Genomic DNA, 47,349 nt, shown 5'->3' with positions numbered 1-47,349 from the left:
GACGTCCGGCCGCCGCCAGACCTCGGACGGCCGGTCGCGCAGGGCGGCCAGGGTCGGGACGGCGGTGTCGCGGCGGGGCGCCGGACGCCGTGGATCGTGCGAAGCCGGTTCCGGCTCCGCCGCCGTCGCGGGGGGCCGAGCGGGCATGTCGTCCAGCCGGGCCGGAGGCCAGGCCGCAGGATCACTGTTCAAGGACAGCGGCGCCTCGCCCGTCTCCGCCAATTGAGACGTCCGTTCGGCCACGTGCGCCAGCCAGTGGGCCGGCGCGCCCGGATACCGGTCGGCCAAGGCGGCCATGACCGGGTCCGGAGTCGGCGCGGATCGATCCTCGGAGGCGCGCTCCAGGGCCTGGGCCAACGAGCGGGCCAGGGCGGCCATGGCAATCAGCCAACCCGACAACAGGCGGCGGAGGGCCATGGTCTAGGCTCGGGTCAGGGTGTCGAACGACAGCTTGAGTTCCTCGATCGCCACTTCGCGGCCGAGGGCGTCGAACGACACGCCGCTCCATTCACAAGGCCAGGCGTTGTCGAGGTTCCAGCGCAGGACCTCGGCGGTGCCCTTCACGTCCATCATCGCGATCGAGATGTTGCGGCGGGGCGTCCCGCCGGCCAGGACCTCCTTGAGCCAGTCCCACAGCGCGGGCGTCTTGGTCAGGCCGTAGCGCAGCGTGACCTCGGCGTATTCGACGGGTCCGGGCAGGGTGCGGACGATCTGGCCGCTGCCGGACTCGCGGTAGCGGATCGGATGGATCCGCACGCCCAGGCCGAAACACTCGGTGAACCGGACATCGCCCATCTCGCGGGACGAGAGCATGAAGTTGTAGTTGCGATAGACATCGGGCAGAGCGCCAACCTTGGGCGCCGCCGCTGCTTCTTCTGGCTTGGCCATGACGGATCCTCTCTAAGGTTTGGGGTCAGGCGGTTTCGACGGTGGATCCGACCGCCGTCTGGCCGATGCGGAAGATGACGAACTCGGCGGGCTTCACCGGCGCGATGCCGATGACCACCACCACTTGGCCGGCGTCGACCACCTCGGGCGGGTTGGTCTCGGCGTCGCACTTGACGAAGAAGGCGTCCTCGGGCCGGGCCCCGGCCAGGGCGCCCTGACGCCACAACAGGGTCAGGAAGGCGCCGACGTCGCGCTGGATGTCCTTCCACAGCGGACCGGCGTTGGGCTCGAACACCACCCAGCGCGTGCTGATGGCGATCGACTCCTCGATCATGTTGAACAGCCGGCGGACGTTCAGGTAGCGCCAGTTGCTGGCGCTGGGCGCCAGGGTCCGGGCGCCCCAGACCCGCACGCCTTCGCGGGTGAAGAAGCGGATGCAGTTGACGCCGACCGGATTGAGCACGTCCTGCTCGGCCCGCGACAGCATCTGGGTCAGGCCTTCGGCGCCGCGGATCGTGACGTTGGCCGGGGCCTTATGCACGCCGCGCTCGCTGTCGGTGCGAGCGTAGATGCCGGCCATGTGGCCCGAGGGCGGGATCTGGGCCAGGGCGTCCGGATCGATCGCGTCGCGGCCCTTCAGCCAGGGGAAATAGTAGGCGCCGTAGCCGCCGTCGGAGTCCCGAGCGCGCAGGCCGGGCTTGGGCCCCTTGCCGCGGGCCGGCGTCGCGGTCGTGTCGCCGTCGGCGGCCGGGGTCGTGGGCGGGGCGGCGCTGCCGTCGGCGGCGCGGGTCAGCACCTCGACGTCATCCACGCGGGGTGGCCCGTCCAGGATCGCCACGCGGTCCTTCAGCGACTCCGCGGCGTCCAGCAAGGCGCCATGCGCGGCCGCATCGGTTCGTCCCGGCGCGGCGATGATGGCGATCTCGTCGATGGCCGCCAGGGCGTCGAGCCCCCTGCCCTTGCCGGCGATCGCGCCGTCGGCCTTGGTGTTGACCACGTAGCAGCGCGAGCCGCCGTTCAGGAAGAAGCCATAGACGGCGTTGGCCAGGTCGGTGCCCTTGTCGCCGTCGCGCACATAGCGTCGCCGGAACTCGCTCCAGTTGTTGATCGCGATGGCCTCGTCGACGAGGGCGTCGGGGTTGGGCGCGGTTCCCACGAACCCGGCCACCGAAGTGCCCACCGCCTCGATCGGGCGTGTTCCAGAGTCGATCTCCTCGACGTAAACGCCGGGGCTCAAATAGGACGGCATGTCAAATCTCCAGCGGTAAACGAAGGATCACGGGGCTTCCGGTTTCGACCTCGCTGTCCATCTCGACCCCACGGGCCCGGACATTGAGGCGGACAGGCCGGCCCTTGCCGCCCACGGGACCGTGGAGGCGAAAGCGGCCGAAGGCGTCGGTCTGGGCGGAGCGATCGAGGCCCTCTAGGCGCACCACGGCGCCGGCCACCGGGGTGTCGCCGGGGCCCAGGACCGAGCCCTGCAGAACGCCGAGCTCGCCCGACACGATGTTGAGCGGGAAACGAACCAGCCCCGCCCGCTCGGCAGGGCGGCTCCGGGCGATCGAGACCATGGTCCGCAGCACGAAGCCCGGTCCCGGCGGCAGGCTGAGATCGGCGCAGAGCTTCAGCGCGTCACGATCCAGGACCACCTCGGTCTCGTCGTGCTCCATCGCCGCGAACAGCAGGCGCACGGCGCCCGTCTGTTCGACGATCGGGTCGGCGGCGCGGACGGTGAGCAGGTAGTCGACCGTCAGGATCAGCGGCGGCGAGGCCGCGCGGGGGGCCGCGTGGGGGGCCAGGCCGATCAGGCGAAGGTCGACCCCTTCACCGCAGTCGCGATCGCTCAGGGACCGGGCGACCACGGCGCGGCCCGGCAGGACCTCTTGGGTCCAACCGATCAATTCGCGCGTCGTTTCCTCCAGCCCTTCAGCCATTTTCTGATCGCTCCCCCGGGTACAACCCAAAGACGTCCAACCATACTAAGTCCGAATTTTAACAAATGAAAAGCTCAGATTTCATCGTTTTCCGAATATGATTTTCCACGTCATCGAGATTCATGTACGCGAATTCCCATGGTACCTACGCGCCAATCTCGGGCTTATCGAAAATACACAATGTGAACTGATCACCGAATACTTGGCACTTTTTGCCATAGACAGCTATAAAATTACTACGCACAGAGCGATTAGGTTCGACAATATGCGATCATATATCGACAGGTAACTATATTACCGCCAAACTCTATTTATAATAGCGAACGAAATACCTCATAATCGCTAAACTAGAAATAAACGTAATAGTTGCAGGTCAACGCCGTCAAAGCCAAGGCTTCGACGCCGTGAGAGCCTCGGCGGCCGCTCAACCGCCACCCAGCTCCGGACCAGCGTCGACGGACCGAGCGCCACGCCCTCCACGAGCTTCCGAAGGCCAAGGGCGGGCAGTCCCGCGCGACGGAGACCGCCGCCACGCCATGCCGGATTCAGCCCCGACGAGAGGCCGCGACCGCCGGCCGCGAACCGCTCGTCAGCCCCGGTTCTCCTCTCGCCAGTAGAAGAAGAGCAACACCGCCATGGCCCCGGCCAACGGATGCCAGAGCATGCCGTGCGGCTGGAAGAAGGCGTTCGGATCGCACATCGGCCCGCCGGTCTGCGACAGCGCCCAGAAGATGGTCGCGGCGATGATGCAGCCCACGGCCAGCCACCAGAGCAGGATGGTGTTCCACCGCCCCTGCCAGGGCTTGCCCTCTCGCACGCAGGCCCAGATCTCGAGCGCCAGGTAGGCGGCCACCAGGGCGATGATCAGGATCAGCGACTTGAACTCCCACTGCCAAAGGGCGTGGAGGATCACGAAGACCACGACCGTGATCGGATAGAAGACCCAGAACACCCAGTCGGCGGGGACGATCCGCCGCAGGGTGTAGAACACCAGGAACGCCGCGTAGATGTACATCGACAGCCCGTCGAAGTTGCCCGCCCAGCCGATGATCGAGGCGTGGAACCACATGCTGCCCAGGCCCAAGAACAGCACCGCGAAGACATATAGGTCGGCGATGAAGTTGTCGGACCGCATGACGTTCTCGCCGCGCGCGCCGTCCTTGCGATCCAGATAGAGCATCAGGGCCACCAGGGCGGCGGTCAGGATCGAATAGAGGTTGAACCAGGTGTTGACCGGCTGTCGGACGCCGTTTGCGTGCGACGTCACGTCGCCGACGTTGAACGCCTCGCAGAAGCATGTGTTGGGCGTCGTGGCCATGCAGCTGTCGGGACTGCCCGGCCAGCCGGCGGCGACGAAGATCAGGAACGGCAGCAGGACCAGGACGACCCCTGCCCCCAGCACGATGAAACCGCGATAAGCGCTCATGGTCCCTCCTCGAGAATCCAGATGGACGCGGAACTCCCCCGGAAAACCTCGGGGCGCACTGACACCGGCGACGACGCCGGGCGGATAGGAGGCGAACGCCGTTCCGCACTCTCGCCGGGCGCGAAACGCTGTCGCCCAGCGCGCGATCTCCAGATGGAGCCTAGCCCACGGCCAAGCTTGCGCGCATTTGGAGAATGACGAGAAAGCTGAACCTATAGGTAGAGCTTAACAGACCTTGGCGATCCGTCCATACGGGATTTCTCCGGACCCCGGCGAGCCGCCTCGGCCGCTGTCGATGGGCGCGCGGAGCGGTGGAAAGCGCATCGTAAGCCCGCGTTAACGCGGGCGCGGTCTACTCTGCGTTAACTATGATTCGAGAGGACCGCCGGATGCTAGCCGAGCCTGTCGCCCCCGCCGGCGCCGTCGGAGCAGACCTCATCGCCGCCGGACGCGCGGCGCTGGAAGCCGGCGACGCGACCGCGGCGGCGGAGGCTTTTCTAGCCGTCGCCAAGGCGCAGCCGGCCGATCACGAAAGCCGGTACTGGCTCTACAGCGCCCTGGTGGCGGCCGGCCAAGGCGCCTCGGCGCGGCCTTTTCTCGACGAAGCGCGCGACCTGCACGCGACGTCGCTGCTGCGCGGCTTGGGCGTCGACACCCAACGCTTCCGGACCGACAAGGCCTATTGCGGCGCCGTGGGGCTGGCTCTCTACGAGCAGCAGCAGATGGGCGCGGCGAGCCTGGCCCTGGGCCGCAGCCTCGACTTCGATCGGCTCTCCAGCCAGCACATCGCCTCCTACGGACTTGCCCTGCTTCACCAGGGCCGCACGGACGAAGCGATCAACGTCTTCCAGGTCGCCACCGACTCGTTCGTCAGTTCGGTGATCCACGAGTTCCTCCTGTACGCGCTGTTCCACGCCCCCGACCGGATGCAGCGGGTGGCGGACGAGGCGCGACGCTGGGCCGACCAGTACGCGGCCCACCTGACGCCGGCCGAGCCGCGCTTCGAGAACGACCGCAACCCCGGCCGCAGATTGCGGATCGGCTATGTCGGCCCCAGCTTCACCCGCAACCAGGTGGCCCAGTTCCTGCTGCCCGTGCTGGACGCGCATGACCAGGCCGCCGTGGAGGTGTTTCTCTACTGCGCCGACCCCGCCGGCGAAGGCGCGCTGCCGCTGGGCTGCAAGGTGCGCGGCCTGGGGCAGATGGCCGACGCCGACGTCGCCGCCCTGATCCGCAAGGACAGGATCGACATCCTGATCGACGTCTGGGGCCACACCGCCGGCAGCCGCCTGGGCGTCTTCGCCTACCGCCCGGCGCCCGTCCAGGTCGCCTGGATCAACTTCGTCCAGACGACCGGCATGGCCTGCATGGACTACATCCTCCATGCCGACAGCATGGCGGTGCCGGGATCGGAGCGGTACTACACCGAGGAGATCTGGCCGATCGGCCCGATCGTGGCCCCCAGTCGCCCGTCGGCGGATCGGCTGGACCCGGTCCCGACTCCGGCCCTGAAGAACGGCTATGTCACCTTCGGTTCGTTCAACAATCCCGCCAAGCTGAGCGAGATCACCATCGCCGCCTGGGCGGTGATCCTCAGCCAGCGGCCCAACGATCGCCTGGTTCTGAAGTATGGCACCTTCGTCGATCCGGTCTTGCAGCGCGTGACCCAGGCCCGCTTCGTCGCCTACGGCGCGCGGCCCGAGCAGCTGGAGTTCCGCGGCCGCACGACCGGCGTCGACTATTGCCGCGAATTCCAGGACATCGACCTGGCTCTGGATCCTTCGCCCTGCCCCGGCGGCACCACCTCGTGCGACGCCCTGGCCAACGGCGTGCCGCTGCTCACCCAGGTGGGCGAGGACCTGTACGGCCGCATCGGCGTGCCGGTGGTCCAGCCCTGCGGCCTGTCCGAATTGATCGCCGACGGTTGGGACGACTATGTGGGCCGGGCCCTGTCTCTCACCGCGGACCATGAGGCCCTGAACGCCCTGCGCGCCAAGGTGCGGCCGGGTTTCGACAATTCGCCCTACTGCGACGAGGTCGGCTTCACCCGCAATCTCGAGGCGACGTTCCGGCAGATGTTCGATCGCTGGCTGGCGGCGAAATGAGCGCGGGGTCGGAACGGGTCATCGAGGTCGAATGCGACCTGCGCGACGGGGTCATCGTCCCGCGCATGGAGCACACCGAGATCGTCGACCGGGTCATGGACCGGGGCCAGCTGCTCATGCTCAAGCGGGTCTTCCCCTACGACCAGGTCGCCGAGCTGCGCGCGGCGGTGGCCGCCTGGGGGCGCGAGACGCCGCTGGCCGAGGTCGACGACTTCGCCGGCAACTATCATCGTCGCCGCTGCATGATCTCGCGCCTGCAACAGGCGCCGCACGTCTTCCACGACTACAATTTCAACGACCTTTCCCTCGCGCCGTCGGCGCTGGAAGCCAAGCTGCGCGCGCTGTTCGAGCCCCTGCGCGGCCTCTACAACGCCCTGACCGGGGCCGGCGTCGACTTCGAGATCCCGGCCTCGGGGCCGTATGTCCATCCGCAGTTGATCCAGTACCCGGCCGGCGGCGGCTTCTTCGCGCGCCACTGGCACAACCTGATGCCCCAGCAGCTGGGCTTCATCACGTCGCTGTCGCAGCGCGGGAAGGACTTCCGCAACGGCGGCACCTGTTTCGAGATCGAGGGCGAGGTGATCGATCTCGAGACGCATCAGGACGCCGGCGACATCTGCATCTGGCGCTATGACCATCACCACTGGGTCAGCCAGTCCGATCTCAGGGACAAGTTCGACTGGGACAGCGAGGCGGGTCGCTGGGTGGCGACCTTCGCCTATTTCGATCCACGCGGGTAAGGCGGCTTCGATGACGACCGAGATTAAAGCCAGCAAGTACCGCTGCCCGTCCTGCGCCGGGGCCGATTTCGTGACCAGCGTCACCCGATGGCAGTGCACGACCTGCGGCCAGGACTACGCCTGCGTCTACGGCATGCCCAAGCTCTATGCCGAGGATCGGCTGGGAGCCCAGGACCGCAAGCTGCGCGACACCTTCTACGACGGGCTGTTCGGGCGCCTCTATCAGATCACCATGCCGGCCATCGTCATGCCGGTGCGGCCGCTGGCCCTGTCCTGGCCCTACTGGATCGCCTACGGGGTGACGATCCTCGGCCTGGTGTTCCTCGTGGTCGGGCTGATCGCGGCCCTGGCGTCCGGCGCGTTGCTGACGGCTTTGGTCCTGGCCGTTCCGCTGGTGCTGGCGGGACTGCTCCTCAGCCGGCAAAGCTATCTGCTGCACCTGCTGTGGACCGCCGCCCCGGTCTGGCTGTCGCTGTCGCGCCGCCCCTATACGCCGCCGGAGTCATTCGCCGCCGTCCACGAGCGGGTGCTGGCGCCGCTGCGCACGGCCGGTCGCCGGCTGCAGGTGCTGGACGTGTCCACCGGCTCCTGCAACTCGCTCTACAAGCACGGCTGGATGTCGCTGGACGCCGACTACACGGCCATCGACCTGTCCGAGACCATGCTCAAGCAGGGCAGCGAGATGATGAGCAAGGCGGGCGTGGCGGTCGACCTGGTGCTGGGCGACGCCATGGAGCTGCCGTTCCAGGACGACCGCTTCGACGTGGTGACGAGCTACGGCGCGGTGAACGGCCTGACCGATCCGGTCAAGGCCATCGCCGAGATGGCCCGCGTGGCCAAGCCCGGCGGCGTGCTGCTGTTCCTCGACGAGCAGATCAGCGACGGGGCCACGCCCCTGGACCGCGCCTACTTCCACAAGGTGCTGTCGAGCCACAACGTCATCCACCGCTGCCCGGTGGAGAGCCTGCCCGCCAGCCTGACCGACGTGCGCGTCTCGCAGGTCTACCAGTTCTACTACATCTGCACGGCCACCAAGGCCGGCTGACCCTCGAAGGGGCGGACGGGGCTTTACGCCGCGAGGTGTACGAACATCGCGCCGCCGGCCACGAAGTGGCGCTGGACCCGTGACCCGTAGGCGGCGATGGCCCGGTCGGCGACCTTGCGCGGACCGTCGCCGTGCGGCCAGTGATAGTCGTCGAAGATCACCCAGCCGCCCGGCGCCACCAGCGGACCCCAGAGGGCGAAGTCCTCGGCCACGGCGGCCTCGTCGTGGTTGCCGTCCAGGTGCAGGACGGCGATCGACCCGGTCAAGGCCGTCGACCCGAACTCCGGCGAGGTGGCCGTGCGCGTCTCGACATAGCGCTTGTGGGCGTCGACCGAGGTCATGCGCAGATAGTTGAAGTCGCCCGCCGTGCAGGCCAGCATGGCCAGCAGGAAGCCGGTGCGGACCTGCTCCCAGTCCCAGCCGCCGGACGCTTCCTGGATCAGCACCGGGGCGTCGGTCTGCACCGAAAGGCCCAGGTCCCAGGGGTCGACGCACAGGGTCGCGCCCACGCCGCAATAGGCGCCCACGCGGTTGAACACATAGCTGCTCTTGCCGAACAGGGCCCCGATCTCGACGATGTCGCCCTTGGGGGCCAGGGGCACGACGCCGCAGATCGCCAGGATCTTCTCGCGCGAGCATTCGCCATGGATGGTCTCGGCCTGGGCCAGGATCCCGCCGACCAATTCGGCCGGCAGGGACGAGGGCCGCCCGGCGATGGATGCGATGGTCTCCAGCCCCGCGCGGCCGTCGGCCAAGGCCGCGCTCACCCGGTCCATCTGGCGCTTGAACGGCCCCGGCCCCATCAACCGCAGGCCCGGCAGGCGCTCGGGCAAGGCCTGCTCGAACAGGTGGAAGGTGGCGGCGTGCGGCGTGAAGAGGTCGGTGATCCCCTCGCGGGCGACCAGCGCCCGCAGGGCCTCGAAGAAGTCGGGCGCGCCGATGAACGGCAGCCGCCCCCAGGCGTCGAACGCCCCTGCGTTGGGGTCCACGTCCAGCGACGAGGCGCCGACGACGCGACGGCCCCACTGGCGGGCTTCGCGGGCGAACCGGGCCGCGGCCTCGAGGGCCGAGGGGAAGACGAGGATGGTCATGCGTCCTCCAGGACGGAACAGCCGACGCCGGTCTGGCCGAAGCCGTCGCCATTGTGGAACATGATTTTGCGGCCGTCGGCGATCACGACGGCGGGATAGGACATGGTGGCGCTGTTCCAGCCCTCGGCGGCCGGCTTGAGGCCTTCCGGATCGGGCTGGCGGACCCAGGTCTCGCCGTCGGTCGAGGTGGCGTAGCCGATCCGGTACGAACCCGCCCCGTCGCGGTAGCCGATGCTGTTGCGATACGAGAACCACATCTCGTAGCCGTCGGCCGTCCGCACCACCGACGGCCGCGTGTTGGCCTCCAGCGGGTCCAGCTTGGGAATGCAGGCGTGGTTGAGCTGCCGCCAGACCAGGCCGTCGTCCGAGCGGGCCAGCTTGATCTGGTAGGTCGGCTCGAACTTGCCGTCGATCTCGACCCAGCCGGTGCCCGAACCGTACCACATGGTCCAGATCCCGTTCTCGATCAGGATGTTGGGGGCCATGGTCATGTAGGGCTCGTGCGGGGTGCGGTCGACGACCGGCCCCTCGAAGGCGCGCTCGAAGGTCAGCCCCCCATCGCGGCTGCGCGCCAGCCCCACCGACATCCGGTAGGGCACGTTGCCGCCGCGGCTGACGCCGCCGTAGTAGAGCCACATCTCGTCGCCGACCATCATCGCCTGGCTGCCGATCGCCCCGTCCTCGTCATGGGTCCCGGGCCTACCGAGACCCAGGACGGGCTGGTCGTGGACGTACAGCACCCGGGTGGGGTCGGCGCGGTCGCAGTCGAAGAAGCTGGTGCGGCTGCGGTTGTCGGCGTCGCGCGTGCCGTAGTAGACGCGGATACGGTCGCCCATCACCAGGGCGGCCGGCGCCTGGGCGTGGGTCTTGGACCAGTCGAACACGCCGCTGGGGACGAAGATCGCGCCGAGTTGCTTCCAGCCCATCGGACCGCTCACCCTTGCCAATAGTCTTTGGCGGCCAGCAGGGCCCGATAGTCGTCGCTGGTCACGCCCACCATGATGCGGTCCCAGAACCGGCCGCCGCGGAAGTACCAGTCGCGCTGACGGCCCTCTTCCTTCCAGCCGCACTTGCCGCAATAGACCCCGGTCGAGGCCTCGTTATAGGCGATCATCGAGCCGTCCAGGCGACGCAGGCCCAGTTCGTCGAAGGCATAGCGCATGGTGGCCATGATCACGTCCACGCCGACGCCGCGGCCCCGCATGTTCGGGTCGCCGATCATCATGCCGTGGAAGGCGTTCTTGTTCTTCCAGTCGATGTCCACGACGTTGGCCGTGCCGACCAGCCCGTCGCCCGGAACCTCGATCGCGAAACGCTGGTTCAGGGGATCGCCGGCCAGACGCTCGAACCACTGCTCCGTCTGACGCAGCGAGGTGGGAAAGTGCCAGCCGCCGAGCATGGACCAAAGGTCGGGATCGTTGCCCCACCGGTGCAGGGTCGGCAGGTCCGCCGCCTCGATGGCGCGCAGCGTGACGATCTTACCCTTGATGTTCATTGGCCCTGCTCCACCTTGCGCGGTCCCCGGTAGGCGGGGAAGAAGCCGCTGTCCACAGTGTCGATGCTGAGCGCCTGATACGCTTCGGCGTCGAGCACCGCGCCGCACAGCCGCGCGGGCGCGACCGTGTTGGCGAACCCCCTCTTGAACCGCACCAGCCCGTCCTCGGGATTGTCGTTCATGCCGGCACCGCCGCCGAAATTGATCACCCGGCAGTCGACCAGGGTTTGCACCGCCAGGTCGTTGACGGCGTAGGCCGCTCCGGCGGCGTAGCCTTCGGCCGCCGACGCCGCCAGGTGGCTCATCGCATGGTCCTGGTGGGTGACGAACACGTGGGCCGACACCATCCGGTCGTCGATGAAGGCCGCGAAGGTCCGCACCCCCGGCAGGACGGCCAGCAGGGCGTGGTGCTCCGGCGGAAAGACGTGGGCGCCGCCCAGGCCGTGGCGGGCGGCCAGCTCGCCATAGAGCGCCTTCCAGGCCGGCAGGTGGTCGGCCAGGGCGATCTGCGAGGCAACGACCCGACCCAGCGCGCGCTTGATCTCGTAGCGATGGTGCTTGCCGTAGGCGAGCGGACCAAGGTCCCGGTCGAGGATCTGATGGGACTTGAACGGCCGCGCCATGTCGAAGGCCGCTTCCAGCGCCGCCGACGGCGGGCCCAGCCGATCTTCCGCCACCAGCACCACCGAAACCAGACCCGCCGCCTTCAGTCGCGCCAGTCCGGCGGCCAGGTCGGCTTCGTCCGAGATCACGGTGACCGGATAGACGCCGACCGCGTCCTCCCGCGTTCCGCAAGGCGTGGCGCGCGCCAGGACCCACGCGTCCCATTCGGGCACGGCGACGGGCCGCCCGATATGGCCGAGAGCGGCGGCATAGTCGGCGCGGGCATAGGGATGGGTCATCGCAGGAGATCGTTCGCCAGATCGGCGATTCGCTCCATAGCCGCCGCGTCGTAGCGGTGGTCGCAGGGCAGGGTGATAAGTTCGCGGGTCCAGGCGGCTTCGCGCGGAAAGTCAGCGGGCGGGGCGGCGATCCGGGGCCAGTGCACGGCGGCGAACACCCGGTGGGCGTGCAGGCCGGTCAGCAGCCGGTCGCGTGGCTCGGGCTCCAGGCGCAGGACATAGCCGAGCGGCGGCGCGCCCGGATCGGCGGGCAACGCCGACCAGGCCCGAAGGCGACGGTCGAGGACGGCCCAGTTGGCGCGGCGCGGCTCGGCCAGGTCGGCCAGGGCGACGTCGGCCAGGATCGCCAGGCTCCGGCGGGTCATGGCCTGGTCGCACACCGCCATGGCCCCTTCCTTGGACTGGTTGGCCGCATGCCAGGCGGCGTTAGCGCGGCCTTCCGGATCGTCCGCCCGCAAGAGCGGCGCGCGCCAGAGGGCGGCCGCGTCTGCCGCCGTCGTCGGCTGGGGTCCACGGGTCTGCGCGTCCGGCGCGACCAGCAGTCCGCCGTCGGCCACGCCCAGCAGCTTGCGGGGGCTGAACAGCAGCCAGGTGCCGGGGATCGGCGGTCCGGCGTTCAGGGCCTGGGCGCGGTCCTCCACGATCCGCAGGTCGGGCCGCAGGGCGGCGAAGGCTCGCGTCTCGGGCCCGAACGGCAGGCCGAAATGGGCGACGAACACGACCACGTCGCCGGGCTGGGCCTCGGCTTCGATCGCCGTCAGATCAGGCTTGAAGCCGTCCAGCACCGGATAGAACCGCGTGCGCGCCGCCAGGGTCGGGTCCAGCAGGTCGCCGCAGACGAAGGCGGGCAGCCAGATCGTGACCGTCGGCCAGGTCCGCGTCAGGGCCGAGAAGGCCGAGCGGGCGTTGACGAAGGCGCTGTAGGGACGCCCCCCGGTCCAGGCGACGAGCAGGCTAGGCTCGCCAACCGCCGCGTCAGGAGGGTGACGCTCGAAGAACCCGCCGACCGGCCGGGGAAGCGGTCCGGTTGGCGCGCCGGCGGCGGTCACCGGGCGGTGTACCCGCCGTCGACGAGATAGGTTCCCCCGTGACAGGATCCGGACTCGTCGCCGCACAGGAAGGCGGCCATCTGGGCCACTTCCTCGACCGAAACGTACTTCTGCAGCGGCAGCGACTTAGCCGCGTCCGGACGTCCGGCCGCCCGGGCCGGGTCGCGGGCCGAAAGCGCCGCATCGAGCCGGCGCATCATGTTCGAGGCGATCGGTCCCGGGCACACGGCGTTGACCCGCACCCCGTGGGGTCCGGCCTCCAGGGCCGCCGAGCGCACCAGGCCGATCACCGCGTGCTTGCTGGCCGTGTAAGCGCCGAGGAACGGACCGCCGACCACGCCGGAAATCGACGACAGGGCCACGATGCTGCCCGCGCCCTGCGGCTTCATCACCCGCAGGCAGGCCTGCATCCAGTTGAGACAGCCCTTCACATTGACCGCCATGACCTGGTCGAAGGCGTCGTCGTCGATGTCCTCGATCGGAGCGACGGGACCTTCGACGCCCGCGGCCAGCACCGCCGCGTCGATGCGGCCAAAGCGGTCCAGGGCGCCGCGCAACGCCGCTTCCACGGCCGCGCGGTCGGTGACGTCGGCGGCCTGGAACTCGACGTCCGGCCGAGCCAGGAAGTCGGCCGGCGGCGGGACGCGGTCGCTCATGACCACCCGGGCGCCGCGTCGAAGGAACAGATCGGCGCAGGCCTGGCCCACGTCGCCGGCGGCGCCGGTGATCAGAATGGTGCGGCCCGCCAGACTCGACATCTAGGCGGCGGCCAGGGCGCGGCCCAAGGCGGCGGCGATGCGGCGGATCTCGGGCACGCCGAGATCGATGGCGAAGGGCAGGCCCAGGACCGAGCCGCCCAGACGGTCGGTCTGGCTGAGGTCGCCGCGGCCGCAGTCGGCGAAGGCCGGACTGATGTGGCAGCCTCGTCCCCACCACTGGCGGGTCCCCACGCCTTCGGCCTCCAGCGCCGCGGCGACAGCGGCGGCCGAGCCGTCCGGCAGGCGGACGTTGCAGACGCTGGTCACCCATTCCGAACCCCAGCCGGGCTGGAAGCGGACCTGCGGCTGGTCGATCAGGCTGATGCGCAGGTGCTGGGCGGCGCGGGCGAACTGCAGGCGATCGGTCTCCCAGCAATCGAGCGCGGCGAGGCCCACGGCCCCGGCGTACTCGGAAAGCTTGGCGTTGGTGGCCGGAACCTGGCTCTCGCGGCTGCCGTGGAAGCCGAAAGTGGACAGCCGGCGCACGCGTAGGGCCAGGTCCGCGTCGTCGGTGACCAGGAAGCCGCCCTCGCCCAGGCCCAGCGCCTTGGTGGCGTGCAGGCTGACGACGGCGGGCAGGTCGGCGTCGCGCAGGGCGTCGAAGGCGGCGGCAGCGTCCAGGAGCACCGGGACGCCGGTCTCGTCGCGGAAGGCGCGCCAGGCCGCCAAGTCGCCGAGGCTGCCGAAGGCGCAGACCGGGATCGCCGCGACGAGTTGCTCGCGCACGGCGGTCGGCAGGTCGGCGATCGCTTCGGGCCGCATCATCCAGCTGTCGGGGTCGACATCGACGAACCATGGCCGAAGACCCGCCTGCATCACCGCATGGGCGGTGGCCACGAAGGTCCAGGCCGGAATGGCGACATAGCCGCCCGGCGTCAGGTCCATGGCGCTCAGCGTCAGGGTCAGGGCCTGGGTGGCGTTGGCGATCGTCACCACCTCGGCTCCGGCCGGGAAGCGCGCGGCGAGGCGGGCTTCGAACTCGGTCAGCAGGGGTCCGAAGTTGGAGTACCAACGCGCGGCGTCGATTCGTTTCAAATACGGGAAAATCGTCTCGGCCGACGGCAGACGGGGACGGGCCACCGGCACGGTCGCCAGAACCGTCGGCTCCGCATTCGTCCTTGCTCTCTGAACTAACAAAACAGTTCCTCCCGACGTCCCGGCCAGAGCACCATCACATGGTTAACGGCGCGTTAGGGGCCGGCGCCGCGTTGCCGGACCGGCCAAGGCTTCGGACCACGGGCGCGGGCGCGTCGGCGGCGGCCCTGGATCGTCGCCCCCGAAAGTCACCCGATAATAGATTGAATTATCTATGATATTCTCCGTCTTAAGCCGCCATCAGCGCTGAAGCCCCTCGCCGTTGGGACAAATGGCCGCGCCGCGGCCCGATAGAAAAGTCGTCGCGGCCCGCTGTGGGTTCGCCGTTGTCGTGCGTCATGCACGGTGAGACAAAACGCTAGAACCCGGGCTCACGCCCATTGGGCGGAATCGTGCGACCAGCCATCGAACCAGACCTCAATAGACTGGACCGACGCTATCGACCCGCGTTGATGGCGTTCTTCATGCGTCGCGCCGCCAGCCACAGCGACGCCGAGGACATGACCCAGGAGCTGTTCGCCAAGCTGGCCACGGCCCAATCCGGTCCACGAGGGGCCGGCGAAATGGACAACGCCGACGCCTACATCTTCCAGATGGCCGCCAACCTGCTGCGCGACCGGGGCCGGCGCGAGCGTGTGCGGGCCAACTACCGCGCCAGCGTCCATGCCGGCGCGGTGGACCTCGAGCCGCTGGATCCGGCCCGCGTGCTGCTGGGCCGCGAAAGCCTGGGCGAGGTGTCGGACGCCCTGCGCGAACTGCCCGACCGCACCCGCGCCATCTTTCTTCTGTTCCGTCTGGAAGGCATGAAGCAATCCGAACTCGCCGCCCTGTACGGCGTCTCCGTCAGCGCGGTGCAGAAGCACATCTTCAAGGCCATGACCCATCTGACCCGACGCGTGAGGGCCGGCGAATGACCGTCCTGTCTTCCGAAGAGCGGCTGGACGCCGCCCGCGAGCAGGCCGCCCTGTGGTGCGTGCGCCTGGCCGACGACGAACTGACCCAAGTCGAGCAGGCTCGGCTGCAAGCCTGGTTCGACGCCGACGAGGCCCATCGCGGCCTGCTGGACGACGCCGTCACCGCCTGGCGCGCCGTCGAGGAACAGGCCGCCAGCCCCGGCATGATCGCGCTTCGTCGCGAGGCGCTGGAAGACCTGCGCCGCGCCCAGCACGGTCGCTGGGCCCGCCCGGGCCGGCGCCCGGCGATCTGGACCGCCCTGGCCGCCTGCCTGGTCGTCGCCGTCGGAGCCGGGTTCGCCTGGCGCGCCGGCCTGCCCGACGTCTACCGCACCACCGAGGGCGAGCGGCGGATCGTCGAGCTGGCCGACGGCTCGCGCGCCTCGCTCGACAGCGCCACGGTGCTGAAGGTCAAGTACGAGCGCGGCCGCCGCCGGCTGTGGCTGGACAGCGGCCGGGCCAAGTTCTCGGTCGCCAAGGACCCGCTGCGCCCGTTCTCGGTGGCGGCCGGCGACAAGCTGGTGGTGGCCACCGGCACGGTGTTCAGCGTCGAGCGCCTGACCGGCCAGATGCGCGTGGTGCTGTACGAGGGCCATGTGGCGGTGCTGGACGACAAGACCGGCCGCGCCGACACGGCCGTGCCGGTCAGGATCGGCGGCGCGCCCGCCGACCGACTGCTGACCCCCGACCACGAGCTGGTGACCTCCACCAAGACCAACGCCACCGTCGTCAGCCAGCTGGATCCGGTCCGCGCCAAGGCCTGGGAAAACGGCCAACTGGTCTTCCAGGACGAGCCCATGGACCTGGCCGTCGAGCGGGTGAACCGCTACGCCCGCGACAAGCTGAAGATCGGCGATCCCGGCGTCGCCCAGCTGCGGATCAGCGGGGTGTTCACCTCGGGCGACACCGGCGCCTTCGTCGACGGGGTGACGGCCGTGCTGCCGGTCCACGCGGTTGCGGCCAATGGCGTGACCGTGCTGAAAATCGACCGCGGACAAAAAAATTCCGCGCCGGCCGGTGTGTCTTCGACGAGCTGAGGCGTCTCACTTTCCAAAGCGCCGCAATCAACGTCGGCGCATAGGGAGGGAAGACAATGCGCAGATCGTTCGACCGTCGCCTGGGCCATCGCCTGATTGGGGGCTCCACCGCCGCCGCGGCCCTGATGCTGCTAGCCGCCCCCGCGGCCGTCCATGCCCAGCAGACGAGAGGGGCCGCCTACAGCTTCGACATTCCCGCCCAGGACCTGAGCAGCGCCCTGCGCGCCTTCGGCCAGGCTTCCGGCCAGCAGTTGGCGTTTGACGAGGCCAGCGTGCGTGGCAAGCGCGCTCCGGCCCTGACCGGCGCCTACACCGCCGAGGCCGGCCTCAAGCGCCTGCTGAACGGCACGGGCCTCAGCGCCCAGCCCACCGCCAGCGGCGTCTACGCCATCCGCGCCAAGACCCTGCTGGTCGCCACCAGCGCCCAGAGCCAGGCCGCGCCCGCCACGGCCGTCGAGCCCGAACCCGAAACCCCGGCCCAGGTCGAGGAGGTGATCGTGGTCGGCACCCCCGGCGGCAAGGGCATCGACAAGCTGGCCGCCAGCTTCGCGGTCACCACCGTCAACGCCGACGACATCACCAAGGCTTCGCCCAAGAGCACCGCCGAACTGCTGACCCTGGTGCCCGGCGTCTGGGTCGAGACCTCGGGCGGCGTGGCCGGCGCCAACGTCTTCGTGCGCGGCTTCCCCGCCACCGGCGACGCCGAGTTCCTGACCATCCAGCTGCAGGGCTCGCCGATCTATCCGCCCTCGACCCTGTCGTTCCTGGAGAACAGCTCGATCTTCCGGGTCGACGAGACGATCTCGCGGATGGAGGCCCTGCGCGGCGGCCCCAACCCGATCTTCTCCAACGGTCAGCCGGGTCTGACCACCAACTTCCAGCTCAAGGAAGGCGGCGAGGAGACCCATGGCCTGATCAAGCTCTCGACCTCCGACTACGACCTGCGCCGCATCGACGGTCTGCTCAGCGGCAAGCTGGCCGACGACCTCTATTTCATGGTCGGCGGCTACGCGACCACCTCGCCGGGCGTGCGCGACACCCAGTTCGACAGCGAGGTCGGCCAGCAGTTCACCGTCAACATCACCAAGCGGATGGAGCACGGGAAGATCAACCTGTACGCCCGCTACACAGACGATCACGGCGCCTGGTACCTACCGTTCGCGATCAACGTGCCCGGCGTCGACAAGGGGACTTACACCCAGATCGGCCAGGCCAGCCGCTTCCACACCCTGCAGATCAACGCCGCCGGGACGACCCGGAACTTCGACCTGGCCGACGGCCGCGGCTTCAAGGGCTACATCGTCGGCGGCGGGTTCGAGCACGAGTTCGGCGACGGCTGGACGGTGCGCGACCGCTTCAGCCTGACCGACGGCGACGCCAACACCTACGGCCTGGTGCCGGACGGCGCGGCGATCACGGTGGCCTCGCTCAATACGGTCGTGCCGGGCGCGATCACCACGCGCGGCGGCGCGACCCTGGGCGCCAACGACTACGTCCAGAACTGGGGCGCCTGGATCGTCGAGAAGAAGATCAAGGCCGTGACCAACGACCTGTCGATCGGCAAGACGGTCGGGACCCACCAGCTGTCGGCCGGCTACTACGCCTCCAGCTTCAAGTCCGACGACTTCTGGACGATCGGCAATGTCGAACCGATGCAGGTCAAGGCCAACGGCGACTACCTGGCCGCCCCGGTCGCCTGCGCCGACCTGGCCACGGCCGGCAGCACCTCCAGCTGCTTCAAGTTCGGCCTGACCTCGGCCGGCGACGGACGGGTGGACGCGCTGTACCTGGCCGACTCCTGGCAGGTGTCCGATCCCCTGCGCGTCGACCTGGGCGTGCGCCGCGAGCGGTTCCAGACCGACTACGTGGTCGACGACGGTCCCGGTTTCCCCGACGGCCTGGCCCTGCGCACCACCGACTACAGCAACAGCAAGACCAGCTACACGGTCGGGGTGAACTACGACATCAACAGCGTGTCGGGCGTGTTCGGCCGCTATTCGCGCGGCTACAAATTCCCCAGCTTCGACAACTTCCGCGAAGGCCTGACCGACACCCTGTCGGTCGACCAGTACGAGCTGGGCTACAAGCTGCGCAGCGGGCCGTTCGAGCTCTACGCCACCGGCTTCGCCAACGAGTTCAAGGGCGCCAAGTTCGCCGACGTCGGCGGCATCCAGGAGAGCAACAGCAACAAGGCCCACGGCGTCGAACTGGACGGCCGCTGGCGCTCGGACTTCGGGCTGTCCCTGGCCCTGAACGGCACTTGGCAGAAGACCGAGATCACCAAGTCGTCGATCCCGGCCAACAAGGGCAACAGCGCCCAGCGCCAGCCCGACTGGATGATCCGCTTCACCCCCAGCTACGACGTGACCCTGGGCTCGGTGGAGTCGACCTTCTACGGCACGGTCAGCGCGGTGGACGACCGCTTCGCCGACAACGCCAACACCCAGGTGCTGAAGGGCTACACCAAGATCGATCTGGGCGCGATCTTCGACGTCGCCGACTTCACCGTCCAGGTCTCGGCCGACAACCTCACCGACAGCCACGGCCTGACCGAGGGCGACCCGCGCTCGACCAGCGGGGCCAACGCCCGCCCGATCCTGGGCCGGTCGTTCAAGGTCAGCGTCGGCTACAACTTCTGACCGGTCCCAGTCCGGTCGGGATCCGCCGGGGCCCGCATGGCCTCGGACCCGATCCGCGCTTTTCCCGTTCTTGAGTTCGAGCGATTTCTGAAGCCGCTCATTCCGCGAACGCCGGATGAGCGGACATGTGGAGGACCCGTCGTGAAGCACCGCCCCCTGCTCGCCTCCGCCATCTGGCTCGCCCTGTCCGCCCCAGCCTTCGCCCAGACCGCGCCCTCCAAGGCCAGCGAGGTCCCCTCCCCCGCCGACACCTATGCCGAGCTGTTCCACCAGGTGCAGATGCGCAAGCTGTTCCCGGACGGGAAGACCTTCGTCGACGCCAAGCCCAGGCGCCCGCCCGAGCAGATCCTGGCCGCCTACCGCGCCCACGCCGCCTTCAGCGACGCCGAGCTGAAGCGGTTCGTGCGGACCAACTTCGACGTGCCGGAAGCCGCGCCCCCGCCCCCGCAGTCCAAGGACCGCACCACGCTGAAGGCCCACGTCGCCGCCTTGTGGCCGGTGCTGACCCGGCCGCCGGTCAAGGCCGTCCCAGGCGACAGCGCCCTGGCCCTGGACAAGCCGTTCGTGGTGCCCGGCGGGCGCTTCCGCGAGATGTACTACTGGGACAGCTATTTCACGATGCTGGGCCTGGCCGCCGACGGCCGGCAGGACGCCGTCGAGAACATGGTCGACGATTTCGGCGGGCTGATCGACCGCTACGGCCACATCCCCAACGGCACGCGCACCTACTATCTCAGCCGCTCGCAGCCGCCGTTCTACTTCGCCATGGTCGGTCTGGCTGACAAGACGGACAAGGCGCGGTTCAAGCAGCGCCTGGACCTGATGCGTCGGGAGCACGCCTTCTGGATGGACGGCGAGAAGGCCCTGGCGCCTGGCCAGGCCCACCGTCGCGTGGTGGCCTTGCCCAACGGGGCGGTGCTCAACCGCTACGCCGACGACCGGACCACGCCGCGCGACGAGTCCTATCGCGAAGACGTGCTGACCGCCCGCGAGGTCACGAACCGTCCGGCCGGCGAGGTGTTCCGCGATCTACGCTCGGGCGCCGAGAGCGGCTGGGACTACAGCTCGCGCTGGATGGCCGACGGCAGGAGCCTGAAGACCATCCAGACCACCGCGATCATTCCCGTCGACCTCAACGCGCTGATGTACGGCCTCGAGACGGCGATCGCCCAGGGCTGCGCCGAGCTGACGGACGCCCCCTGCGTCGCCGAGTTCAGCGGTCGCGCCAAGGCCCGCCAGGCGGCGATGGACGCCTACCTCTGGGACGCCCCGCGCGGCCTATATCTCGACTACCAGTGGCGCGATCGGACGCGGCTGGACCACCCCAGCGCCGCGACCCTCTATCCGCTGTTCGTCGGGGCCGCGAGCCCGGACCAGGCCAGAGCCGTGGCGGCCGCGACACGCGCCCTGCTGCTGGCCCCTGGCGGGCTGCGCACCACCACCGTCGCGACCAGTCAGCAGTGGGACACGCCCAATGGCTGGGCCCCGCTGCAGTGGATCGCCGTCTCGGGCCTGCGCCGCTACGGCGAGGAGGCCCTGGCCGAGGAGATCGGCCGGCGCTGGTTGGCCACCGTCGACCGCGAATACCGCGCCAGCGGCAAGATGCTGGAGAAGTACGACGTCGAGGAGGCCAAGGCCGGGGGCGGCGGCGAGTACCCGTTGCAGGACGGCTTCGGCTGGACCAACGGCGTGACGCGGGCGCTTCTGGACCTCTATCCCTCTCCGTAAGGGGTCGGGCTATCGCCACTCGCTCATCGACCGATAATTCGCCTATCGGAAGCTGTTCGCTCCAGGCAACTTTTCCTGAAATTGTCTTTGCATTCGCGGGGAAGAGGTCGCCGCGTTCCGCGCTCTGAATCCATGCAACCCTCTTCGACCGAATACGCTTAGCTCCCGAGCGCTTTTGGACGATCGCGACCGACCGCGGCCGCGCGCCTGCGAGCGCGCCGACGTCGCCACCGAGAAACCGCTGATCAAAGCGGAAGTTCAGTTGCTTGGGGAGGAGTGCATGTATCGGCGCCAAACCCTTCGTGCCCTGTTGCTGGCCGGTTGCAGTTGCTTCGCCGTTCCAGCCTGGGCCCAGACGGCGTCGACGCCGCCGCCCACGGTCAACGCGCCCCCGGCGCAGGCCTCCGACACGAGCGACGGGCAAACCGCCGTCAGCGAGGTCATCGTCACGGGCCTGACCTCGCGCAACCGCCCGCTGATCACGGCCTCGGCGGACATCACCCTGGCGAGCCGCGCCGACATCGAACGCAAGGCGCCGCGCTCGACCGCCGACCTGCTGGAGCTGGTGCCCGGCATCTTCGTCGAAGGCACCGCGGGCGAGGTCTCGAACAACTATTCGGTGCGCGGCCTGCAAGGCGGCGGCCAGCGCTTCATCCAGCTGCAGGAAGACGGCCTTCCGGTCATCTACCAGGGCGGCGGCGCGGACTTCTTCTTCTCCGAGGACGTGACCATCGACCGGCTCGAGGCGGTGAAGGGCGGCACCTCGGGCATCCTGACCGTCAACGGGGCCGGCGCGACGATCAACTTCATCTCGCGCAAGCCGAGCTTCGACAAACCCGAAGGGATCGTGCGGCTCACGGGCTATAATTACGGCCTCAAGCGCGGCGACTTCTACTACTCGGCGCCGATCGCCAACAATCTCGCGTTCAATGTCGGCGGCTATGTCCAGAGCAGCCCGGGCGTGCGCGACAACCCGTTCGACTATGAGGGCTATCGCCTCAAGGCGATGCTGGAATACCGCTTCGACGAGGGGGGCTATCTGCGCGTCACCGGCAAGATCGGCGACATGAAGAACGCCTATTACGCCGACCAGCCCTACGCCTACAGCAACGGCGAGCCCGGCGGCATCCCCGGGCTGGACACCCAGTTCGGCAACATCGGCGGCGACGCCTTCAATCGCATCTCCGTTCCGGTCTCGACCTTCGTCGAGAGCGACGGGTTCCGGGATTTCCGGCTCAGCCAGGGCGTGCGGGTCAAGACCAAGCAGTTGCGCGTCGACTTCGAAAGGCCGCTCAGCGACAGCCTCGAGATCTTCGCCCGGGCCCGCTATCTGGACCTGAAGGACGACTTCAACGGCATCTTCCCGGGCTCGGGCACGGGCAATGCGGGCCTGACCAGTGCGGTGAACTATCTGACGCCCGGCGCGGCCTCGCCGATCAACAACCTGCTCACCGCGGGCCTGGCCGCCTATCCGGCCACCGTGCGCTTCGGCGCCAAGAACCTGCGCACCGGCGTGGTCATCCCGTCGAACGACGTCGCGACCCTGAACGCCCTGAACGGCAACGGCTTCCTGCAGGAGACGACGCTCAACCACGACTACCAGTCGGGCCACGACTTCGGCGCCAACATCGGCGCGCGTTGGGAATACCAGGGCGACGGGTTCAAGAACTCGCTGACCGGCGGCGTCCAGTACTACGACGTCAGCCGCCGCCAGAACCAGTCGGCTGTGGCGACCGTGGTCAACGACGTGCGCACCAACAGCGACATCTATGACATCGTCTCGCTCGACGCGAACAACCAGGTCATCGGCGTGCTGAGCGACAACGGACTGGTGTCCTACGGCGACTGGGGCGCGGGCATGCGCCGGCGCACGGACAAGTCGGTGTCGCTGTACGCCAACGACGAGCTGGCGATCGGCGAGAAGATCCACATCGACGGCGGCGTGCGCTGGGAAAGCGACAAGGCGCGGTACCTCGAGGGCAACGCCGCCGCCGTCAACCAGCCGGTGCAGCCGGGCGTGATCGGCGTCGTGCGCACCGTGGGCTCGACCTTCGACGGCACCTACACCGAGACCCGCCGGACGCAGGACAAGGTCGCCTGGACGATCGGGGCCAGCTACCTGTTCACCCCGCACTTCTCGGTCTACGGCCGCTACGCCAACGGCTTCCAGACCAACAACACCGATCCGATCACCAAGATCGAGCTGTACGAGGCGGGCGTGCGCTTCGAGTACGGCCGGGTCTTCAGCGGTTCGGCGACGGTGTTCCGGACCAATTTCGACAACCAGTTCTACAACTTCATCGACCCGTCCGACCCCACGCAGCAGACCAGCTTCCTGGCCGATCTCAGGACGAAGGGGGTGGAGGTGGACGCCGTCGTGCGGCCCGTCGAATGGTTCTCGGTCAATGTCTCGGGCGTGATCCAGGATCCGACCCTCAACAACCTGACCCTGAACGGCGTGCCGCAGCCGACCTATGACGGCAATCGCCCGGAACGGACGCCGGCGCGGCTCTACACGATCATGCCGGTGATCAAGCTGCCCAACGGCAAGGGCGAGATCTATGCCCGCTACAAGTACGTCGGCAAGGTCTACGCGGACTCCGGCAACGGCGTGGCCCTGCCGTCTTATGGCGTGACCAGCGCGGGCGTCACCTACAATCTGAAGGACAATCTTCAGGTCAATTTCAACGTCGACAACATCTTCGACGAGATCGGCCTGACCGAGGGCAATCCGCGCCAGGGTCAGACCCAGAACGCGTCCTCCGGCTACTTCTACGCCCGCGGCATCGTGGGCAGGACCTATGGCGGTTCGCTGACGATGCGCTTCTAGGATGATCAGCGCGCTAGGAAGGACCGCCGCCGGCGTTCTGCTGGCGCTGGCGATCTCGGGCCCGGCCTTCGCCAGGCCGGACGTGGCCTATCGGCTGACCGAGGGGCAGAACCTCAACGCCTTCGTCCGCGACGGCGCGGTGGCCGCGCACCTGCTGCTGCGCAACGGCGCCGATCCGCGCATCCTCGTCGCCTTTCCCGCCGGCAACAGCGGGGTGGGCGTGTGGTTCGAGCCCATCGCGCGACCCGCCACGTGGAGGCTGGACCGCCCGCCCCAGCCCGTCCGGCGCGGCGCGCTCAGCGGCGTCGTGGCCGCCGCCAGCATCGATACGCCCCGGCTGGTCGCCAAGCAGGCGGTGCTCTCCAACGTGCGTTTCCTGCGGGACTACCAGTCGGTGGGTCGCTTTCCGCCCGAGGTCGCGGCCGAGCCCAGGATCGACGGCGACACGATCACCTGGCGCCGCGCGCGGCTGGGCGGCGCGCCCGGCTACGAACTGACCGTCCGGGTCGTCGGCGGGCGCATCGACCGGGGCGTCATGGTCGCGGGGGCGGACGGGCGGATCGCGCTGGAGATCACGGCCCTGACCGGCGACGCCCCTCTGACGCCGATCCCTACCGGCCAGTTGCTCAACGCCCAGGCGGCCGCCGATCCGGGCGCGCGCAACGCCCTGGCCTTCCTCAGCTATCGCGAAAAGTTCCTGGCGGGGTCCTGGCGGTTCAACACCTATTTCGGCCGCGACACCCTGATGTCGCTGCGACTGCTGATGCCCGCCCTGCAGCCGGCGGCCGTCGAGGCGGGCCTCAATTCGGTGCTGGCCCGGCTGTCGCCCGACGGCGAGGTCGCCCACGAGGAAGGCGTCGGCGAGTTCGCCATCGTCCAGAACCGCAAGGCCGGACGCGACGGCGACGCGGCCGAGCTGGACTACGGGATGATCGACGACGACTACATGCTGGGCGTCGTCGCGGCCGACTACCTGCTGGGGCCTGGGCGGACGCGGGCCCGGACCTGGCTGGCCCAGCCGTTGAAGAGCGAGGGCCGGCCCGGAGTCCGCGATCCGGCCGGCGCCATGCTGGTGGACAACCTGCGCTTCGTCCTGGGCCAAGGCCGAGGCTTCGCCGCCGCCCCGTCCGTCCGCACGCTAATCGCCATCAAGCCCGACCGGAAGACCGGCGAGTGGCGCGACAGCGAGGACGGACTCGGCGGCGGGGTCTATCCCTACGACGTCAACGCCGCTCTCGCCCCGGCGGCGATCGAGGCGGCCGACCGCCTGTTCCGCGCCGGCCTGCTGGACCCCTACCTTTCGGCCGAGGACCGCGCGCTGTTCGCCGACGCGGGGCGCATGGCCAAGGTCTGGCGCGCCAAGGCCGCGCCGCTGTTCCAGGTCGAGCGGCCGAACGCCGAAGCGGCCGCGTCGATCCGGTCCTACGCCGACAGCCTCGGCGTTCCCGCCGGCCCCGCCCTGCGTTCCCTCGGCCGGCGGCCCCTGGTGTTCCACGCCATCTCGCTGGACTCGACGGGCACGCCCGCGCCGATCGTCAATTCGGACGAGGGCTTCGAGCTTCTGTTCGGCCGTCCCTCGGCGGCGGATCTCGACACCTATGTCACCGCGATCACCCGCCCCTTCCCGGCGGGCTTGATGACCGACATCGGCCTGGTCGTCGCCAACCCCGCCTTCGCCGGCCGCGAGGTCCAGGCGCGCTTCACCCCGGCCGCCTATCACGGAGCCGTGGTCTGGTCCTGGCACCAGGCGCTGCTGGCCGCCGGCCTGGAGCGGCAGCTGGCCCGCTGCGATCTGCCCGCGCCGGTGCGCGCGAGGCTGGCGGCCGCCCAGGCCGACCTGTGGCGCGCGATCGGGGCGGCCCGCTCGGTCCAGAGTTCGGAGCTCTGGTCCTGGGCTTTCCGCGACGGCCGCTACCAGATCGTGCCGTTCGGCGCCGGCAAGGCCGATGTCGACGAGTCGAACGCCGCGCAGTTGTGGAGCACCGTCTATCTGGCGGTGCGCCCACCCCGATCGCCGACGGCCAAGGCCCCGACAAGGGCGTTCGCGGCGACGCCCGAATGGACCGGTTGTCGCCGATAGCCCAGCGCGCTCACCCCGACGCCGAGCCGCCGATCAACGCGGCAATGGCGTCGTCATGTTTCGGCAAGGTCGGCGCCGCCCGGGCGATCACCGCCTCGATCTGTTCGAGCTGACGACGATTGGCGGCGGGATCCAGCGTGTCGGCCAGCGGGCTGTGGCCCCGCGCCCGCACGCCTTGCCCTTCCAGCACGGCCAGCCAACTGGCCTCGCGGAACAGCTCCTCCGGCGTCAGCATCAGGCGCCCCGCCCGCCGATACTGCTCTTCCCGATCCGTCAGGCTGTCGGGCAACGGCATGTGGCGCGTCTGGCGCCACAGCGGGGCGTCGTGCCCCTCGGTGGCGTGGTAGTGCAGGATGAGGAAGTCCCGGATTCCGTCCATGTCGCGGCCGAACAGGGCGTTGAACTGCCGCGCCAGGCCCGGATCGCAGTCGCGGTCGGGGAACAGGGTGATCAGCTTGGCGATGCCGCTCTGGATCAGGTGGATGCTGGTCGATTCCAGCGGCTCGAGGAAGCCGGACGACAGGCCGATGGCCACGACGTTCTTGCGCCAGGCCTCGCGCCGGAAACCGGCCTTGAACCGCAGGAAGCGCGGCTCGCCCAGCGCCTCGCCGTCCAGGCCGCCCAGCAGCGTGGCCGCCGCCTCGTCGTCCGAGAGGAAGGCGCTGGAATAGACGTAACCGTTGCCAATCCGGTGCTGCAGCGGGATGCGCCATTGCCAGCCGGCCGGCCGCAAGGTGGACCGGGTATAGGGCGTCGTCTCGGCAAGGCGGGCGCAGGGCACGGCCGCCGCTCGATCACACGGCAGCCAGTGCGACCAGTCCTCGAAACCAGCCTCCAGCACGCCGTCGATCAGCAGCGCGCGGAAGCCCGAGCAATCGATGAACAGGTCGCCCTCGAGCCGCTCGCCGCGATCGGTGGTCAGGGCCGTGACGAAGCCGGTGTCGGGCGCGCGCTCGACCGTCTCCAGCTTGCCCTCATGTCGCGTGACCCCTCCGGCCTCGGCCAGGCCGCGCAGGTGCTGGGCGTAGAGCGACGCATCGAAATGATAGGCATAGCCCAGGGTCGACAGGATCGAGCGCGGATCGTCCACCGGCTTGGCGAACCGGTTGACGGCCGCCAACTGGGTCGCCAGCGAGAAGGCCGACAACGGCCAGTCGAACCCATCCGCGCGCGCCTTCAGCCAGTGCTGGTGGAACGGCACGGCGTCCAGGTCGACGCCGTACCGCCCGAACGGGTGGAGATAACGGCTTCCCGGACGGGTCCAGTCGACGAACTCGATGCCCAGCTTGTAGGTGGCCTTGGTCGCGCGGACGAACTCGGCCTCGTCGAGACCGATCAGGGCGTTGAACCAATGGATCGTCGGGATCGTCGCCTCGCCCACGCCCACCGTGCCGATGGTCTCGGACTCGAGAAGATCGATCTTCAGGCGCGGTCCGAAGGTCTTGGCCAGCGCCGCCGCGGCCATCCAGCCCGCCGTGCCGCCACCCAGGATCACCAACCGCTCGATACGCTTCATGACGCGTCCGTCCTCTAGGCCGTGAACCCATAAACGCGAACGACCGAAAACGCAGGCATGACTGTTCAGGAAAAGGACGCCCGGGTCCAAGCCGGCTACTCGCCTACTGGACCCGGGCGAGATCGCCCAGGGGGAGGGGCGGACGACCCATGACGTCACCACGCCCTCGATGCGAAGAAACCTGCTGAATAGTTTCAGCAGATATTCTCGCTGGATAGCGATGGTTGCGTTAACATTGGCAAATTTGCTCACCCATGTCCAACTCATAACTCGCTCGATATTGAAAAAACTCTACACAATGAGGCCAATGCGAGTGCTCGAACCACAGGGTGAGGCATTGTGTTGAGCTCGCGGCCAGATCGTCGGGCCATGAGTTGATGTTTCGGCGCTGTCCTGCAAACCAAGGCAAGCATCAGAATAGAAGCTCGTGCCGCCGCTTGGCGTGGAAATACGAGGTCGCAGTCGCGCTCAAACGATCATGGTAGCGCAAACCATGGCTTGGACGCCGGGCAAGCTCCGACTAAGGATCGATTGGTATAGATAGGACTCGGACACGGCGTTGGCGGTCACCAGGTCGGACGAGCGACAATTGCGAAATCGGTTGCGGGTTGGACGCAGCGGTCAGTAGCCGGACGTGGCGACAGGGGAACGGATTGGCGAGGAAGGCAGGACAAGGTCGCGGACCGACGATCGTCGATGTCGCGATTAAGGCCGGCGTTTCGCCGATGACCGTTTCACGCGTTATCAATGGCCGGCCGGGTGTCGGTCCTGATACACGCGCGGCGGTGGACGCGGCGGTCCAAGCGCTGGGCTATACGCCGAACGTCGCCGCGCGCAGCCTGGTGACCTCCGGCGAACTGAGGATCGGGGTGATCTACTCCAATCCCAGCGCCGCTTTCATGAGCGATTTTCTGACGGGCGTTTTCGAGGAGGCCTCGACGCGTGGTGCACGTCTGACGCTGCTGAAGGGCGAAAATGGCCGTCCGCCCGCCGCAGCGGCGGTGAAGGACCTGATCGCGTCGGGTATAAGAGGCGCGATCCTGGCCCCGCCGCTGGGCGAGTCCCCCGCCGTGCTGCAGCCGCTTCGCAAGGCCCGGCTTCCGCTGGCGGCGGTGGGCGCATACGACGTCGAGGGCGCGATCTGCGTGCGTATCGACGATCGCCGCGCCGCCTACGAAATGACCCGCGAACTGATCGGCCTTGGTCATCGGCGGCTGGGTTTCATTCTGGGCAACCCCGACCAGGCGGCAAGCGCCGAGCGCCTGACGGGCTTCTATGCGGCCGTCCGCGAGGCCGCCGGCGTCGTGACGACCATCGCTCAGGGCGATTTCAGCTTCACCTCGGGCCTGGCGGCGGCCGAGCAGTTGCTCGACGCCGCCACACCGCCAACGGCGATCTTCGCGAGCAACGACGACATGGCCGCCGCCGTGGTGTCCGTCGCCCATCGCCGTCACCTTGACGTGCCGGGCGAATTGACCGTCGTGGGCTTCGACGACACCTCGCCGGCGATCACGGTCTGGCCGCCGCTCACCACGGTTCATCAGCCTGTTCGCCGGTTAGCGGCCGAGGCGCTGGGCCTTCTGGCGGCGCAGATCACCGGCGGCGAGCCTCTTGGCGACAGCTCGGACCGCGTGCTCGACCATGAGATCGTCACTCGCCTTTCAACCGCGCGCCTCTAGGCGCTCGGTTGAAACATCCTCGCGCCCGACATAGCGCCAGAAGGCGAAATCTGCGGGCATGGCCCTCCCGGACATGTCCTGGCACGCCATTCCGACGAAGGCGCCCGTGAAGTTGGGCAGCCCCGGCAGCGACGCCTCATCCGACAGGATGCTGGCGTCGAGCGTGCCGTTCAGGAGCGTCCAGTTCCCCTCCCCCGCGCCACGCCAGGCGAACCTGAGCTGATCGAAGTCGACGTCCACGCGCAATTCGACGCCCCCTTCTGGCAGCGCGCCCACCACGACCTCGAGCGTGCAGCCGCCGGTGTCGGGGCAAGCCGTCATGACCTGAAGCCGCCGCGCGCCGTCCTCCCGCGTGACGTGGAGGTAGTGGAACTTGGTGCTGTTGTAGTAGCAGATCAATCCGGCGGCTTGCTGGAAGTCGGCGGGCTCGAAATCCAGACGGGTTGTCGCCGTGTAGCAAAAATGCGCCTGGCGTTGCGCGACGAGCGCTTGCCGGAACGGGCTGCCGACGGTCTCGCGACCATAGAGGCGCAGATGTCCCGGCCGGGCGGTCAGGCTGAACAACTCGTCGGGATAGGGCGTGCGGAGCCACTGCAACGGCGCGGGCAGCGCCGCGTCATCGAAATCGCCACCCCAGGTCTCCTCCGGCCAGGGGGCCGGCGCCAGGTTCGGGGCGGGCGGCTGTGGATCCGGGGCGGCGTCCACCGTCATGGTTCTGAGCCAGCCGTCTTCACACCACCGCATCGGCTGCAAGGCTGTCTCCCGACCCAGCACGCAACGTTGCCTGCCCGGCAGCGGGCGACCGCAGAGATACGCCATCCAGGGCGTGCCGTCGGCCAGCTCGACCAGGTCGCCGTGGCCGGCGCGCGCCAGAGGGCCGTCACGGCGACCGCCGGCGGACAGGACGACGCCCTCCGGATGAAGCTCGTAGGGGCCCATGAGGTCGCGCGACCGCGCCATGACGACGGCGTGTCCCCAGCCCGTCCCACCTTCGGCGACCAGAAGATGATACCAGCCATCGCGCTTGTAGAGGTGCGGCCCCTCGGTGAAGCCCCGCTCGGTGCCTTGGAAGATCGTCCGCCGCTCCCCGACCAGCGCCCCGGTGGCGCGGTCCAGCTCCTGGATGACGATGCCGGCGAAGCGCGGTCTGTCGGGACGATGGTCCCACAGCATGTTCAGCAGCCAACTGCGTCCATCGTCGTCATGGAACAGGGCCGGATCGAACCCGCTGCTGTTGAGATAGACGGGATCCGACCACGCTCCGTCGATGCTGTCGCAAGTCACCAGGTAGTTGTGGAAGTCGCGCAGGGTGACGCCCTTGGCGCCGTCGAGAGTCGACTGACCGAACCGTTTGACATCCGTATAGACGAGCCAGAAGCGCCCCTCGGCATGGCTGAGGTCCGGGGCCCAGACACCACAGGAATCGGGGTCGCCGCGCATGTCCAGCTGCGCGGGTCGGTTCAAGGGTCTCGCCGCCAGGCGCCAGTTCACAAGGTCGCGGCTGTGATGGATCTGGACGCCCGGATACCACTCGAAGGTGGAGGTGGCGATGTAGACGTCCTCGCCCACGCGCACGATCGAGGGATCGGGATTAAAGCCCCGAAGGATAGGATTGCGAATAAGGGTCATACGGGTTTGCGCACCAAGGTCCAGAGCAAGGCGGCGCCGATCAGGTCGAGCAGGCCGAGCACGATGAAGAAGGGGCCGTAGCCGATCTGGTCGACCAGGCGACCAAGGGCCAGGGTGAAGACCAGGACTCCGAGGTTCGCCGCCAGACCGGCGATGCCGGCGACGGTCGCGACCTCGTTTCGGGCGAAGAGATCCGACGCCATGGTGATCACGGTCACGGACAAGGTCTGGTGCGCGAAGCCGCCCAGGCACAGCAAGGCGATGGCGGCGTAGGGATTGGCCGCGAGCCCGACGAAGGCCATGCCGATCATAAGCGCCGCCCCGAGCGTGAAGGCCCAGCGGCGCGCGTCGATCAGATGCACGCCTCGCCGCTGCAGGAAGCTGACAAGGGCCGGGCCGAACAGGCAGCCCAGGTCCGCCGCGAGAAACGGAAGCCAGGCGAACATGGCGATATGGGCCAGATCGAACCCGCGCTCCCGCGCCAGATAGAGCGGCATCCAGAACGACAGCATCCCCCAGACGGGGTCGGCGAGCATGCGCGGCAAGGCGATGCCCCAGACTTCGCGGCGCTTGGCCAGATCCATGAAGGCCGCACGCTTGCCGCGCGCGGTCAGGTGTTGCTCCTGACCTGTTTCGATATGGGCGCGTTCTTGGGCGCTCAGCCGCGGATGCTTGTCCGGCGAACGGTACCAAGCCAGCCACGCCACGGTCCAGACCAGCCCTAGGACCCCGGCGGCGACAAAAGCCAGCCGCCAGCTATGCGTGGCGACCGCCCAGGCGACCAGGAGCGGCGCGAACACCGCGCCGAACGAGGCGCCGATGTTGTAGACGCCGCTGGCCAGGCCCCGCTCGCGGGCTGGGAACCATTCGGCCGTCAGTTTCTGCCCTGCGGGTTGAGCCGAGCCCTCCGCCAGCCCCAAGGCGAAGCGCAGTCCGGCGAACGGGGCCCAACCCTGGGCCGCGACGTGCGCGATGGTGATCAGGGACCACAGGGCCACGCAGACCGTGAACCCGAGCCTCAGCCCGACGCCATCGAGGAAATAGCCGACGAACGGCTGAAGCATGACCCCCAGTTGAAACGCGCTGGTGATCCAGGAGTACTGCTCGCTCGAGATCGATTGCTCGCTGAGGATCATCGGCGCGGAAACGCCGAGCACCGAGCGGGACAGATAGTTCAGCACCATCGCCAGGACGAACAGCCCGATGATCGTCCAGCGCACGAACGGGAACCGCGCCCTCCCCACATCGCCAAGTTTGACGCCGCCGACCATACACCCGCCCCGATAACGTTATCATCGACCAGATTGGCCGATAGACCCCGCGCTTGTCGCGATTTTTGCCGCGTCAAAGCGCTGAAGCCCGCCTTGACCCCTGGGTTAGCGAAGGATCAAAGGCGTTTCAACGTTAATATGTCGGAGTATTGACTTGCTGTAACATCGGACATACCAAATTTTACGATAACGCTACCATCGATGGCGATCACCTCGAGGGCAAGCGTCAAACGCGCCGATCAACGGCGCTCAGGGAGGGATGGAAATGGTCTTACATCGCAACGAGTCTTCGGATCCGCGCGCCGATAGGGGCGAAATAGTCCGGCAAATGAAACGCGAGGCGCTCGGTTCGGCCGGCGCGGCCGCCCTGCTGGCGAGCTTGATCGGCGGCTCGGCCCTGGCGCAGACCGCCGCTCCGGCGTCGCCGCCGGAAACCGCCACGGTGAGCGAGATCGTCGTGACCGGCACGCGCATCCAGACAACGGGCTTCACCGCGCCGACGCCGACCTCCGTGATCGGCGAAGCCCAGATCCAGAACAACGCTCAGCCCAACATCTTCGCCACCATTGTCCAACTCCCGTCGCTGCAGGGCTCGAGTGGTTCGGCGACCAACACCTTCAGCACGTCGAGCGGCCAGCAAGGCCTCAGCTCGTTCTCGCTGCGCGGCCTGGGCACCATCCGCACCCTGACCCTGCTGGACGGCCAACGCGTGGTCGGCGCCTACTACACGGGCGTCACCGACGTCAGCCTGTTCCCGCAACTGCTGATCCAACGCGTGGACGTCGTGAACGGCGGCGCCTCGGCTTCGTACGGCTCGGACGCCGTCGGCGGTGTCGTCAACTTCATCACCGATACCCGGTTCACCGGACTGAAGGGCAACGTCCAAGCGGGCGTCTCGACCTACGGCGATAACGAACAGGGCCTGGTCCAACTGGCCGGCGGCCGCAGCTTCGCCGGCGACCGCGTGCACGTGGTCGGCAGCGTGGAGTGGGCCAAGGAAGACGGCGTCGGCCCGGGCGACTTCGGCCTGGACCTGGCGGGCGACCGCGATTGGTTCACCCAGACGACGATGATCAACCGCAACGTCACCAACGACGGCTCGCCGCAGTACCTGATGCGCGACTACGCCCAGCAATATGCCTACACCAAGTACGGCCTGATCACGGCCGGTCCGCTGCAGGGCATCGCTTTCGACCAGAGCGGCCAGCCGTTCCAGTTCCAGTATGGCTCGGGCGGCGTGCCGTCCAAGGCCGCCAACGGAGCCGTTATCGGCTGCTTCCCGGGCTCCTGCATCGGCGGCGACCTGTCGGGCAACGTCGACAGCGGCCGCACGCTGCAATCGGCGATCGAGCGCAAGGTGGGCTACGGGCGCATCGGCTACGACTTCGCCGAGAACAACGAGGCCTACGTCTCGTTCAACCTGGGCCAGGTCAAAACCAGCAACCAGCCCGTCAACGGCATGAACAAGACCGGCCTGACCCTGCAGTGCTCCAACCCGTACGTGCCGGCCTCGGTTCAAGCCGCTTGCGCGACGGCGGGCATCACCAGCTTCCAGTACGGCGTCAGCAACGCCGTGCTGCCCAACACCAAGGTTCACACCGATCGCCGTCAATATCGCGTGGTCGGCGGCCTGAAGGGCAAGTTCGGGCTGTTCAGCAAGGACTGGAGCTATGACGCCTACTACGAGCATGGCGTCAACAAGACCGCCATCGACGTCGACCACATCCTGCTGACGCCGCGCTTCAACCAGGCGATCCAGGCCACCACGCTGAACGGCGCGATCGTCTGCGCCGATCCGGTGGCGCGCGCCAGCGGCTGCCAGCCGCTCAACATCTTCGGCGGCAAGCCGCCCTCGGCCGCGACCCTGGAATATGTCCAACCCGCCGCCGGTCCGTTCCAGCGCCTGCGCATGACGCAGGACGTGGCCAGCCTGAACTTCTCGGGTGCGCCGGTCGAGCTGTGGGCCGGTCCGCTTTCGGTGGCCTTCGGCGCTGAATATCGCCGGGAATTCTACACCGTCCACGCCGACCCGTACGGCGCCGGCGTCGCTGATCGCAGCCCCTATGGCGGCGCCTATCCGGCCGATCCGCTTCTCGCACCGGTCGGCAACAACTGGCACGCCGGCAACTACAAGAATGGCGACGGCGTCTACAACGTCAAGGAAGCCTTCTTGGAAGTCGACGTGCCGCTGTTCGACAACGACGCCGTCGGGCGCGCCAACTTCAACGCCGCGGCGCGGGTGACCGACTATAGCACCTCGGGGACCATCTGGACCTGGAAGGCCGGCGGCACCTGGGACACGCCGGTCGACGGCGTGCGCCTGCGGGGCGTGATCTCGCGGGACGTCCGTGCGCCCAACCTGTCGGAACTGTTCGCCGCGCCGGTCACCACGACGCTGCCGAACTTCTTCGACCCCGTGAACAACAGGAACGTGGTGGCGATCCAGAACGTGGTCGGCAACCCGAATCTGACGCCGGAAATCGCGCGGAACTCACAGATCGGCGTGGTCCTGGCCAATCCGTCCTGGCTGCCCGGCTTCAGCGCGTCATTCGATTACTACAAGATCAAGGTCGACGACGTCATCTCCAGCCTGGGTGCGGCCCAGATCGTCGACTACTGCTATCGCAACATCATACCGGAGACCTGCGGGACCTATAACCTCAACAACACCAGCGGCCCGAACTACATCAACGTCCAATCCTTCAACCTGGCGTCGATCGAAACCAGCGGCTTCGACATCGAGGCCAGCTATCGCTGGCAGCAGCCGCTGGGCCTCTCGGGTAATTTCACCCTGCGGGCGCTGGCCACCCATATCCGCGACTTCTGGACCGACACGGGCCTGCCCGGCACGGTCCCGGTCGACTCGGCGGGCGTGAACCAGGGCAACACGCCCGACTGGAAGTGGCTGGCGATCCAGAGCTACGAGACCGACCGCTTCAGCCTGACGCTGCAGGAGCGTTGGTTCACCGACGGCAACTACGGCAACCAGTACGTCGTCTGCACCCCGGGGACCTGCCCGGTCTCGACGCCCAACGCTCCGACGATCGACAAGAACTTCATGCCGGGCGCCTTCTACATGGACGTGGGCGGGACCTATAATATCCGTCAGGACGTGACGGCCTACTTCAAGATCGACAACCTCTTCGACCGCGATCCGGCCAAGTCGCCGAACTACGCCAACCCGGCCCTCTACGACATCGTCGGCCGGATGTACCGCGGGGGCGTTCGCTTCCGCTTCTAGCTTCTAGCTTCTAGCTTCTAGCTTCTAGAGACCAAGATCGCCGCCGACGTCGCCGAAAGGCGATGTCGGCGGCGATTTCTTTTTCGGGTCAAAGGCCAGCGCCGGGTCAGCGCTCCAGGAGCGCGGCGTCGCCCCAAGTCACCGGCAGGCGCTGGTTGTCCCCTTCAGGGCTGCGCGCGACGAGTTCGATCAGCTTCACCCCCGCGACCGGGACTGAGAGCGACTGCGAAGCCATGCCCCATTTGAGCGGCTTGCTGGTCGCCAGCAGCTTGCCGTCTCCATAGACGGCGAACGTCACGTTGCTGGCCTTGTCACTCGCGCTGTCATCGACGCCGACGCTCGTGGTGAAGCGCGCCGCCTTCTCGTTTCGCACCTCGAGCCGCGAGTTGGCCAGGATCCCGATGCCCGCCACGAACCGCTTGCCCGCGATCTGAAGCAGCTGACCATACGGCGCGCTGTCGGCCCGCGCGCCGCCCCAGCCGGCGTACGATGGACGATCACCGGCGCCGCCGGTTCCGCCCCAGCCCGCCGCGGTCCGAAAGATCGAGGGGTCGGGAGTCGGCTGCACCACGCCGTCCACCGCTGGGTTCACGCTCCCCGGCTGTTCCGACAGGTAGTAGCCGCCCTGCAACGAACGGGTCCCGTGCGCGCGGAAGATCAGCGTCTCGCGCGGCTTGACGTGGAGCTTGGTCCGCTTGGTGAAGGTCGTGCGCTGCTGGCTCCAAAGATCGGTCAGCTCGATGGGCGCATCATCTCTGAACTTCAGATGGCCCGCGTTCAGGTCAACGTCGTAGTCGCCCGAACCCCGGTTGAAGATCGCGACCGCCTTGTCGCCCGAGGCCAGGGTCTTCACCAGGATCTGCAGGTCGCTGGAGTCATGGGCCAGCGTCGCCTGGTTCCCGGCCGGATCCTGGTCGAGCGCGATGATGTCGGCGTTGCCGAAGACGTCCAGCAGCGCCTGGGGCGTCTTGCGCAAGTCGGTCCCGATCATCAAGGGCGCGTTGAGCATCGCCCAAAGCGCGAAGTGCGACCGGGCCTCGGTAAGGTGATCCGCGTCGAAGTCGCCTGCGCCGATGTGCAGCATGTCCGGATCGTTCCACGCCCCGGGATGGGCATAGAGCGACCGCGTCACCGTCGTGTCGTAGTTGACCAGCAGCCGGCCCCAGGCCGGCGAGATGTCGTCGCTGGTGCGCGAGATGCCGCCATAGTCCTTGCCCCAAGCCCGGACGTTCGCGGCGCCCCAGACGCAGAGGGAGAGCAGATAGTCGCCGTCCGGGTTTTCCCGCGCCAGCGCGCTGTTGATCTGCCGGAACATCCCCTGGATCGCCGCGATGTCGGTGCGCATCACCTCGCTGGAGTCCAGGTACGGCCCCAGCGCCCGGAACTTGCCCGAACGCACCCGTTCGCTTTGCGGCCCGTAGTCGCGCAGGCCACAGCCGTCGACCTTGATGAAGTCGAACCCCCAGTCCTTGAAGTAGAGCGCGATGTCCTGGTCGATGCGCCCGTAGAGCCCGACTTCGCGCTCCAGGACCGTGCCCTTGGGCAGGTCGGTGTCGGTCGGCGAATAGGCCTCCGAACAGGTGTTGCGGCCCAGGTCGGAATAGATGCCGGCCTTCAACCCCATCGCGTGCAGCTTGTCGGTGAACGGCTTGAAGCTGGGGGCGTCGCCGCCGGTGCGGGCCGAGGGAAACTTGTCGTCGCGGATGATCATGCGCCCGTCAGGCATCCGGCGCTTCAGCGCCCAGCCGTCGTCGATGTTGATGTAGCGATAGCCCTTGGCGGCCAGTCCGCTGTCGACGATCTGCTTCGCCGATCCGAGGATCTTGTCCTCGTCGATGTCGGTGGCGAAGGCGTTCCAGGTGCTCCAGCCCATGGGCGGCGTGGCCGCGCTTCCAGCGGTATAGGCCGACCAGCGGCCGGTCGGCGCCAGCGGATCGGCCTGGGCGGCGGCGACGGATGGACCAAGGAGCGTGGCGATCAGCCCCGCGGTGAGAAGCTTCATCATTTCCCCTTGTCGTTTATTGTCGTGCATCGGTTTCGCGCACGCTGTTGTTCTGGCGATCGGCCCCGACCTCGGGGTCAGGGCGCCGACACGCCCGCCTTCGTCTGCACGACGGGCTTGAGCGTTCCGTCGGCGTTGTAGTGGAGGCGTTCGACGGTCACGGCCCGGCGCCCGATCGCGCCGCTCTGATCGCCGATCGCCAGATCCGCGTTGTGCAGGAAGATGTACCAGTCGCCCTTGAACTCGACGATGCCGGGATGGATCGTGAAGCTGTATTTGCCCGATCCGGTGAGCAGCCCGCGATAGGTCCATGGCCCCGTGATCGAGTGCGCGGTCGCATAGGAAACGTGCTCGTCGCGCTGCGTCGACCGGTCGAGCGAGGCGTAGGTCAGGTAGTAGAGGCCGCCACGCTTGTGCAGCCATGGCCCCTCCTCGAAGTGCGGCGGCGTGATCTCGGTGATCGGGCCGTCGATCTCGATCATGTTCGGCTTGAGCTTGGCGATATAGGCTTGGCGATTGCCCCAGGCGATCCACGTCGTTCCGTCGTCATCGGTGAAGACCGTGGGATCGATATCCTCCCAACTGTGCGTCCCCTTGGGCGTCATCTGGTTAGTGATCAGGGCCGAGCCGCGCGCATCGACGAAGGGCCCGGTCGGCTTGTCCGAGACCGCCACGCCGATCGCCTTGCCCGGATGAGTGCTGTCGTGCTCGACTGCGGCGTAAAAGTAGAACTTGCCGTTCTTCTCGATCGCCTGCGACGCCCAGGCGTCCTTCTTGGCCCACTTGAAGTCCGTGGCCTTCATGATCGGCGGGTGCGCCGTCCAGGTCTTCATGTCCGTCGTCGAATAGACCAGCCACTCGCGCATGTTGAACATCTCGTCGCGCTGGGCCTCGTCGTGGCCGACGTAGAGAAACAGGCGATCGCCGACGACCAGCGGCGCGGGGTCGGCCGTGAACCTGTCGTGGAAGAGGGGGTTGGAGCCGGGCGCGGGTGACCGCACTTCGTCTGCGCCCGCCGAAGACGCGATCGCCATGGTCGCCGCCAACGCAAGCGCCATCCATCTTTTACCCATCTTACGCTCCTCCCACTGGGTGCTCAGATTTACTCAGACAAATATTTCAGTCAATGGGTCGATGGTCGACATAGGATCCGAACGCGATCACAGCCGCAATAACATCTGGACTCGCTGATGAGCCTAGATCTCGCCGTACTCGACAGACTTATGGCGGATATTTTGTCAGACATAATATTGGTGTTTGCGGTGCGGCGGTCCGCGCGCGCCAATCGCGCCAGCTAGGTCCCGGTCGGTGCTTCGAAAACGAAGCCGGCGTCTGGATACGTCCGAGATTTTTCATGGCTTGCTGGTCGACTCAGTGGCTAACGACCTCGGCGAGCCACCTCTGGCGTCGAGACAAATCCGGCCCGATTTTTCGCTTCTGGATGGTCGTCGTCATCGACGCCCTGCTGGGCTCAGACGCGCGTCAGCACTCCGCCGCGAAGCACCAGGCGAGCCTTTTCATTCGCGCCGAGACCGATGGTCATAACCGAGCCCGCATAGACCACCGTGTGGCGGCCGTCGGCCTTGGCCGTCAGCACCGCCTCCGCGAGCTTGCCGCCCGCCCATCGAACGTCAACCACCACCGCGCCGCGCGCTCGCAGACCGGTGACGTGGCCGGTCGGCCAGGCCGACGGCAGGGCCGGCAGAAGGTAGATGTGGTCGTTTCGGCTCTGCAGGATCATCTCGGTCATGCCGGAGGTCCCACCAAAATTGCCGTCGATCTGGAACGGTGGGTGGGCGTCGAACATGTTGGGATAGGTCCGCTCAGGGCCCAACAGCAGCTTCAGGATCTCATGGGCGTGATCGCCGTCGCCAAGACGCGCCCACAGGTTCAGCCGCCAGGCGATGGCCCAGCCGGTGGAGAGGTCGCCTCGCGTCACCAGGCTCGTCCTCGCCGCCGCCGCCAGCCTGGGCGTGGCGTCGATCGAGATCTGGTCCGAGGGGAACAGGCCGTAAAGGTGCGAGACGTGGCGGTGGTGGATGTCGACCGCGTCGGCGTCCCAATCCTCCTGCCACTCCTGCAATTGGCCGTCCTTGCCGATCTTGTAGGGCGCCAGCTTGTCACGGGCGGCTTTCAGCTCGGCGGCGAAGCTTTCGTCGGCGCCGAGAACGGCCTCCGCTTTCAGGCAGTTGTTGAAGAGATCTCGGACGATCGCCTGGTCCATGGTCGGACCGGCCACCAGGGACGAGCCGTGACCGTGGTCGTTCTCAGGCGAAATCGACGGACTGGTGACCAGCACGCCGAACTTTGGATCGACGACCAGGGTGTCGAGGAAGAACCGGGCCGAGCCCTTCATCAGCGGATAGACCCGCGCCAGATAGGCCGCATCGCGATTGTAGTCGTAGTGGTCGAAGACGTGCTTGCAGAGCCAGGCGCCGCCGGTGGGCCAGACGCCGTAGATCGCCCCGTCGATCGGCGCGGTGGCGCGCCAGAGGTCGGTGTTGTGATGCGCCACCCAGCCGCGCGCGCCGTACATCACCCTGGCCGTCTCGGCGCCGGTCCGGGCGAGGTCCCGCACCAGCGCGATCAGGGGTTCGACGAGCTCCGGCAGGTTGGTCGGCTCGGCGGGCCAGTAGTTCATCTCGGTGTTGATGTTGATCGTGTACTTGCTTTCCCAAGGCGCGGAGGTCTTGTCGTTCCAGACGCCCTGCAGGTTGGCCGGCTGGCCGCCCGGACGCGAACAGGCGATCAGCAGGTAGCGGCCGTACTGGTAGTAAAGGGCCGCCAGGGACGGATCGTCGGTGGTCGGAGACGATTTGATCCGCTCGTCGGTCGGCGACAGATCGGCCCGCGTGCGGCCGAAGTCGACGTCCACACGACGGAACAGCGACCGGTGATCGGCCTGGTGGTCGGTCAGGAGGCGGGCCCAGGGCTTGCCGGCCAGTTGGCCCAGCGTCGCCTTGTTGAGCGCCGCCGGATCGCCCGACACGTCGTCATAGCGGCGGTAGCTGGTGGCGGCGGCGATCAGCAACAGCACCTCGTCGGCGCCGGTCACCGAGAGCCTTTCCCCCTCCTCGCTGATCTTGCCGCCCTTGGCGCGCACCTCGACGCGGCACTCGAACGCCAGCCGGGCCGGAACGCCTTGCTGGCTGTCATTGACGCCCGTCAGCACCAACGCTCCGCCCTCGACGGCCGCTTCGGACTTCAGCGGGCAGGTGAAGCCGAGGTTCACCGAGATCGCGCCCTTGCGGCTGGCGCTCAAGCGCACGGCGACCACTCCGGCCGGCGCGCTGGCGATCACCTCGCGAACATGGCGAACCCCTTCGGCGATGAAGGTCGTCGTGGCGATCGCCCCGTCGATATCGAGGTCCCGGACATAGCCGCTCGCCTCGGCCAGACCCGGGAAATCGAGCTTGAGGTCGCCGATCGTCTGGTAGGACATCTGGCGCATCGGCGCGCCCAGGAACTTGGCGTCGGCGAGCGCCGTGGCCTTGGCGTATTGACCGGCGTCGATCAGGCGGCGGATCTCCGGCAGGGCGGCGAGGGCCTTGGGATTGGCCGGATCGTAGGGACCGCCGGCCCACAGGGTGTCCTCGTTCAGTTGCAGCCGCTCGGCCGCGACGCCGCCGAACACCATGGCGCCCAGCTTGCCCGAGCCGACCGGCAAGGCCTCGACCCAGGCCTTCGCCGGTTGGCGATACCAGAGGCGCAGCGGCGACCGATCGGCCGCGGCGGCGCGAGCCGAGGCGCCGGACAGAGCCGTGGAAGCGCCAAGGGCGACGAGCGTGGATCGACGAGTCAGGATCATATGGCTCTCGAAGCGTTGTCGGGGAAAGCGTTAGGCGGTCCACCCGATCGCGTTGCCGGCGACATCGAGCGAGTCAATTACTCCGACAAGCTAGGACAAAGCCGCCTGAGCGCAAGATGGCTCTTCCTACGGCAGCCAAAGTTCATTCTCCAGACGTTAGCGCTACCATTTGCGAATTTCACCGATTAGAGTGGCATGGAAGCTGGCATGCGACCGACCATCGGCGTGCGAATTGCCGGACAAGAACAACCGCGATCAATCGCGGCCTTCGGAGGGGATTTAAGCCAGGTGATCCGCCCAAGTCTCATCGCTCTTTGCCTCATGGCTGCCGGCGTCGCGCAGGCTCGCGCCCTGCTCGACACGCAGCCGCGCCCAGCCGCCGATCGGCCGGACGCGCCGAAGGCGGCGTTCGACTGGTTCGAGTACGCGGGCGCAGATCCGTCGGACGCGGCGTTCAAGCCGACCTCGACCCAGTACGCCAACCCGATCCTCAAGGGGACTTATCCCGATCCGGCCGTCATGCGGGTGGGCAAGGACTTCTACTTCGTCAGCTCGACCTTCGCCTGGTTCCCGGGGCTTCCGGTCTTCCATTCCACCGACCTCGTGCATTGGAATCAGATCGGCAACGCGATCGATCGTCCCGGCATGCTCGACTTCAAGCGGCTGGGCCTGTCGCGCGCCGTCTTCGCGCCGACGCTGAGCCATCACGACGGGCTCTTCTACATTCTCAACACCTGCGTCGATTGCGACGGCAACTTCCTGATCACGGCGAAGGACCCGAAGGGCCCCTGGTCCGATCCGGTGTGGCTGCCGGCCGTCCAGGGCATCGATCCCTATCTCTTCGTCGACGACGACGGCGACGCCCTGATCGTCTTCAACGGCGAGCCTCCGGGAAAGCCGGAGTACAGCGGCCACCGCGCCATCTGGGCGATCGGCTACGACGTCAAGACCCAGAAGACCGTCGGCGAGCCCAAGCTCCTGCTCGACAAGGGCGTCAATCCAGCCGCCAAGCCGATCTGGCCGGAAGGCCCGCACATCCTCAAGAAGGACGGCTGGTACTATCTGGTCGCCGCCGAGGGCGGCACCGCCGAGGGCCACAGTCAGGTGGTCCTGCGCTCGAAGAGCGCCTGGGGGCCGTACGTTCCTTACGCGCACAATCCGATCCTGACCCAGCGGGGCCTGCCCAAGGACCGCCCGCTGCCGATCACCTCGGCCGGCCACGCCACGCTCGTCGACACCCCGGACGGCAAGTGGTGGGCGACGTTCCTGGCGGTTCGCCCCTATGGCGACGATCTCTACAACACCGGTCGCGAGACCTTCCTGCTGCCCGTCGAATGGAAGGACGGCTGGCCCGTCATCCTGGAAAACGGCAAGACCATCCCCTACGTCCACACCAAACCCGCCCTGCCCGCCACGACGCCCGCGCCGCCGCCCACCGCCGGCGCCTTCAAGGTTCGCGACGAGTTCAACGGCCAGGCGCTGCCGCTCAACTGGGTCACCATGCGGATTCCCCAGCAACGCTGGTGGCGGCTGGCGTCCGGAAAGCTGGTCCTGACGGCGCGGCCTGAAACCATCGGGGGAATGACCCAGCCGTCGTTCTGGGGCCGCCGCCAGCAGCACATCAACGCCAGCGCCTCGACACTGATGCGCTTCAATCCGGCCAAGACTGGCGACAAGGCCGGCATGGTCGCCGTGCAGAACGACGACCACTTCTTCTTCCTGGGGCTGACCCGCGACGCCGACGGCCAGGCCAGGATCGTGCTTGAGCGCCGCGCTGGCCATGGAGATCCGGCCGATGGCGTCCGGGTCGCGAGCGCGCCCGTCATGCTCAAGACCGGCGCGCCGGTCTGGCTGAAGATCACCGCCCGAGGCGGCGTCTACGACTTCTCCTATGCTCTGGCGCCCGATCGCTGGACGACGCTGAAGGCCGGCGAGGACGGAACGATCCTCTCGACCAAGAAGGCGGGCGGCTTCGTCGGCGCGCTGCTGGGCGTCTACGCCCATGACGGACAACCGCAGACGGGCGAAGGCCGATGACGGGACGCTCAGCGGGCGCCCAACGACGCGACCACGCGACCGGCCCGGCCCGCACATCCATCAAAGCCAACTGAAGGCGACGCAGCCGGGGGATCGCCGCCGCGCCGACGTCCAAGGGAGATGACATGATCAAACTCACCCTTCCGATGAGCGCCTGCGCGCTGGTCCTGGCGCTGGGCGCGCCGACCCTGGTCCAGGCCCAGGCCCAGGCCGGCTCGCCGATCACGGTGAAGATCGACGCCGGCGCGCCGGGACCCAAGATCGACCGCAACATCTTCGGCCAGTTCGCCGAACATCTCGGAACTGGGATCTACGGCGGCGTCTGGGTGGGCAAGGACTCGCCGATTCCCAACACCCGCGGCGTCCGCAACGACGTCGTCCAGGCCCTGCGCGCCATCAAGGTGCCCAATGTGCGCTGGCCTGGCGGCTGCTTCGCCGACGAGTACCACTGGCGCCATGGGATCGGACCGGCCGAAGGCCGGCGCAAGACGATCAACTCCAACTGGGGCGGCGCGGTCGAGCCGAACACCTTTGGCACGGACGAGTTCATGGACTTCGTCGATCAGATCGGCAGCGAGGCCTATGTCTCGGTCAATATGGGGTCCGGCACGGTCCAGGAAGCGGCCGAATGGATCGAGTACATGACCGCCGATCCCGAGACCACCGCGGGCAAGGAGCGCGCCGCCAACGGCCACCCCGCGCCCTACAAGGTCAAGTATCTGGGCCTGGGCAACGAAAGCTGGAGCTGCGGCGGGGCGATGACCCCCGAATACTATACGGATGAAATGAAGCGGTACGCCCGCTTCGTCCGGAACTACAATCCCAAGCAGACCGGCGCCGAGGCGATGCAGCGGATCGCCGTCGGCCCCAACCAGGCCGACCCCGCCTATACCGAAGCCGTGATGGCCTCCCAGAAGGGACACGACTGGGCCTGGAACATCGAAGGCCTGTCGCTGCACTCCTACACGACCGGCGGCTGGCCCCCGTCGTATTCCAGCACGAAGTTCGACGAGACCGCCTATGCCAAACTGGTCAAGGAGACCCTGGGCATGGACGGCCTGATCGCCCAGCACGCGGCGATCATGGACAAGTACGATCCCGAAAAGAAGGTGCCGCTGGTCGTCGACGAGTGGGGCGTCTGGCTGGCGCCGCTCGAAAACACCAATCCGGGCTTCCTGGCCCAGCAAAATTCGCTGCGCGACGCGATCGTGGCGGCCCTGAACCTCAACATCTTCGCCCGCCACGCCGACCGGGTGCGGATGACCAACATCGCCCAGATGATCAATGTCCTGCAGGCGATGATCCTGACCGACAAGGACAAGATGGTCCTCACCCCGACCTATCATGTCTACAAGATGTACCTGTCCTTCCAGGACGCGACGTCCATTCCCGTCAGCTTCGACGCGGGGTCGTACATCCAAGGCGACGTCAAGCTGCCGCGCGTGGACGCCATCGCCGCGCGCGACACCCAGGGCAAACTATGGCTGGCCGTGACCAATCTTGATCCGGCTCGTCCCGCCTCCATCCTGGCCAGCATCGCCGGGGCCAAGGCCGCGAGCGCCCACGGTCAGGTCCTGACCGCTCCGCGCGTCGATGCGGTCAACACCTTCGAGGCGCCGGGCGCCGTAACGCCCAAGCCTTTCACCGCCAAGGCGGGCCGCGACGGACTCAAGCTCGACATTCCAGCCAAGTCGATCGTCGTGGTCCAGTTGGAACCGTAGAGGCGAGAATTCGGTCGGGCGAGAACGGCGGGGACATCACCTACCGAGGTGATATCCCCGTCGGACGGCGCTCCCACTATGTGGAGGCGGGCCTCAAAACTTGCCAAGACGGGCTCCGTTGCGCTTATTGCAAAGCATGCAGCCCCGCAATCCAACGTCGCCGCCAACCGAGTCGCCGGACGAACCATCGATCCCACGCACGACGAAAGGATCGGGCCGTCGCCTGCGCGGCGCGGTGGCCCACTATCTGGGCACGGCGATCGTCTCGGGACAGATCGCCCCGGGAGAGACGCTGACGGGCGAAATCGCCAACGCCGCCGCCCTGGACGTCTCGCGCAGCGCCTATCGCGAGGCCGTTCAGGTGCTAACCGCCAAGGGCCTGGTGGAGAGCCGCCCCAAGGCCGGCACGCGTGTCCTGCCGCGCAGCCGCTGGAACGTTTTGGACCCCACGGTCCTGGCCTGGGCGTTCTCGGCCGAGCCGGACTTGGCTTTCGTGCGCGACCTGTTTGAACTGCGGGCCGTGGTCGAGCCGGCCGCCGCCCGCTTCGCCGCCGAACGGCGCGACAAGGACGACATCAAGGCGATGAAGGACGCCCTGGCCAAGATGCGGCGCTACACGCTGGCGACCGAAGCCGGGCGGGCGGCCGACCGCGCCTTCCACGATGCCCTGCTGCGCGCCACGCACAACAGCGCGATGATGGCGCTGAGCGCCAGCATCAGCGCCGCGGTCAGTTGGACGACCGAGTTCAAGCAGCGCTCGCGGGCCCTGCCCCGCGATCCCGTGCCCGACCACGCCAGGGTCTGCGACGCCATTGTCGCCGGCGATCCCGAGGCGGCGAGCGCGGCCATGCGCGCGCTCGTCGACTTGGCGCTCGAGGATACCCGCTCGTCCATGTGACGAGCCAGCCTCAGGGTTTGCTCAGCGTGAAGCTGTCGACATCGATCCGTCCCTCGCCGCCGACGGGATTGGAGCAGAACAGCCCGAACTGCTCGCCCTGGAAGGTGCCGGTGCGCCAGTCGAAGGCCAGCGGGAAATCGCCGGGCATGGCGGTCCAGGCCTTGCCGTCGAGGCTGTAGGCCAGGGCGGTCTTGTCGGTGGTGAAGTCCATGTCGACCGAAAGCCAGAGATCGCCCAGCGGGACCGTGCGCGCCTCGCCGCGCGGTGTCGTCTTGGGTCCGGAGACGGTGCTTTCGACCAGGCGCGCGCTCAAGGCGCCCTGCCCGTCCGACGCGCGGGCGACCACGATCTGGCTCGAGAACTTGCCGAACGTCCCAAAGCCGCAGGCGTCGCCGTTCTTCAGGCCCCGGACGTCCAGCTTGACGACGCCACGCGCCTTGGGGCCCTGCCCTTTCTGCAGCAAGGTGTTGCGGGCGCTCCAGAAGTCCTGAGCCGTCGTGGCCTTCAGGCGCAGGAAGCCGGGACGCTCGCTCAGCGACCAGCGGCTGTCGTCGGGATTGTGGTTCCATTGCCATTGCCGGCCCAGCGCGCGGCCGCCGAAATCGTCGGAACTGGGCGGTTCGGAGAACGGCTCGCCCAGGATCGGCTTGGCGGCCACGTCCGGCACGCGGCCGGGCGCCTCGGGCGTGCCCCAGACCGGCCAGTCGTCGCGCCAGAACACCGGGCTGATATTGGTGACCCGACCGATGGCTCCGGCGTCGCGCATGACGAAGCCGTACCAGCCCCCGCCCGGCAGATCGACCAGCGCGCCCTGGTGGCCGCCGGTGGTGTCGTCGATCTGGTCGCGGGTCTCCCACGGCCCGGTCAAGGCCCTGGCCCGCGAGACGGTCAGGGCCAGGCGTCGCGGAATGGCGTTGAACAGGTAGTACCAGCCGCCGCGCTTGATCAGCTTGGAACCTTCGGCGCCCCGGATGTAGTGGATCGTTCGCTCCTCCGTGACGGCGGTCAGGTCGCCATTGAGGGTCAGCAGACGCACCGTCCCATCCGAGCCGATGGAGGTGGCGATGTAGGCTTTTCCGTCGTCGTCGATGAACAGGCCGGGGTCGAACGCCTCCTGGTTCAGCTCGTGCATCGTCCAGGGGCCCCGCACGTCGGCGGCCGAATAGATGCGGCTGTTCTGCCCGACCGGCGTCACCACGATATAGAAGCGGCCCTTGTGATAGCGCAGGCTGGGGGCGTAGACGCCGTGGCGATAGTCGCCGCCCCCGCTGAGATCATACTTCGGGTTGCCTTCCAGGCGCGGCATGACGTGGCCGGCGATGTCCCAGTTCACCAGGTCCCTGGAGTGCAGGATGGTCAGGCCCGGCGCGTTCACGAACGTCGTCGAGGCGAAGTAGAAGTCCTTGCCGACCCGGATGATGTCGGGGTCGGGATAGTCGGCGTAGAGCGGAGGGTTGTGATAGGTCCCCTGCCCGCTGTCGGCACGCCAGACCTGCCCCTGTGCGGCGGCGGCGCCAAGACCGGTCATTCCGACCGCCATGGCCAGCATCAGGCGGAACGATCGCGACATAGGCTTCTCTCGGCGCATCAGTGATTATCCCTCGGCAGGCCCTTGGTCTGGGCGATGCGCTGGTACTTGACCGCCGGTTCCAGGACCGCGCCGGTCTCCATCTGGCCGACGATGGCCCGCTGGATCTCCTGCCAGGGCGTCTGGCTTTCCGGATATTTGTAGCCGCCGGCCGCCTCCAGCGC

34 protein-coding genes are annotated in these 47,349 nt (G+C 67.9%); 14 read left to right on the top strand and 20 right to left on the bottom strand.

Annotated elements, in window-relative coordinates; genetic code table 11:
• The 5 genes from AC1DYP_RS22280 to AC1DYP_RS22260 form a co-directional block, all read right to left on the bottom strand.
• The coding region (locus AC1DYP_RS22280; RefSeq protein ID WP_477048177.1) for a hypothetical protein at positions 1-417 on the bottom strand (417 nt) is incomplete at its 3' end.
• A 3-nt stretch (positions 418-420) separates the two neighbouring features.
• Positions 421-888, bottom strand: coding sequence for a phage tail protein (locus AC1DYP_RS22275; protein ID WP_477035278.1), 468 nt, complete (start codon positions 886-888; stop codon positions 421-423).
• A gap of 25 nt (positions 889-913) precedes the next feature.
• The gene (locus AC1DYP_RS22270; RefSeq protein ID WP_477048176.1) at positions 914-2,137 is read right to left on the bottom strand and encodes a phage tail sheath family protein; all 1,224 of its coding nucleotides are present in this window, start codon (positions 2,135-2,137) and stop codon (positions 914-916) included.
• 1 nt (position 2,138) lies between these two features.
• Complete coding sequence (locus AC1DYP_RS22265) at positions 2,139-2,822, bottom strand: carboxypeptidase-like regulatory domain-containing protein (protein WP_477035276.1); 684 nt, start codon at positions 2,820-2,822, stop codon at positions 2,139-2,141.
• Between the two features lie 589 nt (positions 2,823-3,411).
• Positions 3,412-4,248: a hypothetical protein gene (locus AC1DYP_RS22260; protein WP_477048175.1), complete on the bottom strand. Its 837-nt coding sequence runs from the start codon at positions 4,246-4,248 to the stop codon at positions 3,412-3,414.
• Positions 4,249-4,637: 389 nt separating this feature from the next.
• On the opposite strand from AC1DYP_RS22260, the gene AC1DYP_RS22255 reads away from it, so the two are divergent.
• From AC1DYP_RS22255 to AC1DYP_RS22245, 3 genes are read left to right on the top strand one after another with little or no spacing between them, the layout of a single operon-like run.
• A complete protein-coding gene (locus tag AC1DYP_RS22255; protein ID WP_477048174.1) occupies positions 4,638-6,353 on the top strand; it encodes an O-linked N-acetylglucosamine transferase, SPINDLY family protein in 1,716 nt (571 codons plus the stop codon).
• Positions 6,350-7,093, top strand: coding sequence for a hypothetical protein (locus AC1DYP_RS22250; protein WP_477048173.1), 744 nt, complete (start codon positions 6,350-6,352; stop codon positions 7,091-7,093). Before AC1DYP_RS22255 ends, AC1DYP_RS22250 begins: the two co-directional genes overlap by 4 nt.
• A 10-nt stretch (positions 7,094-7,103) precedes the next feature.
• The gene (locus AC1DYP_RS22245; RefSeq protein WP_477048172.1) at positions 7,104-8,138 is read left to right on the top strand and encodes a class I SAM-dependent methyltransferase; all 1,035 of its coding nucleotides are present in this window, start codon (positions 7,104-7,106) and stop codon (positions 8,136-8,138) included.
• A gap of 23 nt (positions 8,139-8,161) precedes the next feature.
• Here the strand turns inward: AC1DYP_RS22245 and AC1DYP_RS22240 are convergent, their stop codons facing one another.
• From AC1DYP_RS22240 to AC1DYP_RS22210, 7 genes are read right to left on the bottom strand one after another with little or no spacing between them, the layout of a single operon-like run.
• Positions 8,162-9,229 carry a class I SAM-dependent methyltransferase gene (locus AC1DYP_RS22240; protein ID WP_477048171.1) on the bottom strand — a complete coding sequence of 356 codons (1,068 nt, stop codon included), beginning with the start codon at positions 9,227-9,229 and terminating at the stop codon, positions 8,162-8,164.
• On the bottom strand, positions 9,226-10,155 hold the full coding sequence (locus AC1DYP_RS22235) for a hypothetical protein (protein ID WP_477048170.1): 930 nt from the start codon (positions 10,153-10,155) through the stop codon (positions 9,226-9,228). The genes AC1DYP_RS22240 and AC1DYP_RS22235 overlap by 4 nt, the downstream gene beginning before the upstream one ends.
• 8 nt (positions 10,156-10,163) lie before the next feature.
• Complete coding sequence (locus AC1DYP_RS22230; protein WP_477048169.1) at positions 10,164-10,724, bottom strand: GNAT family N-acetyltransferase; 561 nt, start codon at positions 10,722-10,724, stop codon at positions 10,164-10,166.
• Positions 10,721-11,626, bottom strand: a complete 906-nt coding sequence (locus tag AC1DYP_RS22225; RefSeq protein WP_477048168.1) for a hypothetical protein — start codon at positions 11,624-11,626, stop codon at positions 10,721-10,723. The genes AC1DYP_RS22230 and AC1DYP_RS22225 overlap by 4 nt, the downstream gene beginning before the upstream one ends.
• A complete protein-coding gene (locus tag AC1DYP_RS22220) occupies positions 11,623-12,675 on the bottom strand; it encodes an aspartate aminotransferase family protein (protein ID WP_477048167.1) in 1,053 nt (350 codons plus the stop codon). Before AC1DYP_RS22220 ends, AC1DYP_RS22225 begins: the two co-directional genes overlap by 4 nt.
• Positions 12,672-13,433, bottom strand: coding sequence for an SDR family NAD(P)-dependent oxidoreductase (locus AC1DYP_RS22215; RefSeq protein WP_477048166.1), 762 nt, complete (start codon positions 13,431-13,433; stop codon positions 12,672-12,674). The genes AC1DYP_RS22220 and AC1DYP_RS22215 overlap by 4 nt, the downstream gene beginning before the upstream one ends.
• Complete coding sequence (locus tag AC1DYP_RS22210; protein WP_477048165.1) at positions 13,434-14,513, bottom strand: DegT/DnrJ/EryC1/StrS family aminotransferase; 1,080 nt, start codon at positions 14,511-14,513, stop codon at positions 13,434-13,436.
• Positions 14,514-14,920: 407 nt separating this feature from the next.
• Between AC1DYP_RS22210 and AC1DYP_RS22205 the strand changes: the two genes are divergently transcribed.
• The 6 genes from AC1DYP_RS22205 to AC1DYP_RS22180 all read left to right on the top strand — a co-directional run bounded on the left by AC1DYP_RS22205 (position 14,921) and on the right by AC1DYP_RS22180 (position 25,795).
• Positions 14,921-15,442, top strand: coding sequence for an RNA polymerase sigma factor (locus AC1DYP_RS22205; RefSeq protein WP_477035264.1), 522 nt, complete (start codon positions 14,921-14,923; stop codon positions 15,440-15,442).
• Complete coding sequence (locus tag AC1DYP_RS22200) at positions 15,439-16,518, top strand: FecR family protein (protein ID WP_477048164.1); 1,080 nt, start codon at positions 15,439-15,441, stop codon at positions 16,516-16,518. The genes AC1DYP_RS22205 and AC1DYP_RS22200 overlap by 4 nt, the downstream gene beginning before the upstream one ends.
• A gap of 56 nt (positions 16,519-16,574) precedes the next feature.
• Positions 16,575-19,157: a TonB-dependent receptor gene (locus AC1DYP_RS22195; RefSeq protein WP_477048163.1), complete on the top strand. Its 2,583-nt coding sequence runs from the start codon at positions 16,575-16,577 to the stop codon at positions 19,155-19,157.
• A 141-nt stretch (positions 19,158-19,298) separates the two neighbouring features.
• A complete protein-coding gene (gene treF, locus AC1DYP_RS22190) occupies positions 19,299-20,885 on the top strand; it encodes an alpha,alpha-trehalase TreF (protein WP_477048162.1) in 1,587 nt (528 codons plus the stop codon).
• Between the two features lie 280 nt (positions 20,886-21,165).
• A complete protein-coding gene (locus AC1DYP_RS22185; RefSeq protein WP_477048161.1) occupies positions 21,166-23,715 on the top strand; it encodes a TonB-dependent receptor in 2,550 nt (849 codons plus the stop codon).
• 1 nt (position 23,716) lies between these two features.
• Positions 23,717-25,795, top strand: a complete 2,079-nt coding sequence (locus AC1DYP_RS22180; RefSeq protein WP_477048160.1) for a hypothetical protein — start codon at positions 23,717-23,719, stop codon at positions 25,793-25,795.
• Positions 25,796-25,805: 10 nt separating this feature from the next.
• On the opposite strand, the gene AC1DYP_RS22175 is transcribed toward AC1DYP_RS22180, so the two are convergent.
• Positions 25,806-27,311, bottom strand: a complete 1,506-nt coding sequence (locus AC1DYP_RS22175) for a tryptophan halogenase family protein (RefSeq protein WP_477048159.1) — start codon at positions 27,309-27,311, stop codon at positions 25,806-25,808.
• Positions 27,312-27,964: 653 nt separating this feature from the next.
• On the opposite strand from AC1DYP_RS22175, the gene AC1DYP_RS22170 reads away from it, so the two are divergent.
• On the top strand, positions 27,965-28,990 hold the full coding sequence (locus AC1DYP_RS22170) for a LacI family DNA-binding transcriptional regulator (protein WP_477048158.1): 1,026 nt from the start codon (positions 27,965-27,967) through the stop codon (positions 28,988-28,990).
• Here AC1DYP_RS22170 and AC1DYP_RS22165 read toward each other — a convergent pair.
• A complete protein-coding gene (locus tag AC1DYP_RS22165; RefSeq protein WP_477048157.1) occupies positions 28,973-30,619 on the bottom strand; it encodes a glycoside hydrolase family 43 protein in 1,647 nt (548 codons plus the stop codon). The genes AC1DYP_RS22170 and AC1DYP_RS22165 overlap by 18 nt on opposite strands.
• Entirely contained in the window at positions 30,616-31,890 is a 1,275-nt protein-coding gene (locus AC1DYP_RS22160) for an MFS transporter (protein WP_477048156.1), read from the bottom strand. The genes AC1DYP_RS22165 and AC1DYP_RS22160 overlap by 4 nt, the downstream gene beginning before the upstream one ends.
• Positions 31,891-32,218: 328 nt before the next feature.
• Between AC1DYP_RS22160 and AC1DYP_RS22155 the strand changes: the two genes are divergently transcribed.
• Positions 32,219-35,131, top strand: coding sequence for a TonB-dependent receptor plug domain-containing protein (locus AC1DYP_RS22155; protein WP_477048155.1), 2,913 nt, complete (start codon positions 32,219-32,221; stop codon positions 35,129-35,131).
• Between the two features lie 106 nt (positions 35,132-35,237).
• Here AC1DYP_RS22155 and AC1DYP_RS22150 read toward each other — a convergent pair whose 3' ends face one another.
• From AC1DYP_RS22150 to AC1DYP_RS22140, 3 genes are all read right to left on the bottom strand, one after another.
• The gene (locus AC1DYP_RS22150) at positions 35,238-37,133 is read right to left on the bottom strand and encodes an NPCBM/NEW2 domain-containing protein (RefSeq protein WP_477048154.1); all 1,896 of its coding nucleotides are present in this window, start codon (positions 37,131-37,133) and stop codon (positions 35,238-35,240) included.
• A gap of 77 nt (positions 37,134-37,210) precedes the next feature.
• Positions 37,211-38,167, bottom strand: coding sequence for a glycoside hydrolase family 43 protein (locus AC1DYP_RS22145; protein ID WP_477048153.1), 957 nt, complete (start codon positions 38,165-38,167; stop codon positions 37,211-37,213).
• Between the two features lie 437 nt (positions 38,168-38,604).
• Positions 38,605-40,941: a glycoside hydrolase family 95 protein gene (locus AC1DYP_RS22140; protein ID WP_477048152.1), complete on the bottom strand. Its 2,337-nt coding sequence runs from the start codon at positions 40,939-40,941 to the stop codon at positions 38,605-38,607.
• 321 nt (positions 40,942-41,262) lie between these two features.
• Between AC1DYP_RS22140 and AC1DYP_RS22135 the strand changes: the two genes are divergently transcribed.
• From AC1DYP_RS22135 to AC1DYP_RS22125, 3 genes are all read left to right on the top strand, one after another.
• Positions 41,263-42,978: a glycoside hydrolase family 43 protein gene (locus AC1DYP_RS22135; RefSeq protein ID WP_477048151.1), complete on the top strand. Its 1,716-nt coding sequence runs from the start codon at positions 41,263-41,265 to the stop codon at positions 42,976-42,978.
• Positions 42,979-43,103: 125 nt separating this feature from the next.
• Positions 43,104-44,699 (top strand): alpha-N-arabinofuranosidase, encoded by a 1,596-nt coding sequence (locus AC1DYP_RS22130; RefSeq protein ID WP_477048150.1) that lies wholly within the window; start codon positions 43,104-43,106, stop codon positions 44,697-44,699.
• Positions 44,700-44,835: 136 nt separating this feature from the next.
• Positions 44,836-45,597, top strand: a complete 762-nt coding sequence (locus AC1DYP_RS22125; RefSeq protein WP_477036311.1) for a FadR/GntR family transcriptional regulator — start codon at positions 44,836-44,838, stop codon at positions 45,595-45,597.
• A gap of 10 nt (positions 45,598-45,607) precedes the next feature.
• On the opposite strand, the gene AC1DYP_RS22120 is transcribed toward AC1DYP_RS22125, so the two are convergent.
• Together AC1DYP_RS22120 and AC1DYP_RS22115 are read right to left on the bottom strand one after the other, a co-directional pair.
• Positions 45,608-47,167: a glycoside hydrolase family 43 protein gene (locus AC1DYP_RS22120; RefSeq protein ID WP_477048149.1), complete on the bottom strand. Its 1,560-nt coding sequence runs from the start codon at positions 47,165-47,167 to the stop codon at positions 45,608-45,610.
• Between the two features lie 17 nt (positions 47,168-47,184).
• A partial coding sequence (locus AC1DYP_RS22115) for a hypothetical protein (protein WP_477047531.1) occupies positions 47,185-47,349 on the bottom strand: 165 nt, incomplete at its 5' end.

The organism is Caulobacter sp. P1_D6 (assembly GCF_056406095.1).
This window is presented reverse-complemented; position numbering and strand designations above follow the sequence as displayed.

Excerpts from the sequence above, each read along its gene's own strand:
- AC1DYP_RS22275 (WP_477035278.1), bottom strand. The coding sequence starts at position 888 with ATGGCCAAGCCAGAAGAAGCAGCGGCGGCGCCCAAGGTTGGCGCTCTG.
- AC1DYP_RS22270 (WP_477048176.1), bottom strand. The coding sequence starts at position 2,137 with ATGCCGTCCTATTTGAGCCCCGGCGTTTACGTCGAGGAGATCGACTCT.
- AC1DYP_RS22265 (WP_477035276.1), bottom strand. The coding sequence starts at position 2,822 with ATGGCTGAAGGGCTGGAGGAAACGACGCGCGAATTGATCGGTTGGACC.
- AC1DYP_RS22260 (WP_477048175.1), bottom strand. The coding sequence starts at position 4,248 with ATGAGCGCTTATCGCGGTTTCATCGTGCTGGGGGCAGGGGTCGTCCTG.
- AC1DYP_RS22255 (WP_477048174.1), top strand. The coding sequence starts at position 4,638 with ATGCTAGCCGAGCCTGTCGCCCCCGCCGGCGCCGTCGGAGCAGACCTC.
- AC1DYP_RS22250 (WP_477048173.1), top strand. The coding sequence starts at position 6,350 with ATGAGCGCGGGGTCGGAACGGGTCATCGAGGTCGAATGCGACCTGCGC.
- AC1DYP_RS22245 (WP_477048172.1), top strand. The coding sequence starts at position 7,104 with ATGACGACCGAGATTAAAGCCAGCAAGTACCGCTGCCCGTCCTGCGCC.
- AC1DYP_RS22240 (WP_477048171.1), bottom strand. The coding sequence starts at position 9,229 with ATGACCATCCTCGTCTTCCCCTCGGCCCTCGAGGCCGCGGCCCGGTTC.
- AC1DYP_RS22235 (WP_477048170.1), bottom strand. The coding sequence starts at position 10,155 with ATGGGCTGGAAGCAACTCGGCGCGATCTTCGTCCCCAGCGGCGTGTTC.
- AC1DYP_RS22230 (WP_477048169.1), bottom strand. The coding sequence starts at position 10,724 with ATGAACATCAAGGGTAAGATCGTCACGCTGCGCGCCATCGAGGCGGCG.
- AC1DYP_RS22225 (WP_477048168.1), bottom strand. The coding sequence starts at position 11,626 with ATGACCCATCCCTATGCCCGCGCCGACTATGCCGCCGCTCTCGGCCAT.
- AC1DYP_RS22215 (WP_477048166.1), bottom strand. The coding sequence starts at position 13,433 with ATGTCGAGTCTGGCGGGCCGCACCATTCTGATCACCGGCGCCGCCGGC.
- AC1DYP_RS22200 (WP_477048164.1), top strand. The coding sequence starts at position 15,439 with ATGACCGTCCTGTCTTCCGAAGAGCGGCTGGACGCCGCCCGCGAGCAG.
- AC1DYP_RS22195 (WP_477048163.1), top strand. The coding sequence starts at position 16,575 with ATGCGCAGATCGTTCGACCGTCGCCTGGGCCATCGCCTGATTGGGGGC.
- AC1DYP_RS22185 (WP_477048161.1), top strand. The coding sequence starts at position 21,166 with ATGTATCGGCGCCAAACCCTTCGTGCCCTGTTGCTGGCCGGTTGCAGT.
- AC1DYP_RS22180 (WP_477048160.1), top strand. The coding sequence starts at position 23,717 with ATGATCAGCGCGCTAGGAAGGACCGCCGCCGGCGTTCTGCTGGCGCTG.
- AC1DYP_RS22175 (WP_477048159.1), bottom strand. The coding sequence starts at position 27,311 with ATGAAGCGTATCGAGCGGTTGGTGATCCTGGGTGGCGGCACGGCGGGC.
- AC1DYP_RS22165 (WP_477048157.1), bottom strand. The coding sequence starts at position 30,619 with ATGACCCTTATTCGCAATCCTATCCTTCGGGGCTTTAATCCCGATCCC.
- AC1DYP_RS22160 (WP_477048156.1), bottom strand. The coding sequence starts at position 31,890 with ATGGTCGGCGGCGTCAAACTTGGCGATGTGGGGAGGGCGCGGTTCCCG.
- AC1DYP_RS22155 (WP_477048155.1), top strand. The coding sequence starts at position 32,219 with ATGAAACGCGAGGCGCTCGGTTCGGCCGGCGCGGCCGCCCTGCTGGCG.
- AC1DYP_RS22150 (WP_477048154.1), bottom strand. The coding sequence starts at position 37,133 with ATGAAGCTTCTCACCGCGGGGCTGATCGCCACGCTCCTTGGTCCATCC.
- AC1DYP_RS22145 (WP_477048153.1), bottom strand. The coding sequence starts at position 38,167 with ATGGCGATCGCGTCTTCGGCGGGCGCAGACGAAGTGCGGTCACCCGCG.
- AC1DYP_RS22140 (WP_477048152.1), bottom strand. The coding sequence starts at position 40,941 with ATGATCCTGACTCGTCGATCCACGCTCGTCGCCCTTGGCGCTTCCACG.
- AC1DYP_RS22135 (WP_477048151.1), top strand. The coding sequence starts at position 41,263 with ATGGCTGCCGGCGTCGCGCAGGCTCGCGCCCTGCTCGACACGCAGCCG.
- AC1DYP_RS22130 (WP_477048150.1), top strand. The coding sequence starts at position 43,104 with ATGATCAAACTCACCCTTCCGATGAGCGCCTGCGCGCTGGTCCTGGCG.
- AC1DYP_RS22125 (WP_477036311.1), top strand. The coding sequence starts at position 44,836 with ATGCAGCCCCGCAATCCAACGTCGCCGCCAACCGAGTCGCCGGACGAA.
- AC1DYP_RS22120 (WP_477048149.1), bottom strand. The coding sequence starts at position 47,167 with ATGTCGCGATCGTTCCGCCTGATGCTGGCCATGGCGGTCGGAATGACC.